Source organism: Rahnella inusitata, from assembly GCF_018288855.1.
Taxonomy (GTDB): Bacteria; Pseudomonadota; Gammaproteobacteria; order Enterobacterales; family Enterobacteriaceae; genus Rahnella; species Rahnella inusitata.
This window is the reverse complement of record NZ_CP065025.1, coordinates 518,140-575,810: the sequence shown is the minus strand read 5'-3', so window position 1 is coordinate 575,810 and position 57,671 is coordinate 518,140. Positions and strand designations below refer to the sequence as shown.

At 53.5% G+C, this 57,671-nt stretch carries 53 protein-coding genes (2 of these 53 only partly in view); 25 read left to right on the top strand and 28 right to left on the bottom strand.

Translation table 11 applies throughout. From position 1 onward, the window contains the following. Nucleotides 1-765, top strand: partial view of a ferric-rhodotorulic acid/ferric-coprogen receptor FhuE gene (fhuE, locus tag I2123_RS24460; RefSeq protein WP_213052746.1) — the 3' end only. The gene continues 1,452 nt to the left of window position 1, outside the view; 765 of the gene's 2,217 nt are visible here — the last part of the coding sequence; its start codon lies off the left edge, out of view; it ends in the stop codon at nt 763-765. Nucleotides 766-830: 65 nt separating this feature from the next. Here the strand turns inward: fhuE and I2123_RS24455 are convergent, their stop codons facing one another. The 6 genes from I2123_RS24455 to I2123_RS24430 form a co-directional block, all read right to left on the bottom strand. Then, nucleotides 831-1,949 carry a M20 family metallopeptidase gene (locus I2123_RS24455; protein ID WP_213052745.1) on the bottom strand — a complete coding sequence of 373 codons (1,119 nt, stop codon included), beginning with the start codon at nt 1,947-1,949 and terminating at the stop codon, nt 831-833. Further along, complete coding sequence (locus I2123_RS24450) at nt 1,949-2,704, bottom strand: glutamine amidotransferase (protein WP_213052744.1); 756 nt, start codon at nt 2,702-2,704, stop codon at nt 1,949-1,951. The genes I2123_RS24455 and I2123_RS24450 overlap by 1 nt, the downstream gene beginning before the upstream one ends. 10 nt (nt 2,705-2,714) lie before the next feature. Next, the gene (locus I2123_RS24445; protein WP_213052743.1) at nt 2,715-3,797 is read right to left on the bottom strand and encodes a phosphotriesterase family protein; all 1,083 of its coding nucleotides are present in this window, start codon (nt 3,795-3,797) and stop codon (nt 2,715-2,717) included. 3 nt (nt 3,798-3,800) lie between these two features. Further along, entirely contained in the window at nt 3,801-4,802 is a 1,002-nt protein-coding gene (locus I2123_RS24440; RefSeq protein ID WP_167457495.1) for an ABC transporter permease, read from the bottom strand. 20 nt (nt 4,803-4,822) lie between these two features. Further along, the gene (locus I2123_RS24435; RefSeq protein ID WP_167457496.1) at nt 4,823-5,569 is read right to left on the bottom strand and encodes an ATP-binding cassette domain-containing protein; all 747 of its coding nucleotides are present in this window, start codon (nt 5,567-5,569) and stop codon (nt 4,823-4,825) included. Between the two features lie 367 nt (nt 5,570-5,936). Next, nucleotides 5,937-6,962, bottom strand: a complete 1,026-nt coding sequence (locus tag I2123_RS24430) for a LacI family DNA-binding transcriptional regulator (RefSeq protein WP_120078252.1) — start codon at nt 6,960-6,962, stop codon at nt 5,937-5,939. A 362-nt stretch (nt 6,963-7,324) separates the two neighbouring features. On the opposite strand from I2123_RS24430, the gene I2123_RS24425 reads away from it, so the two are divergent. After that, nucleotides 7,325-8,275, top strand: coding sequence for an ABC transporter substrate-binding protein (locus I2123_RS24425; RefSeq protein ID WP_112166176.1), 951 nt, complete (start codon nt 7,325-7,327; stop codon nt 8,273-8,275). Between the two features lie 43 nt (nt 8,276-8,318). On the opposite strand, the gene I2123_RS24420 is transcribed toward I2123_RS24425, so the two are convergent. Next, a complete protein-coding gene (locus tag I2123_RS24420; protein WP_213052742.1) occupies nt 8,319-9,185 on the bottom strand; it encodes a PfkB family carbohydrate kinase in 867 nt (288 codons plus the stop codon). A 27-nt stretch (nt 9,186-9,212) separates the two neighbouring features. Between I2123_RS24420 and I2123_RS24415 the strand changes: the two genes are divergently transcribed. The 18 genes from I2123_RS24415 (at nt 9,213) to I2123_RS24330 (ending at nt 30,638) form a co-directional block, all read left to right on the top strand. After that, nucleotides 9,213-10,058, top strand: a complete 846-nt coding sequence (locus I2123_RS24415) for a BtpA family protein (RefSeq protein WP_213052741.1) — start codon at nt 9,213-9,215, stop codon at nt 10,056-10,058. Next, nucleotides 10,058-10,702: a TenA family protein gene (locus tag I2123_RS24410; RefSeq protein WP_213052740.1), complete on the top strand. Its 645-nt coding sequence runs from the start codon at nt 10,058-10,060 to the stop codon at nt 10,700-10,702. The genes I2123_RS24415 and I2123_RS24410 overlap by 1 nt, the downstream gene beginning before the upstream one ends. Before the next feature lie 596 nt (nt 10,703-11,298). Further along, nucleotides 11,299-11,787 (top strand): type VI secretion system contractile sheath small subunit, encoded by a 489-nt coding sequence (gene tssB, locus I2123_RS24405; protein WP_112166168.1) that lies wholly within the window; start codon nt 11,299-11,301, stop codon nt 11,785-11,787. After that, complete coding sequence (gene tssC / locus I2123_RS24400; RefSeq protein WP_112166166.1) at nt 11,784-13,265, top strand: type VI secretion system contractile sheath large subunit; 1,482 nt, start codon at nt 11,784-11,786, stop codon at nt 13,263-13,265. The genes tssB and tssC overlap by 4 nt, the downstream gene beginning before the upstream one ends. Nucleotides 13,266-13,299: 34 nt before the next feature. Next, entirely contained in the window at nt 13,300-13,782 is a 483-nt protein-coding gene (locus tag I2123_RS24395) for a hypothetical protein (RefSeq protein WP_213052739.1), read from the top strand. A 55-nt stretch (nt 13,783-13,837) separates the two neighbouring features. After that, nucleotides 13,838-14,254 carry a type VI secretion system baseplate subunit TssE gene (locus I2123_RS24390; RefSeq protein WP_112166162.1) on the top strand — a complete coding sequence of 139 codons (417 nt, stop codon included), beginning with the start codon at nt 13,838-13,840 and terminating at the stop codon, nt 14,252-14,254. Continuing rightward, nucleotides 14,220-16,043, top strand: coding sequence for a type VI secretion system baseplate subunit TssF (gene tssF / locus I2123_RS24385; protein WP_244879943.1), 1,824 nt, complete (start codon nt 14,220-14,222; stop codon nt 16,041-16,043). The genes I2123_RS24390 and tssF overlap by 35 nt, the downstream gene beginning before the upstream one ends. Further along, nucleotides 16,034-16,972 carry a type VI secretion system baseplate subunit TssG gene (tssG, locus tag I2123_RS24380; RefSeq protein WP_112166158.1) on the top strand — a complete coding sequence of 313 codons (939 nt, stop codon included), beginning with the start codon at nt 16,034-16,036 and terminating at the stop codon, nt 16,970-16,972. Before tssF ends, tssG begins: the two co-directional genes overlap by 10 nt. A 66-nt stretch (nt 16,973-17,038) precedes the next feature. After that, entirely contained in the window at nt 17,039-19,000 is a 1,962-nt protein-coding gene (locus tag I2123_RS24375) for a type VI secretion system Vgr family protein (RefSeq protein WP_213052738.1), read from the top strand. 23 nt (nt 19,001-19,023) lie between these two features. Continuing rightward, a complete protein-coding gene (locus I2123_RS24370; RefSeq protein WP_213052737.1) occupies nt 19,024-19,491 on the top strand; it encodes a DUF6931 family protein in 468 nt (155 codons plus the stop codon). Beyond that, the gene (locus I2123_RS24365; protein WP_112166152.1) at nt 19,491-19,790 is read left to right on the top strand and encodes a PAAR domain-containing protein; all 300 of its coding nucleotides are present in this window, start codon (nt 19,491-19,493) and stop codon (nt 19,788-19,790) included. The genes I2123_RS24370 and I2123_RS24365 overlap by 1 nt, the downstream gene beginning before the upstream one ends. Before the next feature lie 23 nt (nt 19,791-19,813). Further along, on the top strand, nt 19,814-20,893 hold the full coding sequence (gene tssA, locus I2123_RS24360; RefSeq protein ID WP_112166149.1) for a type VI secretion system protein TssA: 1,080 nt from the start codon (nt 19,814-19,816) through the stop codon (nt 20,891-20,893). Beyond that, the gene (locus I2123_RS24355; RefSeq protein ID WP_213052736.1) at nt 20,890-21,543 is read left to right on the top strand and encodes a type VI secretion lipoprotein TssJ; all 654 of its coding nucleotides are present in this window, start codon (nt 20,890-20,892) and stop codon (nt 21,541-21,543) included. The genes tssA and I2123_RS24355 overlap by 4 nt, the downstream gene beginning before the upstream one ends. Nucleotide 21,544: 1 nt before the next feature. Then, nucleotides 21,545-22,924, top strand: coding sequence for a type VI secretion system baseplate subunit TssK (gene tssK, locus I2123_RS24350; protein WP_213052735.1), 1,380 nt, complete (start codon nt 21,545-21,547; stop codon nt 22,922-22,924). After that, nucleotides 22,921-23,538, top strand: coding sequence for a DotU family type IV/VI secretion system protein (locus I2123_RS24345; protein WP_112166144.1), 618 nt, complete (start codon nt 22,921-22,923; stop codon nt 23,536-23,538). The genes tssK and I2123_RS24345 overlap by 4 nt, the downstream gene beginning before the upstream one ends. 6 nt (nt 23,539-23,544) lie before the next feature. After that, on the top strand, nt 23,545-26,973 hold the full coding sequence (locus I2123_RS24340; RefSeq protein WP_213052734.1) for a type VI secretion protein IcmF/TssM N-terminal domain-containing protein: 3,429 nt from the start codon (nt 23,545-23,547) through the stop codon (nt 26,971-26,973). A 19-nt stretch (nt 26,974-26,992) separates the two neighbouring features. Further along, complete coding sequence (gene tssH / locus I2123_RS24335) at nt 26,993-29,527, top strand: type VI secretion system ATPase TssH (RefSeq protein WP_213052733.1); 2,535 nt, start codon at nt 26,993-26,995, stop codon at nt 29,525-29,527. Continuing rightward, nucleotides 29,514-30,638: a VasL domain-containing protein gene (locus tag I2123_RS24330; protein WP_213052732.1), complete on the top strand. Its 1,125-nt coding sequence runs from the start codon at nt 29,514-29,516 to the stop codon at nt 30,636-30,638. The genes tssH and I2123_RS24330 overlap by 14 nt, the downstream gene beginning before the upstream one ends. A gap of 65 nt (nt 30,639-30,703) precedes the next feature. On the opposite strand, the gene I2123_RS24325 is transcribed toward I2123_RS24330, so the two are convergent. From I2123_RS24325 to I2123_RS24315, 3 genes are all read right to left on the bottom strand, one after another. Beyond that, a complete protein-coding gene (locus I2123_RS24325) occupies nt 30,704-31,384 on the bottom strand; it encodes a hypothetical protein (protein ID WP_213052731.1) in 681 nt (226 codons plus the stop codon). Nucleotides 31,385-31,611: 227 nt separating this feature from the next. After that, nucleotides 31,612-32,640: an alpha/beta hydrolase gene (locus I2123_RS24320; protein ID WP_213052730.1), complete on the bottom strand. Its 1,029-nt coding sequence runs from the start codon at nt 32,638-32,640 to the stop codon at nt 31,612-31,614. 64 nt (nt 32,641-32,704) lie between these two features. Then, on the bottom strand, nt 32,705-33,892 hold the full coding sequence (locus tag I2123_RS24315; RefSeq protein WP_244879942.1) for an MFS transporter: 1,188 nt from the start codon (nt 33,890-33,892) through the stop codon (nt 32,705-32,707). Between the two features lie 238 nt (nt 33,893-34,130). On the opposite strand from I2123_RS24315, the gene I2123_RS24310 reads away from it, so the two are divergent. Continuing rightward, entirely contained in the window at nt 34,131-35,018 is an 888-nt protein-coding gene (locus I2123_RS24310) for a LysR family transcriptional regulator (protein WP_213052729.1), read from the top strand. 21 nt (nt 35,019-35,039) lie between these two features. On the opposite strand, the gene I2123_RS24305 is transcribed toward I2123_RS24310, so the two are convergent. Further along, nucleotides 35,040-35,942, bottom strand: coding sequence for an AraC family transcriptional regulator (locus tag I2123_RS24305; protein ID WP_213052728.1), 903 nt, complete (start codon nt 35,940-35,942; stop codon nt 35,040-35,042). Between the two features lie 133 nt (nt 35,943-36,075). Here I2123_RS24305 and I2123_RS24300 point away from each other — a divergent pair, with 133 nt between their 5' ends. Further along, nucleotides 36,076-36,819 (top strand): SDR family NAD(P)-dependent oxidoreductase, encoded by a 744-nt coding sequence (locus I2123_RS24300; RefSeq protein WP_213052727.1) that lies wholly within the window; start codon nt 36,076-36,078, stop codon nt 36,817-36,819. A gap of 16 nt (nt 36,820-36,835) precedes the next feature. Next, entirely contained in the window at nt 36,836-37,237 is a 402-nt protein-coding gene (locus I2123_RS24295; RefSeq protein ID WP_213052726.1) for a VOC family protein, read from the top strand. On the opposite strand, the gene I2123_RS24290 is transcribed toward I2123_RS24295, so the two are convergent. Next, nucleotides 37,232-38,140, bottom strand: coding sequence for a LysR family transcriptional regulator (locus I2123_RS24290; RefSeq protein ID WP_213052725.1), 909 nt, complete (start codon nt 38,138-38,140; stop codon nt 37,232-37,234). The two genes, I2123_RS24295 and I2123_RS24290, sit on opposite strands and share 6 nt — an antisense overlap. Before the next feature lie 93 nt (nt 38,141-38,233). Between I2123_RS24290 and I2123_RS24285 the strand changes: the two genes are divergently transcribed. Both I2123_RS24285 and I2123_RS24280 read left to right on the top strand, forming a co-directional pair. Further along, a complete protein-coding gene (locus I2123_RS24285) occupies nt 38,234-39,094 on the top strand; it encodes an aldo/keto reductase family oxidoreductase (RefSeq protein WP_213052724.1) in 861 nt (286 codons plus the stop codon). 1,335 nt (nt 39,095-40,429) lie between these two features. Then, nucleotides 40,430-41,320, top strand: coding sequence for a glycerophosphodiester phosphodiesterase family protein (locus I2123_RS24280; protein WP_420834358.1), 891 nt, complete (start codon nt 40,430-40,432; stop codon nt 41,318-41,320). Between the two features lie 43 nt (nt 41,321-41,363). On the opposite strand, the gene I2123_RS24275 is transcribed toward I2123_RS24280, so the two are convergent. The 16 genes from I2123_RS24275 to I2123_RS24200 all read right to left on the bottom strand — a co-directional run. Then, nucleotides 41,364-42,086: an amino acid ABC transporter ATP-binding protein gene (locus I2123_RS24275; RefSeq protein WP_112166249.1), complete on the bottom strand. Its 723-nt coding sequence runs from the start codon at nt 42,084-42,086 to the stop codon at nt 41,364-41,366. Nucleotides 42,087-43,794: 1,708 nt separating this feature from the next. Continuing rightward, nucleotides 43,795-43,989, bottom strand: coding sequence for a hypothetical protein (locus I2123_RS24270; protein WP_213050555.1), 195 nt, complete (start codon nt 43,987-43,989; stop codon nt 43,795-43,797). A 53-nt stretch (nt 43,990-44,042) separates the two neighbouring features. Beyond that, a complete protein-coding gene (locus I2123_RS24265) occupies nt 44,043-44,426 on the bottom strand; it encodes a S24/S26 family peptidase (RefSeq protein WP_112166115.1) in 384 nt (127 codons plus the stop codon). A gap of 9 nt (nt 44,427-44,435) precedes the next feature. Further along, nucleotides 44,436-44,675: a DNA polymerase V gene (locus I2123_RS24260; RefSeq protein WP_213052723.1), complete on the bottom strand. Its 240-nt coding sequence runs from the start codon at nt 44,673-44,675 to the stop codon at nt 44,436-44,438. 111 nt (nt 44,676-44,786) lie between these two features. Beyond that, on the bottom strand, nt 44,787-46,034 hold the full coding sequence (locus I2123_RS24255) for a phage tail fiber protein (RefSeq protein WP_213052722.1): 1,248 nt from the start codon (nt 46,032-46,034) through the stop codon (nt 44,787-44,789). 55 nt (nt 46,035-46,089) lie between these two features. Further along, nucleotides 46,090-46,377: a TonB family protein gene (locus tag I2123_RS24250; protein ID WP_213052721.1), complete on the bottom strand. Its 288-nt coding sequence runs from the start codon at nt 46,375-46,377 to the stop codon at nt 46,090-46,092. Nucleotides 46,378-46,459: 82 nt separating this feature from the next. Continuing rightward, a complete protein-coding gene (locus I2123_RS24245) occupies nt 46,460-47,107 on the bottom strand; it encodes a hypothetical protein (RefSeq protein ID WP_213052720.1) in 648 nt (215 codons plus the stop codon). A 308-nt stretch (nt 47,108-47,415) separates the two neighbouring features. Next, the gene (locus I2123_RS24240; protein WP_213052719.1) at nt 47,416-51,117 is read right to left on the bottom strand and encodes a TipJ family phage tail tip protein; all 3,702 of its coding nucleotides are present in this window, start codon (nt 51,115-51,117) and stop codon (nt 47,416-47,418) included. A 54-nt stretch (nt 51,118-51,171) separates the two neighbouring features. After that, complete coding sequence (locus I2123_RS24235) at nt 51,172-51,789, bottom strand: tail assembly protein (RefSeq protein WP_213052718.1); 618 nt, start codon at nt 51,787-51,789, stop codon at nt 51,172-51,174. Beyond that, the gene (locus tag I2123_RS24230; protein WP_213052717.1) at nt 51,782-52,501 is read right to left on the bottom strand and encodes a C40 family peptidase; all 720 of its coding nucleotides are present in this window, start codon (nt 52,499-52,501) and stop codon (nt 51,782-51,784) included. Before I2123_RS24230 ends, I2123_RS24235 begins: the two co-directional genes overlap by 8 nt. A 2-nt stretch (nt 52,502-52,503) precedes the next feature. Next, nucleotides 52,504-53,241, bottom strand: coding sequence for a phage minor tail protein L (locus tag I2123_RS24225; protein WP_213052716.1), 738 nt, complete (start codon nt 53,239-53,241; stop codon nt 52,504-52,506). A gap of 57 nt (nt 53,242-53,298) precedes the next feature. Next, a complete protein-coding gene (locus I2123_RS24220; protein WP_213052715.1) occupies nt 53,299-53,640 on the bottom strand; it encodes a phage tail protein in 342 nt (113 codons plus the stop codon). A gap of 54 nt (nt 53,641-53,694) precedes the next feature. Next, a complete protein-coding gene (locus I2123_RS24215; RefSeq protein ID WP_213052714.1) occupies nt 53,695-53,937 on the bottom strand; it encodes a YebO family protein in 243 nt (80 codons plus the stop codon). Nucleotides 53,938-53,993: 56 nt separating this feature from the next. Beyond that, nucleotides 53,994-57,317, bottom strand: a complete 3,324-nt coding sequence (locus I2123_RS24210; RefSeq protein WP_213052713.1) for a phage tail tape measure protein — start codon at nt 57,315-57,317, stop codon at nt 53,994-53,996. A 34-nt stretch (nt 57,318-57,351) separates the two neighbouring features. Then, nucleotides 57,352-57,621, bottom strand: coding sequence for a phage tail assembly protein T (locus I2123_RS24205; RefSeq protein ID WP_213052712.1), 270 nt, complete (start codon nt 57,619-57,621; stop codon nt 57,352-57,354). Then, nucleotides 57,621-57,671: the 3' end of a phage tail assembly chaperone gene (locus I2123_RS24200; protein ID WP_213052711.1), read on the bottom strand. Its footprint extends 372 nt past the window's final position; 51 of the gene's 423 nt are visible here — the last part of the coding sequence; the start codon falls outside the window, past its right edge — the gene reads right to left on this strand; it ends in the stop codon at nt 57,621-57,623. The genes I2123_RS24205 and I2123_RS24200 overlap by 1 nt, the downstream gene beginning before the upstream one ends.

Sequence of the window (57,671 nt, the reverse complement as noted above, 5' to 3'; positions counted from 1 at the left end):
AACTGGAATTCACACACGCTGACGGACCAGATTGAGAAGAACAACATCACGCCGTACGCCGGTCTGGTGTTCGACATCAACGACAACTGGTCAACGTATGCCAGCTATACCTCGGTGTTCCAGCCGCAAACCTACCGCGACATCAACGGTGCTTACCTGTCACCGGTCATCGGCAAAAACTACGAAGCGGGCGTGAAATCCGACTGGTTTAACAGCCGTCTCACCACCTCGGTGTCGGTCTTCCGTGCAGAGCTTGATAACGTCGCGCAATCCACCGGCCGCGTTATTCCGGGCACGCAGGATTATGCGTATGAAGGTAAAAACGGCACCGTGAGCCGTGGCGTTGAGTTTGAAGTGAATGGCGCAGTGACGGACAACTGGCAGATGACCTTCGGCGGCACGCGTTACGTGGCCGAAGATGAAAATGACGATGCCGTGAATCCGGAACAACCGCGTACTCAGTTGCGCCTGTTCACCAGTTACCGTTTACCGCAGTTGCAGGATCTGACCGTCGGCGGCGGTGTGAACTGGCAGACTCACGTCTGGAGTGATGTTGCCGGTCCTGATGGCGATGGCACCCGTCATGCCGAACAGGGCAGCTACGCGCTGGTTAACCTGTTCAGCCGTTACCAGGTGAACAGACAGCTTTCCGTGCAGGCGAACATCAATAACCTGTTCGATAAAGAATACGACACCAGCGTGAACCAGTATGTGGTGTACGGCGAACCGCGTAACGTGTCGGTGACGGCAAACTACAGCTTCTGATTTTCCTTCTTTATATAAACACCGCGACCGGCATGATCACTGTGCCGGTCGCGGCTTTTCCCGCCCTAGTGTTCCTGCCAGTCGACAATCAGCTCGCCGTACAGATGTTCCGCTTCCGCCAGACGGCTCAGCAGACAATATTCATCTGTCTGATGCGCCATACCCGGCTCACCCGGCCCGAGAATAATGCACGGCGGATGATTCAGTGCCGGTAACAGCAACGACGCATCGGTGAAATACGGCATGATTTTCGCCTCAAGCGTGGCGGCGTGCAGCGACTGACATCGCCGGTAGACGTTGCTTATCCAACTGTTATCTTGCGCACTGAGCACCGCAGGCAAATCGACCAGCGTGGAAATCGTGACGTTGTCACCGAGTGCAGTGGTGAGATTCTGGCGAATGGTCGCATGTTGCAGGTTTGGCGCCGTGCGGATATCCACGTCAAATTCGGTATGATCGGGCACCGAATTGATGTTCAGCCCGCCATGAATACGCCCAACGTTCAGCGTCGGCTTTTTCATCAGTGGGTGCGACGCGCCCGGTTCGAAATGCTGAATTTTTCCCAGCGCTTCAGTGGCGAGATAAATAGCGTTAATCCCCAGCTCCGGCATCGCGCCGTGGGCGGTTTTACCGCGCGTTTCGCAGCGCAGCCATAACGCGCCTTTATGGCCAATAACCGGATAGTTAGCGGTCGGTTCACCGACGATCAGCGCCCCGACCGGTGGCAGCATCCCTTCGTCGATCAGCGCTTTCGCCCCGTCGCAGCCGGTTTCTTCCCCACCGGTAATGATCATGACGACGCCCTTTCCGGCGCGAATGGCGGTCTGATGCGTCACGCAGGCTACGGCAAACGCCGCGACCGCCGCTTTCATATCGCTCGCCCCCCGTCCGTACAACTTTTCGGCAGTGACGTCTGACCCGAAGGGATCGTGCTGCCAGGTCTGATTCCCCAGCGGCACGGTGTCCAGATGGCCGGTGAAGGCCAGCGGTTTGCCGGGCTGGCTGCCCGGCATTTTCGCGATCAGATTGACACGCTTTTCGCCAAAGCCGCTGAGCGTGACGTCAAAACCCTGCGTCTCCAGCCAGCCGGCAAAAAACGCCATGCAGGCCGCTTCGTCGCCGGGCGGATTGATGGTGTCAAAGCCGAGCAGTTGCTGTGCCAGCGCTAACGTGTGGCCGGTCATCAGGCTTTACCCGTCAGCCAGTCCAGACAGTTCACCCACAGCTGGCGGTAGCCCGGCCATGCGGCGAACTCTTCCGGCAGCCAGTGCGCGGACATATCACTGGTCCACACCAGCGATCGCCCCTGCTGATATTCCCGCACCGCGACCAGCGGATGCTGCGTTCCGGCCACCGTTGCCAGCAGTTTGCCTTCCGGATGCATCTCAACTTCGTTGTAGCCGAGCAGCCACGGCCAGTCACCGGTGATATCGGTAAACACGGCGTGCGGCTCTTTGATGTCAGGATAAATACCTTCCGGGGTTTCGATGCGGTCATCCCACGCCAGACAGCGCACCGGCAGCACTTTTTCCACGGCGGTATTGCGATAACGCGCGCCGCCGTTGATCCCCTGAAAACTGTAATACCCGCCGATCATCATCAGGCTGCCGCCTGCCGCCACGTAATCATGAATAAGCGTCAGGCGGTTGGCAGTGCGCTGACTTTTCAACCAGGTATCCGGGTGCAGCAGCAGCGTATTGGCGCCGATATCGGAAAGAATGATGGCGTCCCACTCCTGAAGCCGGGCCAGTGTGAGTGGAAAACTGACCGGCGCGTCGTGGGCGGTCATGTGGGTGATCTCATACTCGCTGCCCGCCAGCGCGGCAAGAAAACCGGTCGCGCCGTTGTGCCAGGTCGCTGTGGCAAACTGATCAAAACCTTTGATGTGCGTGGATGTGCTGGTCCAGGATTCGCCCACCAGCAGGATTTTCTTCTTCATCACTTTCTCCTTATTCCCCGCCAAAGACGCGCTGCGGGTTTTTAATCATGAGGTTTTCCAACTGCTCGCCGCTGACGCCATGCCGACGCAGACGGGGAACAAAATGCTTCAGGATGTAGCCGTAACCGTGGCCGCCGTAGCGAGTTAACATGGTTTTTAAAAATACGTCCTGCGACAGCAGAATCTGCCCGATGAAACCGTCATCAATCAGCTCGCGAATCGCCCGCGCATTCTCTTCGTCAGACGGAGATTGAGCAGATTCATCGGCGTAGTAGTAGCTCATGCCGATCATGTCGTATTCGAGGAACGCGCCGCGTTGCGCCAGTTCGCGCTGATAGCGTTTATCGGCAAAGCTTGGATTCATGTGGCACAACACGGTGTGGCGCAGATCTGCCCCTTCGTGTTCGAGGATATCCAGCACTTTGTGGCCAAGCCGTTCCCAGCCCGGCAGATGTACCTCGATCGGTACGCCGGTAGCGGCGCTCGCCCTGCCCGCCGCGCGCAGCGATTTTTCCTCATCCGGCGTAAAACGGCTGGAAACACCGATTTCGCCAATAAGCCCGGCAATCACCTCCGGCTTATTCTCCGCACCGCCGACGTCATAAATCAGCTTTTCGGTCAGCTGTTCCAGCGAGATACTTTTCACCCATTCCGGGTGCGACGGCTCGAGATACAAACCGGTGCCCATCACAATGTTCAGGCCGGTGAGGCGTGAAATCCGTTGCAACGCTTTAGGATCGCGGCCAATACCGATATTGGTCGGATCGACCACGGTTTCCCCGCCCAGCGCGCGGTACTTCAGCAGCTCCTCAATCGCCACGTCCACATCGAACAGCTGGCAGTTGTCGCGGCTCATCAGCGGATTGAGTGACAGCTCGCCCAGATTTTCGATTGAGACCGGCATTTCGGCGACGTGACGATCGCTGCAACAGCACGGCGCGACCCACTTACCGGAGGCATCCAGCAGAATGTGTTCATGCATCAGCGTTACGCCCATTTCGGCTAACGGCATTGGCCCAAGCACGGTCATCACCTGACCGCTGCCCACGCCCACTGGCAGCGGATCGGCGTGACGAAAAATTGATCCTTTCATCGGCTATCCTTTCGACGGCGATCGCGCCGGATTGAGAATGCGGGTGTTCAGCCAGATGGCCAGCAGAATGATGGTGCCGGTAGCAATCTGGGTGTAGAACGGGGAAATGTGCGAGAGAATCAGGCCGTTCTGAATAATCGCAATCGACATCGCGCCCAGCAACGTGCCGATGATGGTGCCGAAACCGCCAAACAGGCTGGTGCTGCCGAGCACCACGGCGGCGATGACTTGCAATTCAAAGCCTTCACCCTGATTCGACGACCCGCTGCCGAGCCGCGCGGTGATAATCATCCCCGCCAGTGCGGCGGCCATGCCGCTGATGACATAGACACGAAGCGTGACGGCTTTGGTGTTGATACCGCTGCGGCGCGCGCCTTCAGCATTCGCACCAATGGCGGTCACATAGCGGCCAAAGCGCATGTGATTCAACACGATATGTCCGACGGCCAGCGCAATGATGGCGATCAGGGCAGGCATTGGAATGCCAATAACCCAGGCGCGCCCCATAAAGGCGAAAAGGCTGTCTTCCGGGATCGGAATCGAATATCCCTGGGTAATCAGTAGCGCAACGCCGCGTACCACCGCCAGCATGGCGAGGGTGACGATAAACGCCGGAATGCCTTCGTAGGCGATAAAGAATCCGTTGATGGCACCGACCAGACCGCCGAGCACTAACCCGCCAACCAGCACCACCGGCCACGGCAATCCCCAGTAATTAAGCGCAATCGCCGACAGCGCACCGACCAGCGCCAGCGTGGAGCCGACCGAGAGATCGATACCACCGGTCGTGATCACCAGTGTCATGGCGGTGGCGACGATCAGCAGCGGCGCACTCTGGCGGACGATGTTCAGCCAGTTAGTGCTGCTGAGAAAGTTGTTGGTGATAAGCGAAAAGACCACGCAACAGAAGATAAAAAACAGCGCAATGCTCACTACGCCCGAGTGGTTATGCAATATGCGCCGCGGCAGCGAGTGCCGGATAACCCGTGAACCACTTAAGTTGATCATACTCATCCTGTTTTACCTCAATGCGCGGCGGCAGATTGTGCGGTGAATTTCTCGCCGACAATCAGATTCACAATGTCACCCAGACTGGTTTCAGCCACCTTGCGATCCGCGACGTTGGTGCCTTCGTACATCACCATGATGCGGTCACAAACCAGGAATAAATCCTGTAAACGGTGGGTGATTAAAATGACGCTAACGCCACGGGCGCTGACCCGGCGGATCAATTCCAGCACCGCTTCGACTTCGGCCACCGCCAGTGCGGCCGTGGGTTCATCCATGATCAGCACTTTCGGATCGAACGCCGCCGCGCGGGCAATGGCAATCGCCTGTCGCTGACCGCCGGAGAGATTGCGTACCAGCAGATGAGTGTCAGGAATCGAAATCCCCAGTCCTTTGAGCATTTCCCGCGCATCGGCGTGCATTTTGGTTTGATCCAAAAAGGGGATCCCGAGCAGATGTTTCATTGGCTCACGTCCCATAAACAGATTTCCCGCGACATCGACGGTGTCGCACAGCGAGAGATCCTGATACACCATTTCGATATGGCAACGGCGGGCATCCGCCGGATTGGTAAAGTGCATCTCTTCGCCGTCCACGCGGATGGCTCCGCTGGTCGGCACCACCGCGCCGGACAGCACTTTGGTCAGCGTCGATTTCCCCGCGCCGTTATCCCCCACCAGCCCCAGCACTTCGCCCGGTTCAAGCTTGAGATTCACGCCGCGCAGTGAACGAATTGACCCGTAGGTCTTGGTGATATTGACCATTTCTACCCGCGGTACGCCGGGTTTAGCCTGTTGCATCTGGAACTCCTGTCACCCGATTTCGGTTGTAAGGGGTTTGAAGGCGGGGAGAAAAAAAGTTCTGCTGTTCACGGCTTACACCCTTGTAAACCGGTTTACCTGAATAGCAGAACTGTCTCCAGTGCCCGTGGGACAAAACGCTTTACTACTTACCAGCCGAAGTAGACTAAGCAGCTTCCGTGCCAGAGCGCAGGGGCAAGAGGAACCGGGTTTTCTAACTGGCTGTAATTTCGTTGAATAATTTTTATCAGGCCAGTAAACCGGTTTACTGACTCAGAGGTTTTTAAAGCGTGGAGAACAAGGATTGCGCTAAAACTGTGCGCATTTTGCGCTATTTTGGATCAGGTAACAGGTTTTGAATGGAATCTCGCCCTACCCAGCTGACCGGCAGGCGCGTTTCTGCGGGAACATTTTCCTCACCGTTGAGCAGGCGCAGCATCAGACTGACCGCCGTCCGCCCCAGTTCCCGTGCGGGCTGGCGGATGGTGGAGATGCGCGGCTGGGTGAAATCAGCATAGCTGGCATCATCGAACCCCACCAACGACAACGCCTGCGGTGCGCGCAGTCCAAAGTCGCGCAGACCGTCGAGTAAACCGAGCACCAGAAAGTCGCTGGCGGCAAAGACGGCGGTCGGGCGTTGCGGTCGGCTGAACAGCTGGTGAAGCGCGCGCTGGCCGAATTCGCGGCGGTAATCGCCGTACATCACCCATTCCGGCGGGCAGCTCAGCCCGGCCTGCGCCAGCGCGGTGCAAAAGCCCTGATAGCGTTCACGCACGCTCATCAGCGCATCCGGCCCGCCGATAAACGCGATCTCGCGGTGCCCGGCAGCAATCAGTTGTTCAGTTGCGAGCCTGCCGCCCTGCTCGTTGTCAGCAAAAACTTTCGGCGCGCAGCTGCCGGGAATGTCTTCATCGAGCAAGACAATCCGCTGATGACGCTGAATTTCTTTGCGCAGCGAACCATTATCTGGCCGGTTGGTGGCGAACAGCAAACCGTCGACCTGGCAGGTATCCAGCCAGTGAATAAACTGGCTTTCCTTCTCGGGATTATTGCGGGTGATGCACAGCACCAGGCTGTAGCCGTTTTCGAACGCAGCTTCTTCGGCGGCGTCCGCCAGTTCGGCAAAGAAGGGGTTGGTGATATCCGACAGGACCAGCCCGAGTGTTTCGCTGCCGCCTTTGCTCAGGCGGCGCGCGAGGCTGTTACCACGATAATCGAGCTCGGCAATGGCCGATTCAATCCGGGTGACGGTGGCCTGCGGCAGAACGATGCTGTGATTCATATAGCGCGACACCGTAGCCTTGGAGAGGCCTGCCAGGTTTGCTACATCGGATAACAGCACACGTTTTTTCATCATCAGACCACGTTGGATAAAAGGTATCAGTAACATAACTACGCGCAAGAGTTATAGCATTTTCCACCGCCTGCGCGCCGCTTAAAAATAGCGCTTGACAAAAAATCCTAAGCAGAGAATTGTAATAGCCAGTTTACCTGCACCACCCGGGAAGCAATTCCCAACCGACCTGAAGCATTTTATCCACGCACCGAAACGGACCGGTCGCGAAAATGTTTTTTGACGGCCTCTGCGGTCAGCCTGTTTTTTTTGAACAGGTTTTACGACGATCACTCTGCTATTTGTCCTGCCAACACATTCTGTGCTCAGCGATTATTCGCCAGGGCAATGCTGGTTATATCTCAATTCCCATGAGGACAAAAACAATGATATTCAACACCGGAAAATTTCGTGTTTTAGCACTGGCCAGCGCAATATTTGCGTCAGGAACTTATATGTCTGGCGCAATAGCCGCAGAGCCCACTTATGCACTGGTGCAAATTAACCAGCAGGCGTTGTTCTTTAATCTCATGAATAAAGGGGCCACGGACGCAGCCAAAGCCAGCGGCAAAAATCTGGTGATTTTTAATGCCACCGATAATCCGGTCGCTCAGAATGACGCCATCGAAAACTATATTCAGCAGGGTGTGAAAGGCATTCTGGTCGATGCCATCGACGTCAACGGCATTATGCCCGCGATTAAAGAAGCGGCAGCGGCACACATCCCGGTGATCGCCATTGATGCAGTGTTGCCGGACGGGCCGCAGGCGGCGCAGGTCGGCGTGGATAATATTGAAGGCGGTAAAATCCTCGGCAAATACTTCCTTGAATACGTGAAGAAAAACATGAATGACAAAGCGGACGTCGGCATCGTCGGCGCACTTAACTCTGCCATTCAGAACGATCGCCAGAAAGGTTTCACCGACACAATTAAAGCCAACAAGAAGATAACCGTGGCCGACGTGGTGGACGGACGTAACGTGCAGGACAGCGCGATGACGGCGGCGGAAAACCTGATCACCGCCAACCCGAATCTCACGGCGATTTACGCGACCGGCGAACCCGCGCTGCTCGGTGCCATTGCCGCCGTGGAGAACCAGGGACGCCAGAAAGACATCAAAGTCTTTGGCTGGGATTTGACGGCGAAAGCCATCACCGGCATTGACGGCGGTTACGTCGCCGCTGTGTTGCAACAGGATCCGGAGCAGATGGGCGTACAGGCGCTGAAGGCATTGAACGACATCACCGCCGGTAAAACCGTGCCGAAGAAAATTCTGGTTCCGGCCACCGTGGTCACGAAAACTAACGTCGACACCTACCGCCCGCTGTTTAAATAAACCGGCAATCCGGCCCGCATTATGCGGGCCGGTTTTTGATGTTTCAGGTAGTGCGCTTTAGTAAGGATTTCAGCTCTGCCGCGCCAGGAAATGCGCTGTAGGTACCGGGACGCCCGACGGTAATCGCCGCAGCCTGACTGGCGTGCGCGAGGGATAACGGGTCAATGCCGGTACCTCGCAGCAGCGAGGAAGCCAGCATCACCGCCAGAAAAGTGTCGCCCGCACCGGTGGTATCCACCGCCTGAGCGGCGACAGCCGGGCAAAAGGCTTGATCCGTTTGCGTCGCCAGCGTCGCACCCTTTGCACCCTGGGTGATGACCAGATTTTTGACGCCGACAGGTTGCAGTTCTTCCGCTTCCAGCTGGTTAAGCACGGCGATATCCACCCACGGCCACAGGAGGGCGAATTCCGGTTTGACCGGCGAGGGGTTAAACACCGTGGTCATGCCGCATGATTTCGCCAGCTGAAACAGGCTGCGGGTTTTGTCGAACGTAAAATTGCCCTGCATCAGCATTACATCGCCGGGCACGGCATCTTTCAGCGCCTGAGTGAGCGTCTCGAGGCTTAAGGAATCGGCCGCAGTGGTGGTAGTAATAATGGCGTTATCGCCATCGGCACAGTTAAAAATCAGCGACGTATCGCTGTTACCGGAGAATAACGCGGCAGGTAAAACGCGCAGGGTTTCGTCACGCATTTTTTTCGTTATCCATTGGCCATTCACATCATGCCCAATGGCGGCGATTAACGTGGTGTCTATTCCACAGCGGGAAAGCAGAATTGCCTGATTGGCGCCCTTCCCGCCAATGTCCTGTGAGACTTTATTTCCATGAACAGATGAACCTTTTGTCGGAATATCGGCAATTGCCCAGTTTTCATCGACAGTAATATTACCGACAACATAAACACGCATAGTGTTTCCTTGAACAGGATGAAGAAGATGGTTTCTATATCAGCAGAAAAAATCAATGCAATACAAGCTATTTTTTCACGAAAGAAAGCGGTCATTGGCGTTATTCATTGTGATCCTTTCCCTGGCACGCCAAAATATAACGGAAAATCAATCAATGATATTATCGAGCGTGCACTTCGCGATGCCGATAATTATATTTCCGGCGGCGTTCACGGCCTGATTATTGAAAATCATGGCGATATCCCCTTTTCCAAACCCGAAGACATCGGCCCGGAGACCTCCGCGCTGATGGCGGTGATTACCGACCGGATCCGCACCCGCTTTGATGTGCCGCTCGGCATTAATGTACTGGCGAATGCCGCCATTCCGGCGCTGGCGACTGCCCTTTCCGGCGGCGCGGATTTTGTACGCGTCAACCAGTGGGCGAATGCCTACATCGCTAATGAAGGTTTCATCGAAGGCGCAGCGGCCAAAGCATTGCGCTACCGCAGCCTGTTACGCGCCGAACACATCCGCGTTTTCGCAGACAGCCACGTTAAACACGGCAGCCACGCGATTGTCGCTGACCGTTCGATTAAAGAGCTGACGCGCGATGTCGATTTCTTCGAAGCAGATGCAGTGATCGCCACCGGTCAGCGCACCGGCGACAGCGCAACCCTGAGCGAGATCGACGAAATCCGCAGCGCCACCGAGCTGCCTTTGCTGGTGGGTTCGGGCGTCACGCCGGAGAACGTCGGCGAAATCCTCTCGCGCACGCAGGGTGTGATTGTCGCCAGCGCATTAAAAGTAAATGGCGTGTGGTGGAACGACGTCGAGCTGGCGCGGGTGAAACACTTTATGGAAGCCGCGCGTACCGTGCTGGAGGCGGAGTGATGGAAGCGTTCACCGACCGGCTTTTGCGCGAGCATCAGGATGTCTGGCAAAGGATGCAGCAGCATCCGTTTGTCTGCGACATTGAGCGCGATACGTTGCCAGCCGATGTGTTTAATCGCTATCTGGTCTTTGAAGGCCAGTTCGTCGCGACGGCGATTGCCATTTTTGCGCTGGCTGTCAGCAAGGCGCCGGCTATCCGGCAACAACGCTGGCTGATAGGCGTGCTGAATGCACTGGTGGATACACAGATCGCCTGGTTTGAAGACGTACTGGCGAAGCGGCAGGTCAATCCGGCGGACTATCCGGACTGTCTTCCCGGCGTCAGAAATTTTAGCGACAACATGCTGAAGGTGGCACAACTCGGCAGCTATGCCGAAATCATCACGCTGATGTTTGGCGCAGAGTGGATGTATTACGCCTGGTGCCGTCGGGTGAGCGAAAAAAGTCAGCGCGACCAGGACATACGCCGATGGATAGAAATGCACACAGAAGACGAATTCTATCAGCAGGCGTGCTGGCTAAAAGCGGAACTGGACCGCTGTGCAGAGGAACTGACACCGGGTGAACAGACCTCGCTGTCAGTGCTTTACGGCCACGTACTGCAATGGGAAATTGACTTTCACAGCGCAGCGTATAAAACGTAGAAGATCTGTTGGTTTTTGACAAAAACCGATGCAAAAAGCCGCAGGAATGCGGCTTTTTTATTTTCAATAATAGGAGAGTTTCTATGATGTAAATTAATACATTTACTAATTCGCTATTTCCTTCTCGCCTCTTTTTGATAATGGCAGGCAATCAAAACATTAGTTTTTATTAAGTTATTTAGAAAACAAACTTAACCCTTAATTCATATTCAACCTATCAATACATGATTCAATCAGCCATCAATATTATCCATTAACTTAATAACAACAGTCCGATACTGGACACAACAAAAAACAAAAAAAACTAGATTGAAAATCATTTTATGGTAGCCTTTGCTCCTCACTGAGCACTCCCGATAACGCAACCATATTACTTTGGTGATTAGTTTTCATTATCGACGAGTGGATAAATAGCGTACTAATCTCAAGGCCGACGACAAAAAATAAAGTATTATATTTTATTTGGCGAAATAAAAAATATTATCATCTAAAGTTTTTTGTGAAAATCACGGCTTTTAAGATAGTAAATTTATTCGCTCGTAAATTACGCTTAAAAATTAACTCATCATACTACCCAAATAATGCCGGATAAATCTATGAGTAATACACAGCATAAATTAGATAAAAACAGACCTCCCCGCGTACAAATCACCTATGACGTGGAAATTGGGGATGCTCAAACGGTAAAAGAATTACCTCTTGTTATCGGTGTCATGGGCGACTTCACCCAAAGTGAAGATAGCCTGCGTGAGCGAAAATTCCTCAACATCGATAAAGACAATTTCAGCGGGATCATGTCTTCAATGCAGCCACAGGCTGAGTTTCTGGTTGAAAGCACATTACCGGAAAAGGAAGGAAATCTGGCGGTTTCACTGACCTTCAACACGATGGAAGATTTCTCACCGGACAATATTGCCCGTCAGGTGGAGCCTCTGCGCAAGCTGATTGAGCTGCGCGAACAACTTTGCGATCTGCGTAACCGTGCCGCCAGTAACGAACGCCTGAAAGAACAGCTTTCAGAGTTATTGCAGCAGCAAAACTTAGCGTCTTCCAGCGTGACCAAAAACCAGGGAGACGAAGAATGAGTGTTGAACAAACTCTGAATGCTCCCGCCGGACAAGCGCTGAGCGAAGATTATCTCGATAAAATCATTGATAACACTCAGGCAATTCGTCGGGAATCCGACCGTGACCGTATGAAATCGCAGCTGAATAACTTTCTTGCGGAAGTTGTTTCTGGCGCAATGGTTGTATCAAGCGATCTGATTGGCAGTATCGAGAATCGCATTCATGCCATTGATGAACTGCTTTCCAGTCAGGTTAGCCTGATCATGCATGCACCTGAATTCCAAAAAAGGGAATCCTCGTGGCGTGGTCTGCAAAAGCTGGTTGCATCGAGTGTGACTGAAAATACTCAGATTCGTTTACTGCAATGCACCAAGCAGGAATTAATCAAAGACTTTAAATCGGCGTCGGATTTCGACCAGTCGATGCTTTTCAAAACCGTTTACGAAAGTGAATACGGTACTTTTGGTGGCGTGCCTTTCTCTGTTTTTGTCGGGGACTTTCAGTTCGATAATACTCCACAGGATATTGATTTACTGGAACAAATCTCCCATGTTGCGGCGGCGGCCCATGCACCTTTCCTGAGCGCTATCGCCCCCGGCATGCTGTCGATGAGTGATTTTGCCGACATGCCTCGCCCGCGAGATATGGCGAAAATGTTCGAGACCACCGATTACGCCCGCTGGCGCTCATTCCGCCAGACGGAAGACAGCCGCTATGTCGGTCTGACCCTGCCAAGGGTGCTTGGCCGTATGCCTTACGGGGCCAAAACTATTGCAGTTGAAACTTTCGGTTTTGAAGAAACAATTCGGGAAAATGAAGTCGGCTCTGATTACCTGTGGATCAACTCCGCCTTTGAACTGGCGGGTCGTATTGTTGATTCCTTCGAAGAAACCGGCTGGTGTGCAACGATTCGTGGTGTAGAAGGTGGTGGTCTGGTTAAAGCCCTGCCGGCGTATAACTACGTCTCCGAAAGCGGTGAGCGCCTGATGCAATGCCCGACGCAAGTCACCATTTCCGATCGCCGTGAGAAAGAGCTTTCTGAACTCGGTTTTATTCCGCTGGTTCACTGTAAAGGCACGGATTATGCGGCTTTCTTTGCTGTGCAATCTGTTAATAAACCACGCCTTTATAAGTCTGATCAGGCCAACGCCAACGCACGTCTGTCAAGCCAGTTACAGTATCTGCTCGCGACTTCGCGCTTTGCTCATTACCTGAAATCTATCGCACGCGACAAAGTCGGTAGCTTTATGTCACGCACCGACTGCGAAAACTATTTACAAAAATGGATCATGCGATACGTGGTGGCTTCAGATAACGCGGGCCCTGAAACCAAAGCCCGTTACCCCCTGCGCGAAGCCAGTGTTGAAGTTGTAGAAGTACCTGGTTGCCCTGGTATGTATCGTGCGATTGCGTATTTAAAGCCTCACTTCCAATTGGAAGGACTGAGCATGTCGTTACGACTCGTCGCCGATTTACCTGGCACAGCCAGTAATTAATTATTATTAATAAACAACAGTAAGGAAATAAAAAATGGCAAAGCTCCAAGAGTGTCAGTTCGTACAAATCAGTATCGACGGTAAAGCTGTTAAAGGGTCATCTGAAGAGGCCGGGTATAAAGAATGGATGGAAGGTTTTGCTCCTTCCGGTTTATCGACTTATTCAGGTCAGGACGGCGCGATGTTTGACAGCTGTCATATCTCTCTTCAGGTAACGAAAGAAACCAGCAACCTGTACGAGAAATATTTAAAACGTGGCTATAAAGATCTCACGATCACAATCGTTCATCGTAGTTCTGACCACTACAAAGAAGATTATGAATGTCAACGCACTGTTTACCATAACTGTAAAATCAGCACGATGAACTTCGAAAAACGTGATCAGCTGTTTTTGAATATGTCCTTCAGTTTTGAAGGCGCAGTGGAAGTCACCTTCTATGCACCAAATGCCGACGAAACTGCGCTGGATCAAATTGGACCAATCAAATACGACATTCCTAAAAAAGCGCTCGTATAACCTTAGAAAAATAAAGCAGTGCATTTGCACTGCTTTACTGTAAAGAGATATTACCATGCCATCCTTATTACTTCGCCTGAGTGATAATACGCCTTACGTAGAAAAGGATAATTACCGGAATGAAGACAAAAGCACCTGGTTGCTCGATGAGCTTAAGATGCTTTTTTCTTCACGTTCGAGTTTTGCATATCTTGAAACCCTGCCGTTAGTGAATGCGTCGATTTTAAATTACGGTATCAATGAATCGGTTTCACAAATTCATGACACAGACAGACGAAAAACAATCATCGAAGAACGTATTAAAAATACATTTCAGCGCTTCGAACCACGTTTATCCGGCGTGACGATCATCACTAAAACAAATAATCCCTCTCACGTCATTTTTGAAATAAATGCTTTGCACAACACATTGCCGGTGAAATTTGACCTGGTGTGGGATGACTGTACCGGTAAGTTTTATTTCGATGAATAAGCTGCTGTCGTATTACCAGAAAGAGCTGGCCTTTTTGAAACAGCATGGCATAGCCTTTGCCAGCCGTTTCCCTAAGATTGCCCGCCGTCTGGGCATGATCGAAGGCGAATCCGAAGATCCGCACGTTGAACGCATCATTGAATCTTTTGCGTTATTAACATCGCGTATCCATCAGCGCCTGGATGACGATATGCCGGAGCTCACTGAAGCGCTGCTCACCACCATTGCCCCGCAGTTTTTACGAGTGATGCCCTCCACGTGCATCGTCTCCATTGAACCCCACCGGCTGACCAGCGGTATTACCGATAAAAACACCATCGCCGCCGGTGCCTCGCTGTTTACCCGGCACATCAAGGACGCGGCGTGCCAGTTTCAGACCGTGTACCCCGTGGTTCTGTTGCCACTGTCGGTGGATCAGACCCGTTTGCATTTTGACGAGGAAGATCTTAGCTGGCATCTGCACCTTAGTTTTCAGGTGTGGTCCGGTGCGACGGTGGCGGGCGAATCCCTGCGGTTGTTTTTGCATGGTCCGGGTAACGCGGTCAACATTCTCTATACCCTGCTGTGCTCTGAAATTAACCAGCTGAGTGTTCATCAGGGCGACGCATCTTATCCGTTGAAAAGTACGGCGGTAACCCCGGCAGGGTTTAGTCACGAAGAGGGCCTGCTGGGGCAGGATCCCCGTGTGGCGCCGATTCATGCGCTTCTACAGGATTATTTTTTCTTCCCGCAGAAGTTCTATTTTCTGGATATCCGCCTGCCGGAGACTTTTCACGCCGCCGCCAATTCTGTGTTCAGTTTTGAAGTGGTATTTAACCGCACGCATCTGAATCATCATCTGGAAAAGCTGGCGAAGATTATCGACACTTCCTTTTTCCGCCTTAACTGCACGCCAGCCATCAACCTGTTTGCCCAGCGTGCAGAACCGATCACGCTGACGGAAAACACTGCTGAATACCCGGTCATTCCTGATATCCGTCGCCAGCAACAGATTGACGTCTGGGCGATTAACCATGTCTTTATTCAGGGCGGCGAAGATAAGGACAGGACGATGGTGCCCGTCCAGCCGCTGTTTGGTATCGACCACTCGCGCATTGAGGGTGATGCAGGCATTTACTGGCAGAGCTTTCAGCGCGAAACCCTGAACGCCGCCGGGTCTGAACGTAAAGTGTTTATCGCTTTTGCCAACCGCAATAGCCAGGCCGCTGGGCCGCAAGCCGAGATGGTCACGCTGAGCTTAACCTGTACCAATCAGACAATTCCGTGTGAGATGAAAAACGGTCATCCGGACGGCGATTTTGACTCAGATTTGCCGCTGGCAGACTTGAAAATCAGCGCCCTCAACCGTCCGACGCGGCCTGTCCAGCCGCCCGATAAAAGTGCTATCCGCTGGCGTCTGATTTCCCAGCTGTCCCTCAATCACATGTTGCTCAGCGGCACTCAGGGCGTACAGGTATTGCGGGAAACGCTGATGCTGTACAACTTTCATGATCTTCCGGCTATCACGCGCATCATCAACATGATCCTGCATCTTGACGTGCAGCCGATCACTACGCGTCTGGTGGCCAGCGATCCGCAGACGATGGCGCGCGGTATCGCGCTGACGCTGACATTTGCCCATGACGCATTGAACGAACCCGAATACTTTCTGCTGTGTTGTTTTCTGGATCACTTTCTCGGGCTGTATGCACCGGTCAATAGCTTCACCCGCGTCACAACGTTGATTGAAAATGAAGAACACACACGCCGTGTCTGGCCGGTGCGGGCAGGGAAACTGTCATGGATTTAACACGCATCACCAGCAGGTTCAGTTTCTACCAACAGGTGCGCACGTTGTTGCACAAGCTGCGTGGCAAACACACCACCACAGCTGACACGCTGGATGCAAAGCTGCGGCTCGTCTCTCCTCTTTCTCTGGAAGCGCCCTCCGGTCAGATTGCCGGTATCGAGCAGGAAAATCCTGACGATCCGCTGCGCATAACTGTCTGGCAGAACGGGCTTACCGGTGCGCAAGGCGCATTACCGACGGCCTACACGGAATGGATGATCGGACGTCAGTATCGTTATGGCGACCGCAGCGCCAAAGCCTTTCTGGATATGTTTGGCCACCGGCTTTACTGCCTGGATTACCTCGCATGGCAGAAAAACCATCTTTACGCCCTCGCCGAATCACAAACTCAGCAGCCCTTACAACAGGCAACGCTGGCGCTGACCGGTTTACTGACGTCGCAGTCAGTCTCAGGCGGCGAAAAGTATGCCCATTTGTTTTCATCGCCGGTTCGGTCGCTGGTCAATCTGGAAGTGTGGCTCGGCCAATATTACGGCGTGCCGGTGCATATCACGCCGTTCACCGGCGGCTGGAAAACCGTTGAAGAAACCGAACATTGTCAGCTGGGAAACCTGACGCACACCCTGGAAACCGCGCCGATGATTGGTCGCGTGCGCTGGGAAGTTCAGTCGAACTTTGATGTCACCTTCGGGCCGATGAGTCAGGCGCATTCGCAACGCTTCACGCCGCAGGGCAAGTTTTATCAGGAAATCTGGGGGCACATTGGCGAATACGTCGGGCCGGGGCTGGATTTCTCAGTCCATCTCACCATCAGCAGCGACAGCAGCCCGCCCGTGCCACTGGGTGGCGGTCAGCTGGGTTTGGATATTTGTATCGGCCAGCGCGACCCCACCGCCCTGCGCCACGTTTGTCTGCCGCTGCCTGCATAAGCCAGCAATATTGCCCGATGTCGCGACTGTTCCGCCATCACGCAGCACTTCAAAAGGAAGATGAGAATGTTATTAACCGCACAACTAAAAGAGATGCAGAAAAATCACTTCCTGCACTGGAACGGCGCCGTTGCCTCGGATTTCTTACTGCTGTCACTCAACGGCAGCGAGACGGTTTCCACGCCTTTTTGCTATGAACTGCGCTCGGTGACGGCGCTTGATGAGAAAGGCATTGCTGCCTTACATGGCAAAGCGGTGTCCTGCGAGATTGGCGACGGTATACATAATCTGCCCCGGCGCTATCTGCACGGGATTGTGACCCGCATCCAGCGCAAGCGAGATGCCTACGGCCAGACGGAATGCCTTTTCCGGCTGGAGCCCGCCTTTGCGCTGTTGCAGTCAGGGCGCTCGACGCGCGTCTGGCAAAACATGACCGTGCCGGATCTGGTCAGCAAACTCCTGGGCGAGCACAACATCAGCCAGGTGGATCTCCAGCTGCGAAATAGCTATCAGAAACGGGAATATTGCATTCAGTACCGTGAGTCCGATTTCGATTTCATCAGCCGCCTGCTGGAAGAAGAAGGTATCTATTACTTTTTCAAACATCAGGAAAATCAGCACCAGATGGTACTGGCCGATCATCCGGCCGGACACCCTTCGGCCAAAGCGGGCACGCTGCCCTGGCACCATCAGGGGCAAGTTCTGACTCCCGGCAACATTGAAACCTGGTCTATCAGCTCGTCGCTTATTCCCGGCGAAGTCGCGATGACTGGCTATAACATGCAGAAAGCGGCGGCGGTGGCCGACAGCAATAATTCAACATCGAAAACGCACAGCGTCGACCATCTGACCTTTACTGACGTCACACCGCTCGCCGAACGCGCAGAGATCACCAGCAAAGCTAAGAACGCCATGGAGGCGTTTGAGGCCAACACCCAATTGTACGACGTCACCGTTAACGCCCACTGGCTCAGCTGCGGCGAAGTGTTCAGCCTGACCGACCACCCGACAGACAACGACAGTTACCGCATTCAGGCGCTCAGCTTTGAGGCCACCAATAATTTCGAAAGCAGCACCAGCAGCTACCACTGTGAAATTCAGACACTGCGCAACAGTGTGAAATGGCGCCCGGTTTGTACCCGGACTGCGCCGGACATTGTGGGCGTGCTGATCGCCAAAGTTGTCGGTCCTTCTTCTGAAGAAATTCATACCGACGAATACGGCCGCATCAAAATCCAGTTTCCGTGGGATACCGAAAACAAAAATGACAACAACAGTTCGTGCTGGGTACGTGTCTCGCAACCCTGGACCGGCAGCAAGTTCGGTTTTCAGTTTATCCCGCGCATCGGCAGTGAAGTGCTGGTCAGTTTTATTCAGGGGAACCCTGACTTTCCGCTGGTCACCGGCTCGGTTTACAACGGCCAACACAAACTGCCCTTCACTCTCCCCGACGAAAAAACGGAATCCGGCTTCGCCACGCGCAGCACCAGCAAAGGTGGGATGGAAGACGGCCATCGGCTGAGTTTTAACGATAAAAAAGGCGAAGAGAAGCTGACGATCGTCGCGCAAAAAGACCTGCTGATGACCGTGAAAAACGACGTCACCAGTGAGGTCACGCGCGACGTTAAAAGCAAAATCGGTGCGAACCGCGAGACGGAAATCACCAAAGGCAACGACACGCTGGTGCTCAAACAGGGATCTCTGCACATCACCCTCGATAAAGGCGATATAGAGCAGAAAGTCACCGGCAACGTCACCACCCGCCTGAATAACGGTAATTACTCCCTCACGGCGACCGGCGGCAGCGGCAAGATTAAAACCGACAAAACCTGTGTGATCGAATCCACGCAGTCCATCGAGCTGAAGGTCGGCTCCAGCAAAATCGCGATTTCGCCAAGCGGCATCACCATCAGCGGCACGATGATCAAAATCGAAGGCTCCGGCACGGCCGAACTGAAAAGTGCGATGACCACCGTACAGGGTAGCGGGATGACGCAGATTAAAGGCGGCATCATCAATATTGGCTAAGGAACACAGCTTAAGGAGACAGCATGTCTGATTACGATTATCCCCCCGCGGCGCACGGGCAAAGCAATATGCAGCAAAGTGCCGACGACCAGTGGGAACAGGTGCTAACCCTGTGGGTGAAGCAGGCCGACCCGCGCACGCTGAGCCTCTGGCTGCTCGGCTGCCTGCGCCGCATCGCACACCCGGCCTGCGCACAGGTGCTGGACGAAATGCAGCGCTGGTATGCCGAGCCAAATGAAAAATTACGCTGGCAGATTTTCCACCACGCCGAAATCCTGGGTTTCGACACCCCGGCAGGTGCGCTCGCACTGTCACTGTTCTGGTCGCAGGGCAGCATGAGCCCGGAAGGGCTGGAACCGGTGTATCCCGAACCGCACCTCAGCGGCGAGATGCGCCGCTGCGTGTTGCTGATGCTGGCGACGCGCAACACCGACAATCCGGCAGACGGCACCCGCCGCCTTCTGGCGCAATGGACTCAGGAGAAAGCCTGATGGGACAACCTGCAGCTCGCGTTTCAGATATGCACGTTTGCCCGATGGTCACGCCCGGCCTGCCGCCGATCCCTCACGTGGGTGGCCCGATCCTGCCGCCCGGCGTGCCTACGGTACTGATTGGTGGCATGCCCGCCGCCACCGTCGGCTCAATGGCCGTCTGCGTGGGCCCTCCGGACAGCATTGTCATGGGCAGCGTCAAAGTAATGATCGGCAAAAAACCGGCTGCCCGCATGGGTGACAGCTGCGCGCACGGCGGCACTATCGTCATGGGCTGCCCGAAAGTTCTTATTGGATAGTTTTGTTTTAATTGGAAAAAGATATGTCAGTAATGCAACCAGAAATAGCCGCTATGTTGATGCCCATCAGCCCGGAACAACCGGCAGGGCTCAATCTGGAATACGAGCAAATTTATGATGATATCCGTCAGTCTCGCGAAAGCGACCCGGACTATCTTCCGCAAGATGAATGGACTATGGCTGAGCCGCGCCGCGCTGACTGGCACAAAGTTCGCAAGCTGTGCGTTGCCGCGCTTTCCCAGCAAAGCAAAGATTTGCAGGTAGGCTGCTGGCTGGTTGAGTCCCTGACTCACTTACAGGGCATTGAGGGCGCAGAAACTGGCTTTCAATTCCTGAGTGAATTCATCACGCACTTCTGGTTTCAGTGCTGGCCCACGCTGGATGATGAGGGCGCGGCGGTCCGCTACAGCAAACTCAGCCGACTCGATCGCGATATTAGTCAGCTGCTGTACACCCGTCCGCTGATCCGCCAGCCGGAGTCTTCTTTGGCGCACTGGCACAGGGTGCTCGCCTTCGAACATAAAATCTGTACGTGGCCGGATTCACGCGACGACATGATAGCCAAAGAAGGCGATCTGAGCATGGAGACGTTCGATGTGCTCGCCGCGACGTTTTCTTCCATCGAAATCAGCCAGCGGGCCGGTAGCCTTGAGCGCCTGAAAACTCAGCTCGATCGGCTGGAAGCCTGTTATTTCTCGCTGAGTCAGGAAGAGCCTCACGCCCTGTTTGCTCAAACACGCCAAAGCCTGTCAGACAGTACGGATTTTCTGCAACGTCTGGCACAGCGGGCGATCCCGACGGGCAGTGAAATGCTGAATCTGGATTTCACCGATCTCACCGACGAACCTGTCGCCTTTGAGATGGGGGATGCTTATCAGGCACCGGGCCGCAATCAGCTGCTTTCGCGTGAACAGGCCATCAGTCAGATGCTGTCTATCGCCCACTTTTTCCGCCAGACCGAACCCTCCAGCCCGGTGCCGTTCCTGATGGAGCGTGCGGCGCGCTGGGCGAACATGACACTCACCGAATGGCTTGACGAAATGCTGACTGACAGTGGAAGCATGCGTGAAATCAACAACGTACTAAAAGGACAAAAAGAGTGAAAGCCCTAAGCACAGCATTATTACTTTTCATCGCCAGCACTCTGCTGTGTGGCTGCGCGGGTGAAAAGACCAGTAATAAGGTCTCCGCCGAACAGCAGGCCATCGATCAGGTGGCCACACCGTTTGGTCAGGGCGCGATCGCCCTCAACATCACGGCAGATCCCGGCCTGAACAGCTGGAATGAGATTGCCAACAGCTGCACTTTGCTGGTGATTCAGGCGCAAAATGCCAGTTCGTTGAATAAAGTCCTGTCTAATCCGGCGCAGCTGAAAAGTCTGTTTAACGGCGCGGGCGCCGAAAATGACATCCTGAAAGTGGACCGTTACGCCACCATGCCCGGTCAGCAAATCACGCTGCACATCGACCGCAGCGAGAATACCCGCAAGGTGGCAATCGTCGCTGGCTATTACCCGTTCCCGAAAAAACAGCATATGGCGATGGTCAGTATCCCGGTCACTCTCACCAGCACTGGCTGGTGGACACCAAAGTGGTCCGCACAACTCTCTCCGCTGGTCCTTAACGTCAGGCTTGGCAGTCAGAGCATTACAGAGCTGACGAAAAATTCATCGCCACATGACGTTCAGTCGCCTGCAGACTCTCAGCCAGTGCAGAACTCGCCTGTCAACGTCCCGGCGGGGGGAGAGAAATAACATGTACCCAGAACAGCAGCAGATTTACTGGTACTCCGGTTTGTATCTGCAACCACAGCATTTTCAGTCGGTAGATCTCCATCACAGCTACATGCTGGCGCAACAGCGCCAATTGGCACAGCCGTGGAACGTCGGCGTGATCGAGTGCGACATCAATCATGAAACGCTGGTCGATTTTTCGCTCAAAATTGACCATCTGCGCCTGATCCTGCCCTCAGGCTATTATCTCGAATATCCGGGTAATTGCCTGATCGAGCCACGCCAGTTTCGTGACGCCTGGAAACAGCGCGAGAAGCCTTTCACCTTGTGGCTGGCGCTGCGCCGTTTCGACCCGGATCATCCGAACGTCAGCACCGGCACCAGCAGTCGCTGGATCAACCAGGCCGATGACGGTGTGATGAAAGACGTTTATCACAAAGGTCCGGAAAGTGCCGTGCCGCGGATTGCCTACAACGTTCGCATCCTGAGCGAGGCAGAGAAAGAAACCGCCGTCGATTGCGAGTGCCTGCCGCTGCTGCAACTGCGTTATGACAACGACCGCGTGATTTTCGATCCGCGTTTCAGTCCGCCAGCGGTGACGCTGACCGGCTCCCCGGCGCTTAAAACGCTGCTGGAAGGCCTGCGCGCCGAACTCAGCAGCCGTGCCCACAAACTCGAAGAATATAAACGCCCCGATCAGCTGAGCAACGGCAGTAAAAGCGCCGGTGACATCACGCAGCTGCTGGCAATGCGTTCCCTCAACCGTGCGCTGCCGCTGCTTGAGCATTACTGCCGTGCGCCGATCATTCATCCGTGGCAAATCTATGGCCTGCTGGTGCAGCTGGTGGGGGAGATTTCGTCCTTTAACGACATGTGCTCATTCACCGGCGAATGGCTCGACGGTGGCGCATCGCTGTTGCCTTACGATCACTTCAACCTGATCGACTGCTTCAGCAGTGTCAGGAAAACGCTGATCGCCCTGCTCAACGGGCTGGCGCTGGAAGACAACACCTACATCACCCTGAAATCTGACGAACAGCGGATTTATCGCGGCGAGCTGATGCCCGGAGAAATCCCGCCGGCCAGTCAGGTATTGCTGCTGCTGCGGTCCGAAAAACTGGCGTCGTGGCACTTAACCTTTAAGGCGGGCGGGGAATTCAAAATCGCACCGCAGAACGCCATCAGCGCCCTTATTCAGCACGCTCTGCCAGGTATCACCTCGGTGTGGGCGAACCCTTCACCACGCGGTGTGCCCGACCGAAAAGACTCCTGCTATTTTGTGCTGAACCGGCATGAAGATGGATGGAAAAGCGTCGAACAGCAAAAAAATGTCGCTTTTTACTGGGCTGATGCACCTGACGACTTACAGGTGCAACTGGTCTTTATGGTGCCCAACCAATGACACTCCTCGACTGCTATCTGCCCGTATTCAAACTGGCCGCCGAATTCGCGTATCAGTCTGCGCTTTTTGCCGATTACGACACCTTCCGCGCGATCTGCCTCTCCCGGATCGAGGGCGCAGTGAAGGACGCCGAGTATCAGGACGTGACCGATTTCGAGCGGGATCAGGCGTTCTTTGCCGTGGTGGTCTGGCTCGATGAAACCGTTCTGTGTTCGGCACAGCCCTTTGCGCAACGCTGGCGCTACGATTTGCTGCAACGTAAATACTTCCAGACCTCCATCGGCGGCGAGATGTTCTTTGTAAGGCTGAACGACCTGAAAGAAGAGCACCTTCAGGTGCGCCGCGTGTTCCTGTTTTGTCTGCAAAATGGATTCCACGGGAAATATAGCGCCGCGCAGGACGGTCATGCCCTGAGCGTTCTCATCGGACAACAGCGCCAGCATTGCCTGCCTCATGCCTGGCAACAGTGGCCGAACGACGCACCGCTCACGCCGGTTAGCGTCAGAAAACGATCGTCGCTCGCCTCCTCAAAGGGCAACGTTGTGCTTGCCCTTCTGGGGCTGGCGGTGTTTTACGCCACCCTGGTGCTTCTTCAGGCCCTTTATTTTTCATAAGAACGTATGCTGAAAAAATTATTCATTTTCGCAGGATGGCTGCTGCTGCTATGTCTGGTGTTTCTCTTCTGCTGCACCCTCGGGCTCTGGCGCGAGTGGAGTACGGTCATGATTTTTGCAGTCTGGATAAGTGTGATGTTCGCGGCCTTGGTGCTGTGGAGCGCACTGCTCTGGCTGACACAGCTGATTAAAGAGAAGAAAGCACACCGCTTTTTCGAAAAATTTCGCCTTTCGCGCCGGGAATACGTGCTGTTTCAGCACTGGAAATCTGGCGCAGCGGTGGTGAAACGTATTCAGCGTAAACGTCCGCCGATCCCCTGGTATTTGTTGCTCGGCGACCGCTGCGGCAAAACGTCATTGCTCGCCGGATCGGGCCTGCCGATGTTCTCAAGTGATGAACATGATAATACTGTGGTGCCGACGCATACCCTGCGATGGTGGTTTTTCCGCAACGTTTGCATCCTCGACCTGTCCGGTAACTTCCTCAACGGGACACCCACTTTCCACCGGGCCTGGGGGAAAATGGTCGGTTGGATAGCCCGTGCGCCCGCGCCATCAGGCATTCTGATTGGTCTGTCGGTCACCGATCTCATCAATGAAGACGTCAGCGTGCTGCATGAGAAGGCGCGTAAAATCCGCGCCCAAATCGAACCCCTGACGCGCAAGCTTATGCGCCAGCTGCCACTCTACATAATGGTGACACAGTGCGATAAATTCCCTGCTTTCAGCCTCTGGACGAAGCAGCTTTCCCCGGCTCAGCAACAGCAGGCGCTGGGATATTACTGGCCGACGCCGCCGGAAATCGACGGCAAAGACGTCTCGACGCTGCTGCCTCTTTTTACTGCGCTGAAAAAGGGCTTCGATCTTGCCCGCATCAGCATGGCTGGCGCGCCCGTTTCGGCAGAGGCAAAGGCCGCGCTGCTCGCGTTCCCGGAATCTTTCGCCCGACAGGAAGAGCCGCTGCGGGTTTTCCTCGCCTCGCTATGCGAACCCAACGCTTACTTCACTCCGGCTACGCTCGGTGGCGTGTGGTTTACAGCCAGTGAGCAACAGGATTTGAACAAAAGTCGCCGCACCACGTCCTTTGTTCACGATTTGCTGACGCACCATCTTCCGGCGTTCAGCGCCACTCGTGACGTGCAGTGGAATCACAACAAAAGACTGCGCGTGGTCCTGGGGGGATTGTTGCTACTGAGTTGCGTCGTTGCGCTGGGTTACAGCGCGCTGAAAAGCACAAAACTGATGCAGCACGACACGGCTTCGCTGTCCGCGACAGAGCTGGCGGAATTGCTGATGAAGAACGAAACGCATCGCGATGCACCGCTGGTGTATCTGCCTTTTGCGCACGTACTTAACCATCAACATCTGTGGGTTGAACAACGTTTGCGTACCCGGCTTCCGTCTCAGCCTATGAACACCAGCCAGCAGTTCGCGGCGTATGAACAACAATTTTTGACTGCGCCGTTGCAAACCCGGCGCCAGATGGTGATCAGTCTCGCTCAAACCCTGATTACCCGTCAGGCGATGCGTGACGGTGCCTCGCTGACGGCGCTGAGCCTGCGACCGCCTATCCCCCACGCCCTGCGCCTCAACGCCATCGATCCTTCCGCATCGCCGCACGCGCGACTGGCAATAGAGCGCTGGGAAATGCAACAACCGGGTGGCGAAAACCAACTGGCGGCTCTGCGTCGCCTGCTGTCAGTCCTCATCAATGATGACCGTACGCTGGCGTGGCTGACCGCGCCGGATAATAGCCTGCCTGCCCTTCAGGTCAGCGATTACTGGCCGCAGGTGCCCGCTACGCTCTCTGGGATCTGGACACTTCAGGGCGAAGCGCAACTCAACGCATGGGTGGATCTGATCGCGCAGGCAGGGAGCAAAACACAGCCGGAGCCGGCGCTGCAACAGTTTAAGCAGTTGCTGCCGGCTCTGCGCCAGAACGCCTGGCGTGATTTGCTGCTTACCGTGACTCCGTTGGTGCAAAATCAGGCAGCTCATTCCCTGACGCAAAACCAGCTGATTGCCATCGTTCAGGGGCAGAGTCCCGCCATGCTCTTTGCCCGGCGAATCGCTCTCGAACTCGACGATATTCCTGCGCAAAGTGCTCAGCCATGGCTGACAGAACTGCAAAAGTTACAGAATCTTCCGATGCAGGCGGCAGAAAATCCAACCCTGAAGAAAGTGCAACAGGTTGACACCACATTGCGTGGCGGGCTGACCAAATGGTTACGGGGCGGAAAATTACCGGCGGCCTCCCCTCTCGCCACGCCACAAACCGGCGCATGGAAGAAGTGGCTGGAATCGCTGAATGCGGCAGCATCAGAGGCGCTGAATCAGGCCGCCCTGAGTCCGGCGCTCACCAACGGGCTTTTCGCCACGGAGACGGATGCCAAAAACATTAATCCGCTGGTCACCCTGTTCGCCAGTTTTGAAAAGTTGCGCAAAATGTCGGAACCGCGCAGTCAGGGAATTGGCGTGGAAGCAGTCTGGTCAATGTACAAAAGCGACGCCAGCGCGCTGCTTGGCCATGCGGTGTCCCGCTCCGGCTGCTGGCTCAATCAGCAGTGGCAAAGCAAGGTGCTTTGGGCGATGCGTAAGAATGCCCAGGAGGAGGATTATGACGCCCAGCAGGCGCTGACCTGGCAGTATCTGGCTGACTTCGTCCGTGGCCCAGCCAAAGGTTTGCTGGTGGTCAGCGATCAGGGGCCGCAGGCCGGTGAATTCCAGGGCCAGACGGTCCCGCTGACCGATGAGTTTGTGCGCATTGCCCGTCACATGCTGAACCCGGAAGACGTACTTGATGTGCCGCAGCGCCAGAACACACAAAACGCCGACCGAGTTACGGTGCTTAACGATCAGATTATGCAACTGACCGGGCAGCAAAAAGCGCTGGAAATCAAACCTTACAGCGTCGGCATTGTCAGCCAGCCAGCGACCGTACCGGAAGGCGCACGACTGATCCCCATTGGTTCCCGCCTGACGCTGGAATGCCAGAGCGGTGTCCAGGTGCTCGACAACATGAATTTTGCCGAAGAGGCACAGTTCATCTGGCTGCCGGGACAATGCCAGAGCGTAAAACTGGACGTCAAATTCCCCGAGTTCACCGCCAGCTACCGCTATAGCGGCAGTAGCGCATGGCCTGACTTCCTTCAGGCGTTTGCCCATGGCGAAGCGTTGATCGACGCCCATGATTTTGAAGATAACGCGGAGGCCATGACGGCGTTGAACATCCAACATGTGTTGCTGCGCTTTAAGATTTCCGACCAGAAGACGCTGCAAAGGGCGTGGATGGACTGGGCAAAGCTGGACGACCAGCTCGCGGTTCTCCAGGAACAGAAACAGGCGCTGGAAGAACAACAGCCAAGCGAAGAACCTTCTGCCGCGCTGCGCGGACAACTCTCCGGCTTGCCGGCAAATGCGGCTGAATGCCGGTAATTTACGTAAAGGATTTTTTATGAGCAGCTATTTAAAACGCATCGTAGACAAACTGACTCCGGAAAGCCGCGGCTGTCTGGATGCTGCCGTCAGTCAGGCCATTTCGCGCACACATCATGAGGTGGACGTTGAGCATCTCTTACTGGCAATCATTATTCGCCACAGCAGCCTGATGGAAACCCTCAGTCTGGGCGCGGGGTTGCCCTCCGACGCCCTGCTCCGCGCCACGCAGCAAACGCTGAGCACCTTGCGAAGCGGCAACAGTCGTGCGCCAGTCTTCTCCTCCGGGCTGGTTGAGTGGCTGGAAAAAGCCTGGCTTCACGCCAGTGCAGGATGGGGACACACGCAGCTGGCACCGGCGGCGCTGCTGGCGTGCCTGCTGGATGAAAATACCGTGTCGCAGCTGAGCGATAGTGTGCAGAAGGCACTGAACTGCAATCGGGATGCGGCAGAAGCACTGCTGCTCGACGCCTGCCAGCCCGCAGAGGGCAGTGCGATGTCTTCGGAACACAACCACCACACCGCGCTCGGCAAATTTACCCGCAACCTCAGCGAACAGGCGCGTAACGGCCAGTTAGATCCGGTGCTGGGTCGCGAAGCGGAAATTCGCCAGATGATCGATATCCTTCTGCGTCGTCGTCAGAACAACCCGATCCTGACCGGTGAACCGGGCGTCGGCAAAACCGCGCTTGTGGAAGGTCTGGCGCTGCGCATCGCCGCCGGTAATGTGCCGGACGTGCTGAAATCGATGGAAGTGCTAACGCTGGATCTCGGCCTGCTTCAGGCAGGTGCCAGCGTAAAAGGTGAGTTTGAGAACCGCCTTCAGGCCCTGATGAAAGAAATCGCCAGCGCCCCGACGCCTGTCATTCTGTTTATCGACGAAGCCCATACTCTGATTGGTGCAGGCGGTCAGGCCGGGCAAAACGATGCGGCCAACCTGCTGAAACCGGCGCTGGCACGCGGTGAGCTGCGCGTCGTCGCGGCCACCACCTGGGCAGAATACAAAAAATATTTTGAGAAAGATGCCGCGCTGACCCGCCGCTTCCAGCTGGTGCAGGTCGCGGAGCCAGGTATCGACAGCGCCACCGCCATGCTGCGCGCCATTGCCCCGGCGATGTCCCGCCACCACGGCGTGCTGATCCTCGAAAGCGCGATCCATGCGGCGGTTTCACTTTCCAGCCGTTACATCGCAGGAAGACAACTGCCGGATAAATCCGTCAGCCTGCTCGATACCGCCTGCGCTCGCGTGGCGGTTTCTCAGTCGCATCATCCGAAAGAAATTGAGGATATTAACGCGCTGCTCACCAATCTGCGCACCGAGCGTGATGCGCTGCAAAAAGAAGGTCAGCACGAGAAACGGCTGGCCGCACTGGCGCTTCGGGAAGGTGAACTGCTGGCCGATCTGGCCTATATCCAGCCGCTGTGGGAGCAACAAAAGACGCTGGTGCAACAATTGCAGGAAAGCCGTGATGAAAGCGCGATTGCGCAGTGGCGCAATGAACTGGCGCTGTTGCATGAGGCCCACGCGCTGGTATTTGAATGCGTTGACGCGGCCTGTATCGCTGACGTGGTCTCCGGCTGGACGGGCGTTCCGCTCGGACGCATGGTGGAAAAAGAGCATCAGCAGTTGAGCGGGTTGCTTCACCGGCTGGAACAGCGCGTCATCGGCCAGCGTCACGCGTTGTCGACCATCGCGACGCAAATACGCATCAGCCGCGCCAACCTTAACGATCCGCTGAAACCGACCGGCGTATACATGCTGGCGGGCTCATCCGGCATCGGCAAAACCGAAACGGCGATGGTGCTGGCGGAGTTGTTGTACGGCGGCGAGCAAAGTCTGGTGACCATCAACATGTCGGAATACCAGGAAGCGCACAGCGTCTCCGGCCTGAAAGGTTCCCCGCCGGGCTATGTGGGTTACGGTCAGGGCGGCGTGCTGACTGAGGCGGTGAAACGCAATCCGTACAGCGTTGTTCTGCTCGATGAAGTAGAAAAAGCCCACCCGGATGTGATGGAGCTGTTTTATCAGGTGTTCGATAAAGGCGTGCTCGAAGATGCAGAAGGCCAGCTGATTAACTTCCGTAACACGTTGATTATCATGACATCCAATCTGGCGAGCGCGAAAATAACCACGGCCTGCGCCGCAGGCGACGTCTCGCCGGAAGCACTTTGCGCGCTGATCCGCCCCGAGTTCGATCACGTCTTCCGCCCGGCGCTGATGGGCCGTGTCACGCTGATCCCGTATCTGCCGCTGGATCCTAAAACGCTGGCGCAAATCATCAGGCTTAAGCTGGACAAAATCTGCCAGCGTTACCACGCCGCCAGCAACGGCGAAGTACAACTGACTTACAGCGAGAGCGTGGTGACTTGGGTTGCCGGGCTGTGTCAGGTCAACCAGAGCGGTGCGCGCGATATTGATCAGGTTCTCAGCCAGCATACGCTGCCGCTGCTGGCCGACCAGCTGTTGCAGGAAGAAAAGGTCATTAAAGGCGGCCTGAAACTTGGCGTCAGTAAAGACAAACTCGTGACGTGGAAGAGCCATGAAAAAGATTAATCCTTCCGTGACGCCAGCCGATGTCAAAATCAGCTGTCACGATCCCCGCCATCATCAGGAATTTTTGCTGCTCAGCAACAGCGTTTACGGGTGGAAAGGTCACGTTCACGACCGTTCATGGTGGCTGACGCAGGAAAACCAGTGTCTGGAAATCTTTGAGCGCCACGGCTATGACCTGCAAAGCGGTGTCTGGTTTTGCCTTATCAGCTGCCAGCGCCACGGCTGGGCCGGTATGGCCAACGCGACACTGTTGCTGGCCGAAGCCTTTGGCAGAAAACAGCGTCAGTGCTGGCCGCCTTTAGCGGCCACCGATCTGCGCCAACAGATTATCGAATGGTATGCCACCCACGCCGCGACCAGTGTGTACGGATTGCCGCTAAACAGTGCAGAAATCGAAACTCTTACGCAGCTTGAAGCCGCAGTGTCGATGATGCTCGTCCATGCGCTGAACCTGCAATCGCGCAGTCAGGCGGCGTTGCGCAACCTGCTCGATTACCTTCAGTCGAGCCGGCAATCGCTGCAAAAACGGGCGCTGACAGTAAAACCCGCTGTTCCCGTCCCTGCGCCGTTGCCTTTCGTGTCCGCTGCGCAACCTCTCCCTGTGCAACCTCTCTCTACGCTGACACAGCTGCCCCCGCCGCGCCCGTGGAAAGCCTGGATAACCGGCGGCATGGCCGGTATCGCCCTGACACTGTGCGCGATAAGCGCGGCTCACTGGCTGGTACAACCTTCGACAGCTTTACGTTTAAACGCGTTCTGGCCGGACAATCCGTTATCCGCACGCTGGCAAAACCGCTTCGCGGAACAAAACGCCAGTCTGCCGAAGATCAACAGCTGGGCATTGGTGAATAAACAGCTGAACGAGCTGGAACAGCGACTGCTGGACGCCGAGCAAAAGCGCAAATCCTATATGACGATATCGGAACTGAAAACGGCCATCTATCAGATGCGGCAAACCCTCCAGCAAGGCGGCGAACCGGTTCTGGCGCAGCTTGATGACGTGCAGAAAAAGCTTGATAACAAACAGCCGGTCAGCAATGCAGAAATCAGCGCGATCTCTCAGCGACTGGAGGCGTTAAATAGCCGGTTGACTCAGTTGACAAATAAATAACACAAAAGCCAGAGCGTTTTTGCTCTGGCTTTTTGAGAGGGTGACAATCTTATGAGGATTTTATATTACTTATCATGCTTACCCACTGAAAACATCATCACTTTACGTTCACTTTGACGGACGATGAATTTCATACGTTTATCTTTCGATAACCGTCCACTCCAAAGTTCATACTTATCTTTTTGATTGGTTAATTTAATGTCCCATCGGCGTTTTTCGAAATTAATATCTAACGGTGACATATTACTTTCATTAACTGCCCGCACAAATTCTTGATATTTTTTCATCGCCGCACCATCAAGATCAATGCTCGTAAGTTCACTCATATCCACAGTCCAGCGGGGTTCATTTTGTGTGAATTTTGGTGCGCTGCCTCCTTTCTTTATTGCTCCCCGCGACGTCTCTGGCTCGGCAAAGACATGGCTCGATGAACGCCATCTTTTCTCAGGTTTAGGCTGTGGCGAAGGGGGGATCGATTTCGCCGAGACAGTCCGTTCATTAAACGGAGGAATAAAATCAGGCAGTCTGGGCAGAACATTGGCAGCAGAAAAAAACGGATGTTGCACCAGTTTTTGCTGAGTCACACGTTTTGATGCTTTTCTGCGGTCTCTGAGCTGATTCTTCTTAAAGAAAGCTATTTCAGCCGTAACAGGCTGTTCTTCTGAAGCGGAAAAATATACCTCGTCCGAATCACTTTCGTAGAAAAAATCTAACGCATCCTGATATTCTTTGTCATGTATAGGCATGTCATTCATAATCCATTATGTGAGTTTGTCATTATGAAGGATTTCACGTCGCCGGGATACAAATATCAATATGCCAACGCGACTTCCATCAGAATAATAAATATCTGACATTCTGCTGAGATGACTGTGATAACAAAATTGCAAAAACTTTCCAAAATAGCGGCAACGCGCGCGAATGATTTCAGCACGCGTTACCTTTATTTCCCTTCCATGTACGCCGTGAAAAGTTACTGCAGATTCTCTTTGAAGAACGATGCCAGTTTGGCAAAGGGGATCAGATCGGTACGGTCGTACAGATCTACATGACCCGCACCGGGAACGATATACAGCTCTTTCGGTTGCCCCGCGAGCTTATGAGCGTTTTCACTGAATTCTTTGGAATGCGCCTGATCGCCAGTAATAAACAGCATCGGACGCGGCGAAATGGTTTCAATATCGTTAAACGGATAAAAGTTCATGAACTTCACGTTGCTGGTCAGCGTCGGGTGCGTGGTCAGCTGTGGGGAAGACCCCTTTGGCGTGAATTCGCCGCGCGGAGTACGGTAAAAATCGTAGAACTCTTTGGCTATCGGTGGAGAGTTTTCATCAATTTTATGCGGCGTGCCGCTGGTGTATTTGATTTCACCGCCGGTGAATTCTGCGTAACGTTGTTCAGCCGCTTCGGCGATAATTTGCTTGCGCTGCTCCAGCGTTAAGTAATTGTTTAGCGCGTGACGGTTCGCCGACCCCATGTCATACATGCTGACGGTCGCAATCGCTCTCATGCGCGGATCAATTTTCGCCGCGCTGATCACGAAACTGCCGCTTCCGCAGATCCCTAACACCCCGATACGATTTCTGTCGATGAACGAACGTGTGCCGAGGTAATCCACTGCGGCGCTAAAATCCTCAGCGTAGATATCCGGCGCAACGGCGTTACGCGGCTTCCCTTCACTTTCACCCCAGAAAGAAATATCAATTGCCAGTGTCACAAAGCCCTGCTCTGCCAGTTTTTGTGCATACAAATTGGAACTCTGCTCTTTTACTGCCCCCATTGGATGACCAATAACAATGGCGGGATTTTTGGCGCTCTGATTCATATCTTTCGGAATAAAAAGATTCCCGGTGACGTTCATCTGGTACTGGTTTTTAAACGTCACCTTTTGCTGCGTCACTTTATCGCTTTGGTAAAAATTATCTGCACCGTTCGACATATCCGCAGCAGTGGCCGCAAACGAGCTGATCATCAATCCGAACAACATACTTAAAGCTCTCATGAGAATATCCTCAGTAGGTTTCGTCAGTGGGCGTACGTTCGCCCGGTTAAAAATACGCTCGCCGTCAGCGTGCACGGCGGTAAGTGATAAACGTCAGGATGGCCGCCAGTGTCAGCAATGCGCCGCTGAGGCCGAACGTGCTCTGCCAGCCCACGTGGTCAAAGGCCAGTCCGCCTGCGGTAGAGCCCAGAGCAATCGAAAGCTGCACTACGGCGACCATCAGTCCACCACCGGCCTCGGCATTGTCAGGGAAGGTTTTCGCCACCCAAGACCACCATCCGACCGGTGCCGCCGTCGCCACCAGCCCCCAGAGACCCAACAGCACAACGACCAGCCAGAGCGTATGGCCGGATACCATCAGCATCACGGCAATGACTGCCATCACCAGCGGAATGGCAGTCAGCGTCGGGTAATGGCCCGCACGCAGAAAGAAACCGATAATCAGCGTCCCGATAAAACCGGCAATGCCGATGCTCAGCAAAATAAGTGACAGCGTGGAGACGTTGACGCGAGTCACCGTTTCAAGGAACGGGCGCAGATAAGTGAACAGTGCAAACTGGCCCATGAAAAACAACCCGCAAGCCGCCATGCCGAGAGCGACCAAAGGATTTTTGAACAGACGCAAGACATTGCCTGAGGATTTTTCACCCCGCACAGGGGGCATTGAAGGCAGGCTGACCCCCTGCCAGATAAACGCCACCAGCGCGACCGGCACGAGGCAAAAGAAGGCACCACGCCAGCCCATCACCGAGCCCAGATAACTGCCGAGCGGCGCGGCAATCACCATCGCCAGCGCATTGCCGTCGTTAAAAATCGCCAGTGCGCGGGGCACCTGATCCTCAGGCACCAGCCGGAGCGCCAGCGCCGCCGACATCGACCAAAATCCGCCGATGACAACCCCGATCCGTGCACGCCCCGCCATGTAGGTGAGATAATTGGGGGCGAGCGCGATCACCGCGCCGGAGAGGGCCATCAGTACCGTCAGCCCTAACAGCAGCAGCTTGCGGTCAATGTTTCCGGCCAACCGGGATATCGACAAACTGGTCAGCACGGCCAGTGCGCCGGATATCGCGATCCCCTGTCCGGCCAGCCCTTCGCTGACGCCCAGATCGCGGGAAACCGGTGACAGCAGACTGACGGGCATAAACTCCGAGGCGACCAGCGCAAATACACACAGGGTAATCGCCCACACCCCGGTCCAGTGCGCGCTGGTGCTATCGTCCGGCAGGGTGTTATCAATGGAAGTCGTCACTTTTTATTACCTTTTTCATTTGGCCTGATAAATTTTGGGCGAGCCGGTGGCGGTCTTTATTCAGGGAATAAAAACTGAAATAACATAAAGTTACCGGGATTAAGCAAAAACTCCTGACTCTGATTTTTTCGGGTTTCTGCTTGCTGAGAATTCTACAGCGAGAGTATATTCTGACTAGGTAATGAATCCTTAATGGGGTTATAAGCCCTGCTTATAAATAGAAATCTAAGAAGGTGTAATGAAGCGTAATCTCAACGATCTGATGGCATTTGTGACGGTCGCGCGTGAGGGCAGTTTCACCCGCGCAGCCGCCCAGCTTGGCGTCACGCAGCCCGCACTGAGCCAGACCATCACCGGTCTGGAGAATCGTATGGAGATCCGGCTGCTGACGCGCACGACGCGTAACGTGTCACCGACGGTGGCGGGCGAGCGCTTGCTTGCGGCGATTGGTTCCCGCTTTGATGAGATTGAAGCAGAACTGGATATGCTGACGGAGATGCGTGATAAGCCTGCCGGTACGGTGCGTATCACCTGCGGACCTCATGTTCTTAAAACCTTGCTGTTACCCAAACTGTCGCCGTTATTGCGTAATTACCCTGATATCCATCTGGAGTTTGATGCCAACCACGGTTTTCGCAATATTGTTGCCGACAGGTTTGACGCCGGTGTGCGACTGGGCGACACCATCGATAAAGATATGATCGCCATGCCGATCAGCCCTCAGCTGCGCATGGCGGCAGTAGCCTCCCCGGAGTATTTCAGTTCGCATCCGATTCCGCTCACGCCGCAAGATTTGCTGGATCACAACTGCATGAATATGCGGCAGGCCACGTCGGGAGGGCTTTACGTCTGGGAATTTGATAATGAAGAGGGGCCGGTGAATGTGCGGGTTAACGGCCAGCTGACGTTTAACACTTCTGCGCACATGGTGGATGCAGCCTTAGCCGGGCTGGGCATCGCTTTTTTACCGGAAGAAGAGTTTGCCCCACACCTTGAGGAAGGCCGCCTGATCAGGGTTCTGGATGCGTGGTGTATTCCCTTCCCCGGTTATTACCTGTATTACCCCAGCAGAAAACAGCACTCTCCGGCGTTTTCACTGGTGATGGAAGCGCTGAAGCTGGCGTGATGTAAGTCTGCGGCAAGGTTGTCAGTGACTTTCCCGGACATTCATCACTTTGCGCAACTGCGCCACATCTTTCAGCGGCGGCAGGCCGAAGACGCGAGCGTAGTCACGGTTAAACTGCGGCACGCTGCGATAACCCACTTCCTGCGCCACGTAGGTAACGCTTTGCTGTCGTCCTAACAACATCGTTCTGGCGTGCAACAGCCGGACGCGTTTTTGATACTGTAACGGGCTCATGGCGGTGACAGCTTTAAAGTGACGATGAAACGCTGAGACGCTCATCGCTTCCCGCCCGGCCAGTGATTCCACCACAAACTCTTCGGCAAAATTGTGTCGCAGCCACTGGATGGCATTGCTTATCCGCGCCAGCATGGTGCCCGGTGAAGCGATGTCCCGCAGCATCCAGCCATGTGGCCCTTTCAGGACGTGATAGAGAATTTCGCGCTCGTAGACCGGCGCAAGTGCGGGAATGTCATCAGGGGTTTTCATCAGACGCAGCATTCTCACCCACGCATCCAGCAGCTCCGGCGTTACAGACGCCACCGAGAATCCGCCCTCTGGCCTGTTGTTCATCATCGACGGCGATAACCCCTCCAGCAATGTCGCCACGCGCTGAGGATCAATGGTCAGGCTCACCGCCAGATAAGGTTCGCCGGTGACTGCCGGATGGACTTCACCCACCGCCGGTAAATCCACCGACATCACAAAGTACGAGGCCGGGTCATAGTTGAAGACCTTTTCCCCCACCGTCATGGTTTTGCTGCCGGTGAGGATCAGATTGATCATCGGCTCGTAGACCGCCGCCAGCGCCGCCGCCGGGATTTTGCCTTGCACCATTGCCACGCGTGGAATGCCCGTCTCTGTCCGCCAGTTACCGGCGTGGGCGGCCAGGCCGCGCAGTTCATCGAGCTGGAATACTGGATCCATGTTCTGCCTCCCCGGCATTTTCGTTGTGGCGAGCTTAAAGCAGAAACAGGCAAGAATCGAGCAGGAACGCGGAAGCCGCTGCGCCCTGAGTCCCATAGTCTTACTGCACACAAACAAACCGGCAGGAAACATCATGAAAGTTATTCTTATCACAGGCGCCAGCAGCGGCATTGGTTCCAGCACCGCCCTTGAGTGCGCAGCGCGCGGCATGGGCGTGATCCTCACATGGCACCGTCATCCACAAGCGGCTGACGATGTGGTCCGCCAAATCGAAAAGGCGGGCGGTCAGGCCGTAGCGGTACAACTTGACGTTTCGCGCTCAGAGACCTTTCCGGCGTTTCGCGCACAGCTGGAAGCATTGTTGCCGCGTATCTGGCATCGTTCTGATTTTGACGTGCTGATCAACAACGCCGGTTTTGGACTGTTTAATCCGATTGAAACCGTGACGGAAAGCGAATTCGACAGCCTGTTCAATGTGCACCTGAAAGGACCGTTTTTCCTGACGCAGACGCTGTTGCCGTTACTGGCCGGGGGCGGCCACATCGTGAATGTCACCAGCGCAACGACACGCGTTGCCACAGCGGGCGTCGCACCTTATGCCGCATTCAAAGGCGGACTGGAAGTGCTGACGCGCTATATGGCAAAAGAGTTCGGCCCGCGCCGTATCCGCGCTAATTCCATTTCACCGGGAGCAATCCGTACCGGGCTGGGCGGCGGCCTGAACGATGAGTTTGAAGCCTTGCTGGCTTCGCAGACCGCACTCGGGCGCGTTGGCGAACCAGAGGATGTCGCGAAGGCGATTGCCGGGCTGATTTCAGACGACAGCCGTTGGATCAATGCGCAATCCATCGAAGTCGCCGGTGGCTACCATATTTAAGGTTAAAGGAGATTCTATGCTCGATCACATTTTTATATCAGTCAGTGATACCGCCCGCTCGGTGGCGTTTTACACCGCCGCGCTGGCTCCGCTCGGCATTACCGCCCGCGTCGATTACGACGGCAAAGACGGCCCGCCGGGGCATCCCAACCTCAACGGTTTCGGGGCGAAGGGTCGGATATTTTTCTGGTTGCGGGAAGGCAAAACGGCGGGCGATGCGACACATGTCGGATTTGTCTCCAACAATAAAATGGAAGTGGACGAAGCCTACGCCGCCGCTATTCGGGCGGGAGCTAAAGATAATGGCGCACCGGGCGTACGGCTTTATTACGATCCCCGCTATTACGCCGCCGGGGTTATCGACCCGGACGGCTACACGCTGGAGTTTGTGTATAAAAGCTGGCAACACGGGTCATAAAGCCCCATTCGCCTCACGCACAAAATCAATAAACGCCTGCAAAGGCGCGGGGATCAGGCGGCGGTCATTGTAATAAAGATACAGTCCGGAGAATGACAGCCACCACGGCTGCAATATCGCCTCGAGCTGGCCGCTGTCGATAGCGGGCCGCAGCCACTCTTCGAAAAGATAGATGATTCCGGTACCGGCAATAGCCGTTCCCAGCGCCAGATCTACCGCGCCGCCGACACTGACCACCAGCGGCCCTTTCACCTCCACGCGGAGCCTCTCGCCTTCGCGCTCAAATTCCCAGGGGGGCATAACGCCGCTGGCGAAGCGTCCGCGTAGACACTGATGCTGTATCAGGTCACGCGGATGCGCCGGTCGTCCATGCACATCGAGATACGCCGGGGACGCAGCAGCGGCAAAGCGCTGAATACGCGGTCCGATGGGAATGGCGACCACATCCTGCTCCAGCCGTTCGTCATAACGGATCCCGGCATCGCAGCCGTCGCGAAACACATCCTGCACGTTACTTTCGGCGACGATTTCCAGCTGAATATCGGGATAACGCCGCAAAAACTCCGGCACCAGCGCCGGCAAGACCAGCCGAGCAGCGCTGACCGGCACATTAAGTCGCAGCGTGCCGCCGGGAGTGTTGCGATAACGATTAAGGGCATCCAGCGCGGCATCCACTTCGTTCATTGCCGGTAACAGACGGTCGATTAACGCCCTGCCCGCTTCGGTCAACACCACGGTGCGCGTAGTTCGGTGAAACAGCCGGATACCGAGTTGCTGTTCCGCGCGGCGCACCGCGTCACTTAACCGCGATGCATTACTGCCCGTCACCCGCGCCGCCTCCCGAAAACCACCGGCTTTCGCCACTTCCACCACCGCGTGCAGCAGTGCGATATCCATCGACATTGTGCGTCACTCCGTACAGTTTGTCCTGATTTCACCGGATAGTTGCACAGCCAGTTCCCCGATACAATCAATGCACACTTACAGGAGAACCCCATGTCAAAACCTACAATGACTTACCGTCTCGGCGATCGTGAAGTTGGGCGCTTAGGCTATGGCGCAATGCAGCTCGCTGGTCCCGGCGTTTTCGGCCCGGTGAAAGACGAAGCACGGGCGATTCAGGTATTGCGTGACGCCGTCGCCTCCGGCATTAATCACATCGACACCAGCGACTTTTACGGCCCGCACTACACTAACCAGCTGATCAAGAAGGCACTACACCCCTATTCTGACGATCTGTGCATCGTCACCAAAGTCAGCGCCCGCCGCGATGAAAAAGGCGGTTGGATCCCGGCGTTTAGCCCGGAAGAGCTGACCAGCGCGGTCGAAGATAACCTGCGCAATCTTGGGCTGGAAAGCATGGAAGTGGTGAATTTGCGCAGCATGCTCGACATTCACCAACCAAAGGAAGGATCGCTGGAGCCTCAGCTGGAAACGCTGATTAAACTGAAAGAACGCGGTTTGATTCGCCATATCGGTCTGAGCAACGTGACCGCCAGACAGGTCGCCGATGCGCGGAAAATGACGCCGATAGTCTGCGTGCAGAACATGTACAACCTCGCCAATCGTCACGACGATGCGCTGGTCGATCAGCTGGCCGAACAGGGCATTGCCTACGTACCGTTCTTCCCGCTGGGTGGCTTCTCACCGTTGCAGTCCACGCAGCTCAATGAAGTGGCCGCTGAACTTAGTGCGACGCCTATGCAGGTCGCGCTCGCCTGGCTGCTCAAACGCTCACCGAATATTCTGCTGATCCCCGGCACTTCATCCCCGCAGCATTTGCAGGAGAATCTGGCCAGCGGTCAGCTGACGCTGTCGGATGACGTGATGGAAAAACTGAACGGGATGGGAAGTTAAGGGAAACCAAACAGGGGCGGAGATGGCATTACCGCCCCTTATTCATTCGTGAGATATTTTTCCTGAGGAAATTATTACGCGCGTATCTGCCACACATCAGAATGGTTAATATGACATTAGCCCTACGCCAGAGAATATAAACAGGTTCATAGTAAATTATGGATTAATGCTTATAAGATTAAAGCTGAGAATACCCCATTAAAACCTCATGCAGTTTATTTACCCGCACTTACTGAACAGCCTTGCTGGTATGTCCGGCGACCTGATCCATCAATCCACAAAGAGAGTTCTTTGGAGGCCAGGCCGGAGGGTCTTTGCGTAACGTCTGTCGTCATCACGATATGACTATTGCGATCAAAAAATAATTTTAACAGAACCTGCTGCCCCTTTGGGCCCACTGTATAACAACTGTCTCTGAATTTATCCGCCTGTACTGCGGTGAAAATTTCTCAATCTTTCTCTCGCCTTTCTTACGGAAGAAGGTGATCGATATCTGCCACCCACTGAAAAAATGAGGAAAAAGTATTATTGTTCATAAACTAATGAAAAATCTTACCACAATGAGTCGATGACTTTACTCCCGCCATTTAAAATAAAATGTTTGAAAAGATTTTTTTGGGCTCGGGGAGGTTGCCCATAATTTCATTCACCTAATAAATGAAATTAGTTTAATGAATTCAATAAAATAATGTTTTGTTGTGAAAGTAAAGAAAAACCCTGAGCTCATCGCTATCTCTCTTGAAACAGGTAGGGGATTTTCTAACGGAAACTCTTAGTCTGATATTTTTAAATTTTTTTAAAGAAAACACTTTATGATTTCATGTTAGTTAATTCCCTAAACATAATAGCGGAATGAAATAAATTTCTATTTTTTCAATCTGATAGTTATTTTTGGCGTCACCATTAAGAACGATTAAACAGAAACCCTACTGTAAGTCGAAAAACATGTCGCATCATCCTTCTCATGATGAGTATTGCTTAATTTTAGTTAAGTAATATCATACTTCCCTTGACGCTAAATTAAATGTATCAGTATTGGCGCTTTTTATATGTTTTACATAATCCGTTCGTGGCCTTGCAGGAAGCAAAGCTCTATTTTTCTGCATGTCGCAAAATAATAATTTCTCACCTCGTCAGCGTTACTCATGACGTCTCTAATAAGAGTCCAATTTGATTAGACCGTTACAACGGTCATTATTTTGATTTTGACCCTAAAGTGTCATCAAACAGTGTCATCTTTCAAACGTGGTTCATTTCACGGACTTATTTCCTCTGATGAAATATATTAACTATATAACAATGAGTTATGAGTGATTTACTTTAAAGGAATATGTAATGCATCTTCATAAAAAAATGATTTTGGCTCTGACGCTGTCTTCGCTTTCTGCCATGACCTTCGCAACATCTCTCCCGCTCTCCCCGCAAATCATCGCCCACCGTGGCGGAACCGCCGATGCTCCGGAAAATACGGTTCCGGCAATCAAACTGGCGCTTGAGAATAAAGCTGATGCAGTCTGGATCACCGTCCAGCTTTCCAGAGATGGCATTCCCGTCCTTTACCGGCCTTCAGACCTGAGCAGTCTGACCCAGGAGAAAGGCGCCGTTTCGCATTACACCGCGAAAGAGCTGGCGCAGATGGACGCTGGCTGGGCGTTTGGAACCGCAACAGATCATCCGTACCGCGATAAACATATCGGTATTCCGCAGCTGGACACTGTTCTGAAGACTTTCCCGACGACGACGTTTTATATCGACATCAAAACACCGGATGCAGATCCTCAGCAAATGGCCGCAGCGTTGAGCAAGGTCTTGCAGGAGACTCACAGCCTGCAAAGAACACGTATTTATTCCACAGACTCTCGCTATCTCAGCGTACTTCCCGCCACGTTGCCGAAATTTGAAAGCCGCGATATGACGCGCACTGCGCTGGCGAATATCACGATGGCGCATCAGTGTCAGATCAAAGCCGACAAACAGCCGAGCTGGTATGCGCTTGAAATGAAACGGGAAGTGGAAGTTGTCGAAAAATACACATTAGGTGAGGCGCGTTCAAAAGCCACGCTGGAATGGGATAAAGAGGCGATGGATTGTTTCCGCTCGCAAGGCGAGGCGCACATCATTTTAATTGGCATAAATGATGAAGCGGATTATAAACAAGCGAAATCACTGGGCGCGGACGGTGTGCTGGTAAACTCTCCGGCACTGTTTAAAACGCTTCTTCGTTAATAAAAAAGCCGGAAGTTCCCCCACGAAACTTCCGGCTCTTACATCACAACACTTTACTTAAGAACTCTTTGGTACGCGGATTGGTCGGCGCGGTAAACAGTTGCACCGGTGGCCCCTGCTCCTGAATCACACCCTGATCGATAAACACCACCCGGTCCGCCACTTCGCGGGCAAACCCCATCTCATGGGTAACGATCACCATGGTCATGCCTTCGAGCGCCAGCTGTTTCATGACGGACAGTACTTCGCCAACCAGTTCAGGATCGAGCGCAGAGGTCGGTTCGTCGAACAAAATGATCGACGGTTCCATCGCCAGCGCACGGGCAATCGCCACGCGCTGCTGTTGGCCGCCGGAAAGACTGGAGGGCCAGGCGTCGATTTTGTCGATAAGCCCGACCTTTTGCAGCAATTTTTCAGCGCGCGAAACCGCTTCAGCTTTCGACAAACCTTTCAATGACATGGGTGCCATGATCAGGTTTTCCAGCACGGTCATGTGCGGGAAAAGATTGAAGCGCTGAAACACCATCCCGACGCCGGAACGCAGCGTGTTCAGGTTGGTTTTCGGATCGTGAACCGCATAACCATTAACCACCACTTCGCCGCCGTTGGGCTTTTCCAGCGCATTCAGGCAGCGCAGGAAAGTGCTTTTGCCGGAGCCAGACGGGCCGATGATACACACCACTTCTTTCTCTGCGATATCACACGAGATGCCGCGCAAAACGTGGGTTTCACCGAACTGTTTCTGTAAATCCTTAACGTGAATCACTTTTGCCAAACCTCTTTTCCATGTGTTGAACGAGTAGACAGTTTAAAGTTAAGTAACATAATGATTTTAAATAATTATTTTTGATTTTGGTTGAGTAAAGACAGGCGAAAAGCGAGGTTTACAAGTCTCTGAATTCACGATGAATTAAATTAGTTTTGCAGAAGAGGTTTTAGAAGGCAACGGATTTTCTTTACGTGATTTTTCTACTCGTAAATGAGGTGCCTACGACTGGGACTTAACATATTAAAAAAATGAAAATAGCATTGAAGATGACGCAGCATCAGCGCGAGGGATATAATTTAATTGCCTGATTTTTAATGATAAAATAAATACATAAGTAAGTAAGCCAATGAAAAAACTCCTCTTTGCAAGTTACTGATTTATTGCAGTATAAATTTTGTTTTGCAGAAGGAATTTTTTCTTAGAACCGTCTAAGCTGAGTTTAGCTGACACAAGATCAGCAAGCCTGCCAAGGCCATGAGTACATGCCTACTGATAGCCCGCCGTTGACGCGGGCTCTTTTTTAAATACAGGGCTTATCGCCAAACACATCATTCTTGGCATCGTAGATGATATGCGTCAGCACCAGCTCGTCATCTGTGAATACTTTCCCGAACTAAATGAAGACGTTTTGTCTGCCAAAGACTCGAGCCCGTGCCGCAGAATTGTCACCAGACGCCAATTCTCCGTTGATTCGTGCCAGTAGCAAATGAGCGCAAATAGAAACCCGGCTACCGAGCCGGTTTTTTGTGCCTGATGTATCTATTACATCAGATAGACCTACACTTAAGTTAAGAACAGGCTGACTCCTGTTTGACGGTACGAAGGAGAGCCGCCCCTGTAGGCGGTTTTTTTGTGCCTGGACGCCACATCTCAAAAGTAAAGTTTACTGCACGTAAGAGTACTTAAATTTTTGTATCTTTATCGTCAGATAGGGATAGTCTCAAGACAACGCTAGAAATCTGGCGCCAATCTGTATTGATGTCTTTGCAAATGCAGGCCGGTCGCAAGCCGGTTTTTTTTGTGCCTGTAATCTGGAAAAATCACCGCCCTGCACTATTCTCATACCAGCTGGCACAAGATCAGCAAGCCTGCCAAGGCCGTGAGTACCTACCTACTGATAGCCCGACGTTAACTCGGGCTTTTTTTCGATTCAAATCTGGCAATCAGCGCACCGCAGACTACCCTTAACTCAGCTGACACAAGATCAGCAGGCTCATCAAGGCCATGTTCTATTCATACCCTTACAAAAGCCCGCCTAGACACGGGCTCCTTTTTTACCTGTGTTTGGTGAATCTCTAAGCATTAGCTAATCTTTAGAATGGGTGGAGTAACCGCCATCTAGAAGCGTAATATTGATACCTTTGATTTTTGCCCGCCTTTAACGCGGGCTCTTTTTTACTAATCAAAACGCTGGGATTTCTTTAATTACTAAACCATATTTCATAAGCCAAATTTTCAAGAGCTACTATTATGCTTTCGGGAGCATCGCTCTCGTTCCGAAACTAAATTTTGTGATAATTCACTGGCCTTCGTTCGCGAGGGCTTTTTTACGCTCTAACACTTCCCCATTGAGCGAACACAGCCACTTTTGAGTAGTTATCCTATAGATTGGATAATTATTACCGCGCTATGCTTATCATGTTCTACCCGAACAAATTTCCAATGTAAAAACTGATGTTTATTGCCCGCCTGTCGCGGGCTTTTTTTATGAGCTCTTTATCAGTAAATCTACTGCATGCCTATATCTGTTCTTGTATTGCAGATGGGTCACTTCATGATGTTGTCTTTCAAGATATGTAATGATGCTCTCAACACTCACTACTTTTCCCTGCTCAAGCACAGCCAACACTGCATCGCCAATTTCTCTTCTGACTAATAAATTCTCTTCTTCAGTTTGCATATCAACCTCAAGTAGTTTTTCACTGAGATTAGCACACAGATTTGCATAAACCTTCAAATGCACGGCGTATCGTCGAACACATCATTTCTGGCATCGTAGATGATATGCGTCACCACCCCCTCGATCACCAGCTCGTCATCTGTGAATGCTTCACCGAACTCAATGAAGACGTTCTTATCGGCCAGTGACTCCAGCCCGCGGCGCAAGATTGTTACCAGACGCCACACATCCATCTCACCGTTGATTTGCGCCAGCAGCAGATTACCGTCGACCGGTTTGATTGCTGGGTCTATCAGCAGCATCGTGCCGGAGTTGATATGCTTCCCGTGGTACCGCTCGGCGATGTACAGGCGAGAAGCGGGGCCGGTGCAATTGCAGACTTTATTCAGGTCGATACGCGATTCAACGTAATCGCTTGCAGGTGATGGAAATCCCATAGTTCCTCCTTACTTTACGTAGCCCATGTTTTTCATAAAATAGCGCTTACTCTCGCCCTCTTGATCCGAATAGTCCCTGAAGAACCCCTGATAGTGCGTAATCCATTCATTGGCTTCACGTAATGACCAGAAGTGGTTTACCTTCGCCAATTCGGCAACAAAACGCTCCGTTGTGACAACTTGTCCTTTCTTGGGATCCTGCATGACGCTTCGAATGAACGCGCCTTTGATGTCGGAATATTTGGGCATAAACACCTCACAAAATACTGTTCATGCATACAGTATAATCATGAGTAACATGCGGAGGAAAGTCCGATCAGCGACATTTCTTTTATGCCGCTGATCGGCAAGGGAAGAAATTTATGTGGTGGTTTCTATTGCAACATCTGTTTTATGTTCAACTTTTGATGCTGGCATTTCCATACGGACATCGATCCATGAGTTGGCCGGCACATCCATTGGGATTCCGGGTATCAGATCAATATCTCCGCTTTCTTCGTTCAGTTTATAGCGCTTTTTGAAGAGCTTAATGGTCAGGGTGCCGTCCTCTGCTTGCTCACCTTCGACAATGGCCAGATCCCCATTGCCCGCAGGGTCAGCAGGTGCCTTAAGATGCCAGCTGTCTTCTGCAAAACCCATGCTTCCTGTGAGCGAGTACACGCCGACTGCAGTCCTTTTGATTTCTATACCGCGCGCCTCACTATTGGCGACGCCATCACCGCACCATTCGAACGAATCCTCGGCGATGTCAGGGCGTAGACATGCAGACTTTGACTGAACAACACGGGCGACCGGCGACGCCGCAGAAAGAACACCATTCGAGGCTTTGGTGGTGTTTTTATTATCGTAAAGCATTCTGGCTGACGTCGGCGTCCCATCGGCAATAAGGCCGCCGCTTATGTAGACATTACCGGCATCAAAGTGTGGGACGCTGATATAGGCAAAAACACCCCCCGTGCGGATCCAGATCCCCGGAGATGTCCCATTGATTCTCCCTGATATATTCGCTTCATTTCGGAATGGAACCATCCCCTTCGGCGCGAGCAGACTAACCATTGCTGGACTGGTATCCAGGTTAAACGCGGCGTGGGAGCCTTGAAGTCCCAAACCGAATGAGCCTGAACCCATAACGTTCCCAGAGTTCTCACCTATTGTGGCTGTGGCGGCATTCCCTAGTTGCAATGCGACGCGGGCATCCGCCGCCGTTTTAGATCCAGTACCACCCTGCTCTAAGCTCAGTGGTGTGGACAGCCCTCCTAAGGAGGTAATATCACTGTTAGCCCCTGAGGCTGCTCGTCCGCCCAATGACGCTTTAAAATATGTGATCGCTTCAGCGACCTGCGAGCCAAGGCCATCGACCGAGAGCGCATCTGTTGTCAGAATTGCATAGGTGGTTCCGGCTGGAATTGCTGCGGCAGGTACTGGCGACAGGGTTAAACTCGTCGCGCTATTGATGGTCTGAATAGTGAACTGCTGCGCCGGGTTGGTATTCACCAGGATAGTCTGCCCTGTGCGGATCCCCGTGCCTGCTGTCGTCCACGCTGTTCCGGTACCGGTGGCCGCGCCAGCGGTGGAAATTGCGATTTTACCTGCTTTGTAAAGTCCCATTCATTTTCTCCGGGCATAAAAAAACCCGCCGAAGCGAGTTCTGATTTATAGAGGGTCAGTCAATTTGATAATGGACAGTAACCTGCACATTTTTTCGCGGGTGTGACTTTTTGAAGTTCCATTTCTCTATATCCTTATAAAGTGATTTTTCAAAATAGTAGCGTGGCTCCGCGCTTAAAATACGAATATTTGTCGCCTCTCCATTTTCGTTAATATCATATAGCGCAGTTGCATTACCGGTTACTCTTAGTTCTCCTGCACGAAATGGATAAGTAGCGTTATTATCTCCTGAAGAGCATCCGGTAAATATCATTACGAGAAGCAGTATCAAATAGCCTTTCATTTTCACTCCTTTCTTTTTATTTAATCCTTGCGGTTCAAATAAATCAAATCCGAAAAGAGATCTCTTAGATAAATATATTTAATCAAAGGTTAGGGAAAATTGCATAAGGGATCCTCAGACCATAAGGTTTCATCATCTGTGCCCAGGTGTACTGATTTTGCCTTGCCCATATTGCCTGTAAGGTACCTGACGCATATTTGAACATGATCCCCGAGTAACCGGACGTTCCGCCATCCCCGCCCATGTTGGATGGTGCGTTACTTGAAAGCAGCCATGAGTTCGTGCCTATGGCCTGAGAGTATGCAGTGTTGTCCAGGTCGTAATTGGCCGGTATATCAAAAAAACCTTGGATACGCGGTATCTTAGACGCAGTTACCGCTGACCAGACCAGCTTTCCTGTTGAGTCGAATACGTCAAGATAACCACTTGTAACAGCTATATTACTGGCTGTCCTTGCCATTGTCCCCGCATTGGCTGTTGCATATGGAGAGCCTCCATTGAAAATCATTTTGGCGTTGTTATTAAATTTAAACCACAGCAAATTAGCGTCGGCAACATAGGGATTACTGACATACCCCATATCGGTACCATTACCTATTGCTGTGTTTATATTAAAATATCCGGCGTCAGTTATAGCGGCATATGCTTTCGAATCCCGATAATAAGTACCTGTATGATCAGAACTAACGACCAGCGCGCCATTCGTGTTATATGTCTGAAATCCACTCATATAAACCCGTAGATGTTAATTGTTAGGGTGTTAGCAACAGCAGCCGGTAACGTAGCATACGTCCTTATCCCGCCATCATAAGCCCTGCATGCGTAATAATTTAGAGAGTAAGCGCCGCTGGATGCCACCACCGGAACTGCAAAGTAACCCGCAGATGTCACACCTGCATAGGCAGTGGTTACCGGCGTGCTGCCTGTTGGTGCGGTAATATTTACTGACCCGATTAGTCGTAGGTTATAGTCACCAATGTCAGCGACTAAATTTCCTGAGGCATCCCAGCATTGTATCCCCTGTGGCATGCTGTCTCCTTACCAGAGGCCCATTCGGACCCGCAGGACATTATTATTGTCATATATCTGGATAAGCGTATTGGTAATGACCATTTTCCCCGTCCCCGCCGTACCGTTGATATAGAATGTCCCCGACTTGTTAATTTGCCAGCCTGAGGTATTCGCAACGTAATTGTTCGACTGAATGTAACTACCGATCATGGCATTGGTGATAAACCCATCTTTGATAACCGCTGAGTTCATGAACACCTGACCGCCGTCAAGAACGAACGGAGCCACAGCACTGCTCGCGCTTCCCGTTGAGCCAGGGAGGATTGCGAAACGGTCAGCGGCAAAAAGTACCTGAGACTGTACGGTACCTGTTTCATTGCTCAGACCGATCGCCATACCTGCACCGTAATATGCACCGCCGGAGGTTATCCCGACCTTGATATTGTAGCTCGCTGTGACCTGCCCAGATAACGTGGACACGGCAGAGGCATTTGTCTGAACCTGCGCCTGCGTATTATTCATCTGCGCCGTCAACGTCTCAATCTTCTGAGCAGACGCAACCTCGTTATTGGCTACCGCTTTTGTCAGGGTCGTGACGCTGGCTTCGGCCAGCACTTCTGATACTGCCTGGAACAAATTGGCTTCGGCATTGTTGTGGTTCGATGCATTTACACCATCCAACTGTGTGGCCACCGAACCGCTGATATCACTGACCACTTCACTGAGATTGGTGATCTGAGCGGTGTTCTGCCCAACGGTTGTTGAAAGGTCAGTGATCGCCTGAGCGTTGGCAGTGTCCCCGTCCACCCGCGCAGTTTGCTCGGCCAGAATAGCGGCGCTGTTGTCTCCAACGGATGTATCCAGCAATGTGATGCGGGAAGCTAAAGCCAAATCACCCTCTACCCGTGCGGTTTGCTCAGTGGTGATCGCCGCAGTGTTATTCGCCATCTGTGCGCCAATAACATCCAGCTGCTGTGCAAAGGCGCTGTCGGCGGACGTAAGCACCTGCAGTTTCTGGTAGATGGTCGCAACGTTCTGGCCTGTCTGTGCAGACAGCTCGCGGATCAACTCATCATTGTCTTTTATGGCAATGATGTTATTCAGGACACCTTCAGCCAGAGAACTAAGGCGGCCTTTCGTTTCCCCGATATCGCTGCGAACGTCAGCCAGCTCCTCCTCAGTAATGGCGTTGTTGATTTTGGACAGCAGATCCTGAGCAAGCTGAGTCTCATTAATCTGCCCGGTGAGGTAAGTAAGAATTGCCTCTGCGTCGGTCGAAGACATCCCGGTAACAAAATCAGTCCAGTCCCCAACGTTACCAATCCTGTCAATGAGCCGGGCGCGATACCAGCGCCGTATTCCGGCGGCCAGTGGCCCATGCTGATAACTTGCCGAAGGATACGGGACCAGCGCCAGAAGTTGTGCATTCTCATTATCAGCAGTTGTGGATTGCTGGATTTCTGTATAAGCAGTATCTCCGGAACCTTCCGGAAAGGCCCAGGTTACGTTGATATTGAAAATGACATCGTCGCTGGCCAGCAGATTGGTAGGCGTTCCGGGCCTGCCCACTTTGCCGTTTAAAGCTGTGGAATCAGCGTATCCCCACGGAGAAGAAACATCTACGGCATTAACAGCACGCACCCGCACATCATAAACACCGGCATAAATCCCCTGAATGGTGAAGCCCTGAGCACTGGTTTTTCCTACGTTTACCCAGTCGCCGTTGTCTTTGCGCCACTGTGCGGTGTAATTGATTGCCCCTTCCACTTTGTCCCAAGACGCCTGCAGCGACGCGACGGTAAGCCCCTGCGCGATGTGGTCAACTTCTGTGACCACGATATTTGCCGGTGGCTTCATGACGTTGGTTGGCGTGACAGTGATCGGTGCTGAATCGACTTTAACCCCGTCATCGATGTAACGGTATTTATTCGGGTCGTGCTGCACGCCAGCAATCGTGAACGTGCCGTCGTCGTTCGAAGAGATGGACGTGATCCGAAAGTATTGAATCGCTAAATTATCGCTGTCGATGGCCCACACGGCGCCGCTCACCGGCGTCATGCGGTAGGCCGTGGCAACCGTGAACGTTTTCTTATCGGCGCTCACGCCGCTGATCGTCCGCGTCTGCGCTGTTCCGTCCGGCAGGTTCACCACCAAGCGGTCGCCGATGCCGTAATCCGTTAACCGGTCAACGGTAATATTTTTGCCGTTCACCGCACTGATGCGTCCGCCGTTGGCTTTCCCGGCTCTGAACGGGTCAGCGATGCCAATAATTTCTGCTGGCATGGGAATGTAACCGTCCAGCCCGACGCCAAAGGACACAGTGCCGTCTTTCGCATTGGACAGGATCACCCAGCGCCCGCGGCGGTGCGCCTCGCTCTGAGATGTACAGCCAATGGCCGTCAGCTGTGTCTCATTCCAGTTATATCGGGCGACAAGCTCAGGCTCATAAACGCTCTCGATAGTGTCAGAATAATGATTAATCGGATCTGACCAGCTGACCTGACAGGAAGAAAAGCGGTTTTTATAGGAGCCTCCGGCGTAGGTAAACATGCCGTCGACCACGTTTGAGCTGTGGTAGGTAAAATCCACATCGTCCTGCGGAACGTCGGCGCGCACGAAAATCTGGTCGTTCCCCCAGAAGGTAATGCCCCGGAAGATGGCGGCCAGATCCCGCAACACGGTGTAGGCGTCCTGCTGGCTCTGGATGAACACGTTGCAGGTAAAGCGTGGTTCTGTGCCACCGGCTCCGTCTGACACTGCCGCGTCGCAGTATTGCGCGATGCTGTACAGCTCCCATTTGTCGATCATGGTCGCGTCTACGCGGTTGCCCATGCCGTAAATTTCATCGAGCACCAGATCGTAAAAAATCCACGCGGGGTTATTGCTGTAGGCGATTTTGAAATCACCCGACCACGTTCCGCTGTAGGTTCTGGTCACTGGGTCATAGGTGGTCGGTACCCGGATCAGTTTGCCCTTTGGCTTGCAGGTGGTTTTCGGCACGCTGCCGTTAAACTGGCTGGAGTCGAGCTCGACATAAAGCAGCGCTGTATTCGGATAGCGCAACTTACTGTCGATGACCTCAGCAAAGGAAAACACCTTGAAGGCATTTATTAGCTTGTTTGAGGTTGAATCTGGGGTGATGCGGCGCACGCGGATTGTCCAGCCTGACGCCGAGTCAGGTAGATCGATGCGATGGTCACGCTGATATTCTGACGTTGTTTTTCCGTCAAACTTACCGTTGACGACCGTTTTATACGCCGCACCGTCGATAGATAGGTCTATGGCATATTCCGTGACGGTGCCGACCATGTCGCCGTTGTCTTTGTACTGGTACTGAATCGGCAGGCTCAGCTTGAGCCGGATAGCATCGAGCGTCAGGTTTGAGAATTGCCGGGTCCACGACGTGGAGGCTTTTACCTCGATGCCCACCGAGGATTCGTTATCAATTTCAGGCATGCCCTGTAGGTAGGTCTGATCCTGCGTGCCTTTACGGTAATCCCACTTCACGCCGGTGAAATTATAGGTGCCGTCATCGTTCGCCAGCGGAGTATCGTTGAGGAAGATTTGCTGCGCGACCAGGTCACCCTGAATCTCACCCTCAGAGAGCGCGAGAACCATCTTAAGCTTCGCTTCGGACAGCAGATCATCGGCCTGCTCGACCGGCGTATGGGCGCTGCCGCCGCCGCCTTTCGCACCTTGAATAATGGTTTCACCGTCAAGAAGTCGCATATTTCACCCATAAAAAAACCCGCCGCAGCGGGTTAATTGGAAATTGTATTTTGTTTACTGCTGATCGCTGGAGAAAATCCCCGCGCTGATGATTGCGCCGCCGATTTCCCGCTGGCCGTAAAGCAGCGGGACGGGGTATCCCATTGCTACCGTATTGACCGGAGCGCCGAAGGCGTAGTTGGCTTTATTGTCGGAGTCAGACGATGCCCCGACGTTAAAACTGGGCTGTGGCGTGAGCATCTGCACCACGCCGCCGATGGTCATGCTAAGACCAATACCCACCAACGCTGTGGTGGTTGCCGCCGCCGTGGCCGCACTGATCCCGGCAAACGCCGCGAATGAGGCGCCAGCGGTAAAGAAGGCCGCCACCAAAGCAACAGCGCCAATCACGATCTGTAACATGCCTGCCTGTTTTGCACCTTCAATCACCGGCACCATTGTGTACTCGGTCGCCGCCGCGGACATGTCAAACTCCTCAAGCGAGATGTTGTTTTTGCCGCTGTAGAAAGCGAACTTCACCCCGTTGAGATGGGCGTTTGAAACGTACTTTTTGAAGCCCTTCACCTGGGAGCACATCGCGCGCAAAAACTCGTTGATGTCAGCCACGTGGAAACGGTGAATCCTGCCGAATTTCTTTCCGATTGCGCCTTTGAGCGTCATGGTCTTAAGCATTAACTAACTCCTTGCGACGGACGACGCGAACCGTCCGATCCCGGTAATACTTACCGTATGGAACGCGGGCAGAAAGGTTGCCAAACATGTGGTGAACCATGATGTTATCACCAAGATAAATCGCCGCGTGATTGGTGACCGGTGCCTGAACCCGCATCATGATCATATCGCCAGGCTGCATGCTGCTGGCATCAATCTCGACGAACCCTTCAGCCTGCCAGTTATCGTCATAGAGATTTTCTTTCCCGTCGACCCACCACTCACGGTCAACCGAGTAATTTTTTACAGTAATGCCGTACTCCATCCGGTAGTAGTCCATGATGATCGACCAGCAGTCAGCATGGCCCAGAACCCAGCGGCGGCCAGCAAGCTCGCGGTCGCCGCGCGGTGAAAGCGTACAAAAATCACCGTCCGGCCACGACATGATCCCCCACTCCACCCCGGAGTGGTCGCACTGGATGCGGTCCATTTCTGACGGCACCAGTTGCACTACATCGGGGTGTGAGTGGATCACCATGATGACGTCCCCGAACTCGGTCGCCGCCAGATAATCATCCGGCGACAGCGTGAAGGTTTCAGCTGCGTTTTCGGCGATGTTACGACAGGGAATAAAACGCTGGCCGGTGCCGGTTTCGACGACCAGCCCACAGGCCTCGTTCGGATACTCGGCGGCCACGTGCGCCCGGATTTCGCTGAGAAGTTTTTTTCGCATGATTATTTCCCCTGCAGGTTAGCCGCCGGAAAGCCGCCGAAAGGTAGCGGATTTTCGGTACCAAACCGCAACTTGCAATCCGACATCCGGCCGCCGCACACATCCAGCGCGGGATTACTCGTCGGCGTGCCGTCTTTCAAGAAATAGTTAGTACCGTTGTAATCGCAGCCGGTCCCCGTTCGATACCATCCACGCATGCACCAGGTGCACACCGGGGTTATCTGGCGAGTCGGCAGCTGCAGGCTTTGAACGTCGAAGGGAGAACACAGCTCGAAGTCGACCTGAATCCGCGTCTCGGCTTTTTTGGCGTTGATGTAGTAAAGCTGAACGCGTTCATCAATCGGGCTGGCAGTCGGGTTGCCCGCCGTCCAGTTCGCGGCATCAAGATATTTGGCCAGCGTGGTGTGAACTTTGACTTTCGCCTTCACCATGTCGTCGTACTGCAGACACAGCGCCGTAACGTAGTTGCCCACGTTACCCACCGAAAGCGTTGGCGTTGGCTGCGACCCCGTGCTGGATAGCTCCAAACTGGTTAACTCATAGGGGTGCGGATCGTATTCATTACCCTGCCAAATGATTGACGGCAGATTATCAGCGGCAAAAGAATTCCAGCCGGCAGAGTCGATATTGTGTGCATGAAAGCGCAGTACTGTGTCGAAACCAAACGCAGAACCGTCGATTTCTATCAGCTGGATCAGCTGGCCCGGCTCAAGCGCCTGCACATCCTGAGTAAAGCTCATGATCTCTCCAAATAAAAAAGGCCACCCGGAGGCAGCCTTTTCGAAAACGGTGAAATTTTAGGGCGCAAACGCCTGTTCAAAAACAAAGGCTATTGCAGCAAATTTACCATTCACAAACGTCGGATTAATTGAATCAGATTTTACCCTGTAGAGCTTTCGATCTCCCCACGGGTTAGTCCACCAGAAGGAAGAAATGACATGATTTTGGAGAAAATCCCGGACAACCTTCATGGCAACAATGTCTCCGTTGCAGGATAGCGTCCATGTCTCAGCAGCGGAGTTAATGCCGTTGCTGCCGACCTGTTTATATCCATCCCCAAACTGCGCCTGCAAAGTGCTGACCTTCAATTCCTCGCTGGCATTCACCTGAACGCACCATGTAAAAGTGTCAGTTGCCATATTTCACCTATAAAAAAACCCGCCGGAGCGGGTTATTAAGAGTTTTATTATAATTCAAAGGCCTGCTTTTTTCCTTGCCTCCTCCAAATATTCAGCGTCTGATTTATTATTGGATTTATTAACACTTTCAGTTACCGGCTTGGAATTTATAAAGTCTGTTAATTTACTATCAATAGACTCGAGCAATTCCACTTGGCGGTTTGCACGTACACTTGCACGGTTTAGGAAAAACCATAAAACGATGCCAATTAAAGAAAAAATTAATAACCAAATAAGGCTTAAACCGGTGCTATCCATTTCTATGCTCCATCACGAATATTGAGCACGAATCGTATCACTCCATTTAAAATCTATCAGCCTTTGTATAGCAATCCTCCCGGAGAAATCTCCTTACGAAGGCGATCAGAAATTACCTGTTGAACGATGCCTTTGAGCTGGTTAGCAGTGTCAGAAGCGCCAGCACTGCTAACGCCACCACTTTCTCCGCTATTCATGATCGTCACCGGAGCATCAACCTTAATATTCACGTTTCCTGGAGTTGAAACATTGGTACCACCACCTGAGACAGCGCGCACACCCAGCGATCCATTCGCAGCGCGGGTGAGCGGCATGATTGCTTCTGGCCCAGCTTCACCCATTAGCCCTGCACCCTTTGCAAAAGCGAAATACGTGGGAGAATCGACTATGGAGCCGCTGTAGCTGCTGAGATCGGGAGAGCTATACACCCCGCCCTTTGCATTCAGTGTCAGGCCACTATACGAGCCCGAAGAAAATGCGTTATTCGCTGAGCCTGCTGTACCTCCAGCAAATGCGCTGCCAATACCAGAAGCAACGGTTGTGAATATTCCACCCAACGCGCTCCCCTTACCCATCGCGCTCATGATCGCCATCTGTAAGCCAACTTTGGCTATCATCTGCAATGCAGACAACCCCCAGTCTTTCCAGTCAGCTTTGCTGCCAGTGAGCATGGCTGCGGTATTATCTAGCGCGCTACCCATCGTGTTTTCAATACCCTGAGAAACTGTGCCGGAAATGTTGCTGACACTGTCGACCCAGTTATTGTACCCACGGGATGCACCGGACATCCAGTCAGCTTCAGCTGCCGCCGTTGCCTTATACTTATTGTCCAGTTCTGTCAGTGCAGCGTTGCGCGCTGAGATAGCAGCTGCGCCCTGGTCGGTTTTGGCGAATACCCGGTTAACCTGCTGCGTTTCATCAAACCGAGAGCGCTGACGGTCACTGAGGCCAGCCGTCTCCGTCGTCAGCGCGGTTTCGTCCCGGTATTTTCTGGCGGCGTCAGTGAGGTCTTTCAGCGCGTCGGCCTGCTCACGCTGCTTTCTGACGGTTTCATCCGCTTTCTGATTCCACTTCGCCAGTTCTTCAGATGATTCGCGGATCGCCTTGATTTGCGCTTCCGTCCATTTGGTACCGGTTTGGTGAGACGCAGCATAAAGTTCGGAGGCCTTTTCACCCTCAGTCGCTCTGACCCTTTGCACCTCAATGGCCACACTCAGATCGGCCATCTTTCGGGTGTACTGCTCTGCCTGCGCCGCGGCTTCCCGCTCGGCTTTGTTCTGCTCTTTGGTTGCGGCACTCGCGCCTTTTTTGGCGTCCGATAACCGCTGGGTGTTGTTGTATTCGTCTTCTAAGGCTTTGGTGTACTGGATGGAGTACGTGGCATTTTCAGCACCAGTTTTCCCCATTTTCTCCAGATCAAACTGCGCCTGCTTGCGTACTTTCGCCAGACCGGTCAGGCCTGCGAGTTCAGCCTGCTGCTGCCTCTGCTGCAGGCTCTGCTGATCCTTGGTTGATACATCCGCCTGCGGCACGCGCATCGGCGAATTGACCAGACCGGCGCGGGACTGCAACAACGTGTTACCCAGGGAGAGAACGCGGTTAAATTCAGTGTGCTGGCCGTTCATCATCAGCAGGGACTGATAAGCGGTATTTTGCTCGGCGGCCTGCTGCCGGATCAGCGCAACGCGGCGGTGCTCCAGCCCCTCTAAAACCGTCTGAATCTCGAGGGACTTACCCTGCATTTCCGATAAGCGTTCCTGCTCAACGGTCAGTGAGGAGGTGGCTTCTCCGAGGGACTTCGTCGCACTGTCGATGCTGGTCAGGTGATTGACCATGAACCCGCCGACGGTAGGGCCCGGATTCGCCAAAATTTGCTGATAGCCGCTGATTTCAACTTTCAGCTTCCGTACTCTTTCAGCCTGTTCGGCAACCAGCCGGTTTTGTTCATCAAACGCGCTTTTCGTTCTTTGAACGTTATCATCCGTTTCCGGCAGCGCCATTGAACTGGTTTTCTGCCGGATCAAGTCTATTGCTTTGCCGTACTCCTGCGCTTCTCGGCGGGCCTGCTCATTTTGCTGAGAGGTGTAGAGCCACGCGGCACCGATACCCAAAACCACGCCCGGTATGCCGCCGACAGCGCCCAGAAGGCCACTGCCAATACGGGATCCCAGCGACGCGACGGAATTGAGACGGGTTTGCGCCGCCTCACGGGCTGCCATGTTTCTGGTTAACTGCGCCTGCGCGGCCGCCAGCCTTTTCTCAGCTGCCGTTTGCTGGTCTGCACTGACTGCTGCGGCTTTCGCCTGCTGAGCGCGATATACCGCAGCGCGGGCGCGGGCTGTGGAAATCTGCGTGCCGCGAACCTGTGCAGCAGCCAGAGCAACTTCAGCCCGCTGCGCTGCGATCATTTGCGTGGTGGCTGTACCGACGCCTGACGCCATGTTGCCAAAGAAGCGCGCCGCGCCAATACCCACCAGAACGCCGAGAGTAGAGGCGACCTGATCCATGTTGTTCGCGAGACCGTCCAGCAGACCGCTCAGTGAAGCGGTGACGCCGGTTGCCTGATTCTGCGCACCAACCCATGCCTGAAAGGCGTTTTCAACTTTCGTTACTGACCCGCTGACAGACGCCGGGAGGCTGGCAAACTCGCCGCGTAATGTGCCGAGCTGGCTGATGAGCGCAGGAACCACTTTGTCGATCGTGAGCTGGCCCTGATCGGCCATCGCCTTTAAATCTTTTCGGGCTACGCCCATGCCCGCCGCCAGCGCGCGGATCACACGGTCGCCTGATTCGTTCACGGCGTTGAACTCTTCGCCGCGCAGAACGCCCTGCGCTAACGCCTGGCTGAACTGTGTAATAACAGAGCTGCTTTCTTCCGCACTTGCCCCGGACAGCTTTAACCCGGTAGAAACTGACTCGGTGATTTTCAAAACGTCCTGCGAGGAATACCCGAATTCGCGCATCGAGGCAGCGGAACGGGCAAACAGGCTGGCGTTATCCCCAAAGGCCGTGCCGGTCACCTGGCTAATGGCCATCAGCGCTTTTTGGTTATTGCTGAAATCTTCTGTCGATTGAGATGCCTGTTTTAAACGGGCATTAACCTGATTCCATTCGTCGGCAAGATTGATCAGGTGGCCAGTGGCGAACGCACCGGCGAAAATCCCAGCCATATCTTTAGCAGTGTCGCTGATGCCCGATAACTGGCCGTTAAGGTCGGCGATTGCGCGCTGGCTTTGACGCGATGCGGACTCTGCCCTGCGGCTTCCCTGCTCCATCGTTCTGTAATAGTTTTCACCCATGCGGGAGGCGCGGGCTATTTCACTTTGAAACGACGTTGAATTAGCAGAGATTTTAATAATTAGTTCGCGCAGCGTTGCCATATTTCACCCATAAAAAAACCCGCCGGAGCGGGTGTTAATCTGCAAGCTTGCCGAGGAATCCTTCGAGGCCGTTTTCTTCTGTTTCTACTTCAGCCTCCTGCCACTGAAGCAGGGCATCATCAAGACTGACCTTACCGCCCTGAGCGTTGAATACGGCGGCGGTGATTTGTGCGGCATGCAGATCGGCGCGCCGGTCCCCGATCGGGCTGACGCGGTCAAACTCCATCCACAACTTCAGCTCACTGGCGGGAAGCGTATTTTTCAGCTCATGCAACGTGCGTCCCAGCCTGAGCGCCAGCGTCATTAAGAAGAAGGTGCCGGGCTCTCTGACTTTTTTTCAGCGGCTTCCGCCGT

Bases quoted from the DNA above. Each gene is read 5' to 3' on its own strand.
- I2123_RS24205 (WP_213052712.1), bottom strand. From the start codon at position 57,621: ATGACGCTGGCGCTCAGGCTGGGACGCACGTTGCATGAGCTGAAAAAT.
- I2123_RS24235 (WP_213052718.1), bottom strand. From the start codon at position 51,789: ATGCTTAAGACCATGACGCTCAAAGGCGCAATCGGAAAGAAATTCGGC.
- I2123_RS24265 (WP_112166115.1), bottom strand. From the start codon at position 44,426: ATGGGATTTCCATCACCTGCAAGCGATTACGTTGAATCGCGTATCGAC.
- tssF (WP_244879943.1), top strand. From the start codon at position 14,220: ATGACTGTACCGGTAAGTTTTATTTCGATGAATAAGCTGCTGTCGTAT.
- I2123_RS24285 (WP_213052724.1), top strand. From the start codon at position 38,234: ATGTCAAAACCTACAATGACTTACCGTCTCGGCGATCGTGAAGTTGGG.
- tssC (WP_112166166.1), top strand. From the start codon at position 11,784: ATGAGTGTTGAACAAACTCTGAATGCTCCCGCCGGACAAGCGCTGAGC.
- I2123_RS24345 (WP_112166144.1), top strand. From the start codon at position 22,921: ATGACACTCCTCGACTGCTATCTGCCCGTATTCAAACTGGCCGCCGAA.
- I2123_RS24455 (WP_213052745.1), bottom strand. From the start codon at position 1,949: ATGACCGGCCACACGTTAGCGCTGGCACAGCAACTGCTCGGCTTTGAC.
- I2123_RS24230 (WP_213052717.1), bottom strand. From the start codon at position 52,501: ATGCGAAAAAAACTTCTCAGCGAAATCCGGGCGCACGTGGCCGCCGAG.
- I2123_RS24305 (WP_213052728.1), bottom strand. From the start codon at position 35,942: ATGGATCCAGTATTCCAGCTCGATGAACTGCGCGGCCTGGCCGCCCAC.
- I2123_RS24295 (WP_213052726.1), top strand. From the start codon at position 36,836: ATGCTCGATCACATTTTTATATCAGTCAGTGATACCGCCCGCTCGGTG.
- I2123_RS24395 (WP_213052739.1), top strand. From the start codon at position 13,300: ATGGCAAAGCTCCAAGAGTGTCAGTTCGTACAAATCAGTATCGACGGT.
- I2123_RS24210 (WP_213052713.1), bottom strand. From the start codon at position 57,317: ATGGCAACGCTGCGCGAACTAATTATTAAAATCTCTGCTAATTCAACG.
- I2123_RS24445 (WP_213052743.1), bottom strand. From the start codon at position 3,797: ATGAAAGGATCAATTTTTCGTCACGCCGATCCGCTGCCAGTGGGCGTG.
- I2123_RS24240 (WP_213052719.1), bottom strand. From the start codon at position 51,117: ATGCGACTTCTTGACGGTGAAACCATTATTCAAGGTGCGAAAGGCGGC.
- I2123_RS24340 (WP_213052734.1), top strand. From the start codon at position 23,545: ATGCTGAAAAAATTATTCATTTTCGCAGGATGGCTGCTGCTGCTATGT.
- I2123_RS24365 (WP_112166152.1), top strand. From the start codon at position 19,491: ATGGGACAACCTGCAGCTCGCGTTTCAGATATGCACGTTTGCCCGATG.
- I2123_RS24280 (WP_420834358.1), top strand. From the start codon at position 40,430: ATGCATCTTCATAAAAAAATGATTTTGGCTCTGACGCTGTCTTCGCTT.
- I2123_RS24310 (WP_213052729.1), top strand. From the start codon at position 34,131: ATGAAGCGTAATCTCAACGATCTGATGGCATTTGTGACGGTCGCGCGT.
- I2123_RS24420 (WP_213052742.1), bottom strand. From the start codon at position 9,185: ATGCGTGTTTATGTTGTCGGTAATATTACTGTCGATGAAAACTGGGCA.
- I2123_RS24255 (WP_213052722.1), bottom strand. From the start codon at position 46,034: ATGGGACTTTACAAAGCAGGTAAAATCGCAATTTCCACCGCTGGCGCG.
- tssH (WP_213052733.1), top strand. From the start codon at position 26,993: ATGAGCAGCTATTTAAAACGCATCGTAGACAAACTGACTCCGGAAAGC.
- I2123_RS24260 (WP_213052723.1), bottom strand. From the start codon at position 44,675: ATGCCCAAATATTCCGACATCAAAGGCGCGTTCATTCGAAGCGTCATG.
- I2123_RS24320 (WP_213052730.1), bottom strand. From the start codon at position 32,640: ATGAGAGCTTTAAGTATGTTGTTCGGATTGATGATCAGCTCGTTTGCG.
- I2123_RS24220 (WP_213052715.1), bottom strand. From the start codon at position 53,640: ATGGCAACTGACACTTTTACATGGTGCGTTCAGGTGAATGCCAGCGAG.
- I2123_RS24375 (WP_213052738.1), top strand. From the start codon at position 17,039: ATGTTATTAACCGCACAACTAAAAGAGATGCAGAAAAATCACTTCCTG.
- tssK (WP_213052735.1), top strand. From the start codon at position 21,545: ATGTACCCAGAACAGCAGCAGATTTACTGGTACTCCGGTTTGTATCTG.
- I2123_RS24435 (WP_167457496.1), bottom strand. From the start codon at position 5,569: ATGGTCAATATCACCAAGACCTACGGGTCAATTCGTTCACTGCGCGGC.
- I2123_RS24250 (WP_213052721.1), bottom strand. From the start codon at position 46,377: ATGAAAGGCTATTTGATACTGCTTCTCGTAATGATATTTACCGGATGC.
- tssA (WP_112166149.1), top strand. From the start codon at position 19,814: ATGTCAGTAATGCAACCAGAAATAGCCGCTATGTTGATGCCCATCAGC.
- I2123_RS24270 (WP_213050555.1), bottom strand. From the start codon at position 43,989: ATGCAAACTGAAGAAGAGAATTTATTAGTCAGAAGAGAAATTGGCGAT.
- I2123_RS24425 (WP_112166176.1), top strand. From the start codon at position 7,325: ATGATATTCAACACCGGAAAATTTCGTGTTTTAGCACTGGCCAGCGCA.
- I2123_RS24325 (WP_213052731.1), bottom strand. From the start codon at position 31,384: ATGCCTATACATGACAAAGAATATCAGGATGCGTTAGATTTTTTCTAC.
- I2123_RS24410 (WP_213052740.1), top strand. From the start codon at position 10,058: ATGGAAGCGTTCACCGACCGGCTTTTGCGCGAGCATCAGGATGTCTGG.
- I2123_RS24370 (WP_213052737.1), top strand. From the start codon at position 19,024: ATGTCTGATTACGATTATCCCCCCGCGGCGCACGGGCAAAGCAATATG.
- I2123_RS24290 (WP_213052725.1), bottom strand. From the start codon at position 38,140: ATGTCGATGGATATCGCACTGCTGCACGCGGTGGTGGAAGTGGCGAAA.
- I2123_RS24390 (WP_112166162.1), top strand. From the start codon at position 13,838: ATGCCATCCTTATTACTTCGCCTGAGTGATAATACGCCTTACGTAGAA.
- I2123_RS24330 (WP_213052732.1), top strand. From the start codon at position 29,514: ATGAAAAAGATTAATCCTTCCGTGACGCCAGCCGATGTCAAAATCAGC.
- I2123_RS24430 (WP_120078252.1), bottom strand. From the start codon at position 6,962: ATGATGAAAAAACGTGTGCTGTTATCCGATGTAGCAAACCTGGCAGGC.
- I2123_RS24450 (WP_213052744.1), bottom strand. From the start codon at position 2,704: ATGAAGAAGAAAATCCTGCTGGTGGGCGAATCCTGGACCAGCACATCC.
- tssG (WP_112166158.1), top strand. From the start codon at position 16,034: ATGGATTTAACACGCATCACCAGCAGGTTCAGTTTCTACCAACAGGTG.
- I2123_RS24215 (WP_213052714.1), bottom strand. From the start codon at position 53,937: ATGGATAGCACCGGTTTAAGCCTTATTTGGTTATTAATTTTTTCTTTA.
- I2123_RS24415 (WP_213052741.1), top strand. From the start codon at position 9,213: ATGGTTTCTATATCAGCAGAAAAAATCAATGCAATACAAGCTATTTTT.
- I2123_RS24225 (WP_213052716.1), bottom strand. From the start codon at position 53,241: ATGAGCTTTACTCAGGATGTGCAGGCGCTTGAGCCGGGCCAGCTGATC.
- I2123_RS24300 (WP_213052727.1), top strand. From the start codon at position 36,076: ATGAAAGTTATTCTTATCACAGGCGCCAGCAGCGGCATTGGTTCCAGC.
- I2123_RS24245 (WP_213052720.1), bottom strand. From the start codon at position 47,107: ATGAGTGGATTTCAGACATATAACACGAATGGCGCGCTGGTCGTTAGT.
- tssB (WP_112166168.1), top strand. From the start codon at position 11,299: ATGAGTAATACACAGCATAAATTAGATAAAAACAGACCTCCCCGCGTA.